This window comes from Streptomyces sp. NPDC088157, from assembly GCF_044741545.1.
Classification (GTDB): domain Bacteria; phylum Actinomycetota; class Actinomycetes; order Streptomycetales; family Streptomycetaceae; genus Streptomyces.
The window spans coordinates 341,309-398,979 of the sequence record NZ_JBIUSU010000006.1; the positions used below are offsets into that span (position 1 = coordinate 341,309).

The following is a 57,671-nucleotide window of genomic DNA, read 5'->3' on the forward strand; positions in this document are numbered from 1 at the left end:
CCCCGCCCCGGTTACCCACCCTCCCCCCCCCCTTTCTGCCCCCCCCCCCCCGGTTTTCCCACCCCCCGCCGCCGCCCTCGGAAGCGTCCCCGGGGGGGCCGCCGTCCATACACGGATACCCTTTACAGGTGACCGACGCCCAAGAAACCGCAGCAGCCAGTTCACTGCGAACCACCGGAGGCGCCCCTCCGGACGACGGCGGATCGACTGACTCCGGGGCGCCGACACCTCTACTCGAACCACGCGAGGGCATTCCTCCCGTGATCGCCGACGAGGCCTCCCTCGCCGAGGTGATCGCCGCCTTCGCCGCCGGGTCCGGCCCCGTCGCCGTCGACGCCGAGCGCGCCTCCGGCTACCGCTACGGGCAGCGCGCCTATCTGGTGCAGCTGCGCCGCGAGGGCGCGGGCAGCGCGCTGATCGACCCGGTGGGCTGCCCCGACCTCTCCGCGCTCGGCGAGGCGCTGTCCGGCGTGGAGTGGGTGCTGCACGCGGCCACCCAGGACCTGCCGTGTCTGCGCGAGATAGGCATGGTGCCGACGCGGCTGTTCGACACCGAGCTGGCCGGACGGCTCGCCGGATTCCCGCGGGTCGGCCTCGGCGCCATGGTCGAAGGAGTACTGGGCTTCGTCCTCGAGAAGGGGCACTCCGCGGTCGACTGGTCGACCCGGCCGCTGCCCGAGCCGTGGCTGCGGTACGCGGCCCTCGACGTGGAGCTCCTGGTCGACCTGCGCGACGCGCTGGAGAAGGAACTGGACCGGCAGGGCAAGCTGGAGTGGGCCCGCCAGGAGTTCGACGCGATCGCGTCCGCCCCGCCGCCCGAGCCCCGCAAGGACCCGTGGCGTCGGACGTCCGGCATGCACAAGGTGCGCCGGCGGAGGCAGCTGGGTGTGGTGCGGGAGCTGTGGGAGACGCGGGACCGGATCGCACAGCGGCGGGACGTGTCGCCGGGCAAGGTGCTGTCGGACGCGGCCATCGTGGAGGCGGCGCTGTCGCTTCCGGTGAACGTGCAGGCGCTGGCCGCGCTGAACGGGTTCGGGCACCGGATGGGCCGGCGGCAGCTGGAGCAGTGGCAGGCCGCGGTCGACCGGGTGAAGACGTTCAGCGAGGCGCAGCTGCCGCAGCCGGGGCAGCCGGTGGCGGGGCCGCCGCCGCCACGGGCCTGGGCCGACAAGGACCCCGCGGCGGCGGCCCGGCTGTCCGCGGCACGGACCGCCGTCTCCGCGCTGGCCGAGGAGCTGAACATGCCCCAGGAGAACCTGATCGCCCCGGACGCGGTGCGGCGGGTCTGCTGGGAACCTCCGGCGGCCGACGAGGACGCGGTCGCCGCCGCGCTCGCGTCGTACGGGGCGCGGCCGTGGCAGGTGGAGCAGGTCACGCCGGTGCTGGTCGCGGCGCTGGCAGGCTCGGCCGCCTGACGCCGTCGACCCGTCCGGAGCAACGGCGGCGAGCGGATTACCTCGTCGCTCCTCTCATGAAACCGTTGTAGATGTACTTCTGAAGCGCGAGGAAGACGATCAGGGTCGGCAGGATGACCAGCACCGCTCCTGCCGAGATCGTTTCCCAGTGGGCGGCGTAGGGGCCCTTGAAGCGGAACAGGGACGTCGAGATCACGCCAAGATCTTGTGAGGGCATGTAGAGGAAGGGGATGTAGAAGTCGTTGTAGACGGCGATCCCCTTCACGATCACGACCGTCGCGATCGCCGGTTTCAGCAGCGGGAAGATGATCTTCCGGTAGATCGTGAAGGCGTTGGCGCCGTCCAGGCGGGCCGCCTCGTCCAGCGAGATCGGGATCGACCGCACGAACTGCAGGAATACGTAGATCGAGACGATGTCCGTGCCCATGTAGAGGGCGATCGGGGCCCAGCGGGTGTCGAACATGCCGAGGCTGTGGACGATCTGGAAGGTGGCCACCTGGGTGGTCACCCCGGGGACCAGCGCGGCGACCAGGAACAGGGCGATCACCGGTGTGCGGAAGCGGAAGGTGAACCGGTCGATGGCGTACGCCGTCATCGAGCCGATGAGCACGGTCCCGCCGACGGAGACGACGAGGATGAAGGCCGTGTTGCCGAACGCCGTGAGCATCCCGCCGTCCTGGAACGCCGTCACGTAGTTGTGGAAGTTGAACGGGTCGTCGGGCGGCGTGAGCGCTCCGCTGCCGTTGGCCGTCTCGTTCTCGGTCTTCAGGGAGGTCAGGAGCACCACGCCCAGCGGGAGCAGGACGACCAGCGCCGCGGCGATCAGCGACAGGTACACGAGGGCGCGGGCAACGGCACGGCGCGTCATACGAGGTCCACCCTGTCGTCGGGGACGAGGCGCCGCTGGACCCAGGTCACCAGCAGGATGATCAGCAGCAGCACGACCGCCGCCGCCGAGGCGAGCCCCGTCTTGTTGAACTGGAAGGCCAGCTTCACGGTCTGGATCACGAAGGTCTCGGTGCCGGTCGCCCCGCCGGTCATGATGTAGGGGATCTCGAAGGCCGAGAGGGACCCGGAGACGGAGAGGATCACCGTCAGGGTCAGCACCGGCTTGATGCCGGGCAGGATGATGTAGCGGAACTGGTGCCATCGGCCGGCGCCGTCCAGTTCGGCGGCCTCGTACAGCTCCCCCGGGATGGACTGGATCGCGCCGAGGAACAGGACGAAGTTCATGCCGAGGTAGCGCCAGATCGAGACTCCGGCGAGGGAGACGTTCGCCGAGACCGGTGTGCCGAGCCAGGCGTGGTCGGTGTGGTACCCGAAGAGACCGAGGACCGTGTCGAGGGTACCGCCGTCCTGGAAGAAGTAGAGGAAGACGAAACCGATCGCCACCCCGTTGACCAGGGACGGGAAGAAGAGCACGCCTTTGAAGAAGTTCCGGAAACGGAGGTCGAAACTGAGGATCGTCGCGAAGTACAGCGCGGCGACGATCTGGACCACCGAGGCGGCCAGGTAGTAGCCGCTGACCCAGAAGACCTGGAAGAGATCCTCCCGGGTGAAGATCTCCGTGTAGTTCTCGGCGCCCGTGTAGTGCAGCTCGGGGCTCACGCCGTCCCAGTCGGTGAAGCTGTAGGCGACCATGTTGGCGATCGGCGCGTAGGTGAACGTGATCAGCAGGGTGAGCGGGGCGAGCAGGAACAGCCAGGGGGTGAGCAGCCGCCAGGCGCGGGCCCGGCGTGGGGCCGGTGCGGGAGCGGGGCGCCTGGAAACCGGTGTCACGGCCTCGGAGGCCGCCTTCTCGGCGCGGTGCGACGGGGGGTGCGTGTGCGCGTGCGCCATCAGTCGCTCACGGTCGCTTGCGTCTCGGTCCATTTCTTGCCCAGGTCGCCGAGGAAGTCGTCCAGGCTGCCCTTCTTGGCACCGCGTGCGAGATCGACCAGGTCCTGGCGGTACTCGGGCTTGTAGATGCCGACCTCGGACTGGTCGTCGATCAGCTTGACCTTCGCGCCCGCGGAGTCGTCCAGTTCGATGAGTTCGACGCCCGCCTCCTCGTACGGCTTCAGCACCTCGGGCATGGGCGCGTCCTTCAGCGGGGAGATCGCCAGGTTGTCCTTGTCGTAGCCGGACTTGTCGGTGAACCAGTCGATCCAGGCGCGGGCCGCCTCCTTGTGCTTCGAGTGCACGTTCACGGCCTGGTTGTAGTCCGGGCCGACGGTCGCGCAGAACGTGCCGTCCGTCCGGGCCGGGAACGGCATGAAACCGATGTCGTCCGGATTCACGCCCGCCTTCTTCGCGGCGTCCTGGAACTGGATGATCGCCCAGGTGCCGAGCCACTGCGTGGCGATCTCGCCCTTGGCCGTCCGGGGCTTGGACTCCTCCCAGTTGCTCGTCGTCGGGTCCTTCTCGGCGAGGCCCTGTTTGACGATGTCGTACAGCAGCGTGTCCCCGACGCGCAGGTCGGAGCCCTGGGCCCACGGGTCGTCCTCGGCGAGCTTCGTGGTCGCCTGCGGGTCGCAGTGGACCGCGCCGTCGACGTACGTCCACGAGGTCAGCGGCCACTGCGCGGCGAAGTTGGTGTAGTACGGGACCGCGTCGGTCTTCGCCTTGATCGCCTTGAGGCCGGTGAGGAACTCGGCCGGAGTGGTGGGCCATTCGGTGACCCCCGCCTCCTTCCAGACCCGCTTGTTGTAGACGAAGCCGGGCATGACCCCGACCGGGCTCTGGCCGTAGACCTTGCCGTCGACGGTGGTGAAGTCGGTGAAGCGGTACTTCTTGCCGCGTTCGGCGGCGGTGCCGAGGGAGGCGAAGAACTTCGGGTAGTCGTCCTTCTTGATGACCGCGGGGATCAGCAGAACGTCGCCGTAGTCGTCCGTGTTCATCCGGATCTTGATCTCGGCCTCGTAGTTGGTGAGGGCCTGGAACTCCACCTTGACCTTGGGATAGGTCTTGTTGAACTCGGCGGCGTACTTCTTCATCGTGCCGTCCTGCACGAGGTCGGTGCGCACGGTGAGGACCGTGATGGTTCCGCCGACCTTCGACGGGTCGTCGGGCGCGTTGGCGTCCGCGCCCTTCGCGCTGCCTCCGGTACCGGTGCAGCCCGGGAGCAGCAGGGCGGCTCCCGCGACCGTGGCGAGGACCAGGACTGTACGGCGGTTCATGTGCATCACTTCCGTTCTCGGGACGTTCTCGGGACGGACGAGCACTTGCGGGGTGGTCGAACACGAGCGGGTCGGTGGAACCCGAGCGGGTCGGGCGAACACGAGCGGGTCGGGCGAACACGAGCGGGTTGGCTGATTCGGCACTCTGGCAGCGCTTTCCTCAACCGGTAAAGTCCGATTCCCGCCAACGATGAACAAATGGCGCTCAGTTGTGGGCTTTACCGGTTTAGGGAGTGCGCATGCTGGAGGCCTCACCGCTCGACGACGGATGGAATCTGCGGCACGAGGGAAAGCCGCTCCCGGCCGAGGTGCCGGGCTGCGTGCACACCGATCTGCTCGCCGCCGGGGTGATCCCGGACCCGTTCCTCGGTCTGGGTGAGAACGAGGTCGCGTGGGTGGGGCGGCGCGAGTGGACGTACGAGAGGGAGCTGCCGGCCGTACCGTCCGGGCACGAGCAGACCGACCTGGTCTTCGACGGGCTCGACACGGTCGCGGAGATCACGCTGAACGGTCAGCTCCTCGGCCGGGTGAGGAACATGCACCGCTCGTACCGCTTCGACGTGACGGGGCTCGAAGGGCCGCTGGCCGTCCGGTTCGTCTCCGCGTACGCCGAGGCGGAGGCCGTTCGCGGACAGGTCGGCGATCGACCGGCCGCCTACACCGAGCCGTATCAGTACCTCCGCAAGATGGCGTGCTCGTTCGGCTGGGACTGGGGGCCCACCCTGGTGACGGCCGGGATCTGGCGTCCGGTGCGGGTGGAGCGCTGGTCGACGGCGCGGCTGGCCCGGGTGCGCCCGCTGGTGACCGTCGAAGAAGGGGTCGGGGTCGTCGAGTTGCGGGTGGACGTGGAACGGACCCGGGTGGAGGCCGGGCTCACGCTGGAGGCCCGGGTGGCGGGACGGTCAGTGCGCGCCGAGGTGACGGGCACCAGCGGCGCCGTCCGGGTCGAGGTGCCGGACGCGGACCTCTGGTGGCCGCGCGGCTATGGCGAACAGCCGCTGTACGAAGTCGAGTTGACCCTCAGCCACGGAAACGCGCCGCTCGACGTCTGGCGGCGGCGCGTCGGCTTTCGCAGCGTCGAACTGGACACCTCCGCGGACGCGCACGGGACCGGGTTCACCCTGGTCGTCAACGGGGAGCGGCTCTTCGCCAGGGGCGTGAACTGGATCCCGGACGACGTGTTCCCCTCCCGCGTGACCCGCGAGCGCTACCGGAAGCGGCTGCGCCAGGCGGCCGGCGCGGGGGTCGACCTGGTCCGGGTCTGGGGCGGCGGTGTCTACGAGAGCGAGGACTTCTACGACGCCTGCGACGAACTGGGTCTGCTGGTGTGGCAGGACTTCCCGTTCGCGTGCGCGGCCTACCCCGAGGAGCAGCCGCTGCGGGGCGAGGTGGAGGCCGAGGCCCGGGAGAACGTCGTACGGCTGATGCCGCATCCGTCGCTCGTGCTGTGGAACGGGAACAACGAGAACCTGTGGGGGTTCAGGGACTGGGGATGGGAGGAGCGGCTCGGCGGGGACTCCTGGGGCGAGGGGTACTACCTGGGCATGCTGCCCCGTGTCGTCGGCGAGTTGGATCCGACGCGGCCCTACACGGCGGGGAGTCCCTGGTCGGGGTCGTGGGGGCACCACCCCAATGACCCGGCGCACGGGACGCATCACTCGTGGGAGGTGTGGAACAGGCACGACTACACCGAGTACCGGAGTGAAGTGCCTCGCTTCGTGGCCGAGTTCGGCTGGCAGGCCCCACCCGCCCACGCGACTCTGCGACGGGCGCTGCCGGGTGAGGAGCTCGCGGCGGACTCCCCCGGCATGCTGCACCACCAGAAGGCGGAGGACGGCAACGGCAAGCTGGCGCGCGGGCTCGCCCGCCACTTCGCCGTACCGGACGGCGACTTCGACCGGTGGCACTACCTGACGCAGGTCAACCAGGCGCGTGCCGTGGCGACCGGGATCGAGCACTGGCGGTCGCAGTGGCCGGTCTGCGCGGGCACGATCGTCTGGCAGCTCAACGACTGCTGGCCGGTGACGTCCTGGGCGGCGATCGACGGGGACGGGCGGGAGAAACCGCTGTACCACGAGCTGCGGCGGCTGTACGCGGACCGGTTGCTGACGTTTCAACCGCGGGACGCGGGGATGGCGTTGGCCGTCGTCAACCAGTCGGGGGAGCCGTGGGCGGGCACGCTGTCGTTGCGTCGGGTGTCGGTGGAGGGTGAGGTGATCGACGCGGCGAGCCTCGAACTCACGGTCGAAGCCCGGGCGGTGGGCGAGGTGCGGGTGCCGGCCGAGCTGGAGCCCGCCGGGGCGAAGGAGTTCCTGGTGGCCGACGCAAGGGCGTCCTCCCGCTCGGGCCGGGCCGGGAGCGGGGAAGGGCTGAGGGCCGTGCACTTTCCGGTGGCCGACCGTGAGATCCCCTATCCGCGGCCACGGTTCGAGGTGACCGTGGCGCCGGGGAGCGTCACGGTCACGGCCCACACCCTCGTCCGGGATCTCCTGCTCCAGGCCGACCGGCTGGACCCGGGGGCGCGGGCCGACCGGGGGCTCGTGACCCTGCTGCCCGGGGAACGGGTGACCATCGGGGTCGAGGGCTGGGAGACTCCGGATGCCGCCGCCGCCCGGGCCGCGCTGTACTGCCAGGAGCCCGCTCGATGACCGCGTCCCCGTCGCCTCGCGTCACCATCAAGGACGTCGCGGCCCGCGCCGGCGTCTCCAAGGGTGCCGTGTCGCTCGCCTTCAACCGCAAGCCGGGGCTGGCGGAGGCGACCCGGGACCGGATCTTCGCGGCGGCGCGGGAGCTGGGCTGGGAACCGAACCTCACGGCACGCTCGCTGTCGAGCTCGCGCGTGGACGTGGTGGGACTCGCGATCTGCCGGCCGGCGCGGATGCTGGGCCTGGAACCGTTCTACATGGAGTTCGTCTCCGGGGTGGAGAGCGTGCTGACCGAGCACTCCTGTTCGCTGCTGCTGAGGCTGGTGCGCACCGTCGAGGAGGAGGCCGGGCTCCTGGAGTCGTGGTGGCGGGGGCGGCAGATCGGCGGATCGATCCTGGTCGACTTCCGGGCCGACGATCCGCGGGTGGCGGCGGCCGAGCGGCTCGGGATGCCGGTGGTCGCGGTGGGGCATCCCTCGCTGACCGGGAGCCTGACGTCCGTGTGGACCGACGACGCGACGGCGGTGACGGAGGCGGTCCGGTATCTGGCCGCGCTCGGGCACCGTCGGATCGCGCGGGTCGGAGGCGCGGCCGCGCTCGGGCACACGGTGATGCGGACCGCGGCCTTCGACGCGGCGGCGCGGACCCTGGGGCTGGCCGGGGCATGGCAGGTCGCGACGGACTACTCCGGGGAGGCGGGGGCGCGGGCGACCCGGTCGATGCTGACCGCCGCTCCGTCCGACCGCCCGACCGCGATCGTCTACGACAACGACATCATGGCGGTGGCCGGGCTGGCCGTCGCGGCCGAGATGGGGTTCGGCGTTCCGGGCGACGTCTCCCTCCTCGCGTGGGACGACTCCCAGCTCTGCCGGCTCACCCATCCGACGCTCTCCGCGATGAGCCATGACGTGCACGGATTCGGTGCGGAGGCGGCGCGGACGCTGTTCGGCGTGATCACCGGACCGGGTCCCGGATCCCATCCGGTGCCGACGCCCGTACTGACCCCCCGCGGTTCGACGGCTCCACCGCGGGGCTGAGTGCGAGGGTGACTTCGGACGCGCCCGGGGTGTGACGTTCGCCGCTTGGCCCTCCGGGACTGGGCAGCTACGTTACCGATAAGTAGCATGGGTCCTGAGCGCGCGCTCAGCGCTTGCGTGTCGCAGCAGTGCCATCCCGCACCTGGAGGAGAGCCATCGTGCCTCGTACCGTCAGGGACGTCGTCTTCGTCGACGGCGTCCGTACCCCGTTCGGCAAGGCGGGCCCGAAGGGCATCTACCACGAGACCCGCGCCGACGACCTCGTCGTGAAGGCGATCCGGGAGCTGCTGCGCCGCAACCCCGGTCTCGACCCGAAGAAGATCGACGAGGTCGCCATCGCCGCGACCACGCAGATCGGCGACCAGGGCCTGACCATCGGCCGCACCGCCGGCATCCTGGCGGGTCTGCCGACCTCCGTGCCCGGCTACTCCATCGACCGCATGTGCGCGGGCGCCCTGACGGCCGTCACCGCGGTCGCCGGCTCCGTCGCCTTCGGCGCCTACGACATCGCCGTCGCCGGCGGTGTCGAGCACATGGGCCGGCACCCGATGGGTGAGGGCGTGGACCCCAACCCGCGGTTCGTCAGCGAGAAGCTGGTCGACGAGTCCGCCCTGTTCATGGGCATGACCGCCGAGAACCTGCACGACCGCTACCCGCAGATCACCAAGCAGCGCGCCGACGAGTACGCCGTGCGCTCGCAGGAGAAGGCCGCCAAGGCGTACGCCAACGGCAAGATCCAGGCCGACCTGGTGCCGGTCTCGGTCCGCCGCACCAACCCGGAGGCCGGTGAGACGGGCTGGGGCCTGGTCACCGCCGACGAGCCGATGCGTCCGGGCACGACGCTGGAGAACCTCTCCGGTCTCAAGACCCCGTTCCGCGTCCACGGCCGGGTGACGGCCGGTAACGCGGCCGGTCTGAACGACGGCGCGACCGCCTCCCTCATCGCGTCCGAGGACTTCGCCCGCGAGAACGGCCTGCCGGTCAAGATGCGCCTCGTCTCGTACTCCTTCGCGGGTGTCGAGCCGGAGGTCATGGGCTACGGCCCGATCCCGGCCACGGAGAAGGCGCTGGCCCAGGCGGGTCTGTCCATCTCCGACATCGGCCTCTTCGAGATCAACGAGGCCTTCGCCGTCCAGGTCCTGGCCTTCCTCGACCACTACGGCATCGCGGACGACGACGAGCGCGTCAACCAGTACGGCGGCGCGATCGCCTTCGGTCACCCGCTGGCCTCCTCCGGCGTCCGTCTGATGACGCAGCTGGCCCGCCAGTTCGAGGAGCAGCCGAACGTCCGCTACGGCCTGACCACCATGTGCGTCGGCTTCGGCATGGGCGCCACCGTCATCTGGGAGAACCCGCACTTCGAGTCCGCCGGAGGCGACAAGTGAGCACCACCGAACTCCTGAAGGGCGCGGCCGAGCTGTTCCCGGACGAGGTCGTCACCCAGGCGCACGTCCGTCACCTGGACCTGCCGTTCGGCGCCGGGCGCTTCGCCCTGATCACGCTGGACAACGGTTTCGACCACACCAAGCCGACCACCTTCGGCCCGCAGTCCCTCGCGAACCTCGACTCCGCGATCGACCAGGTCGAGAAGGAGGCCGCGGCCGGCGAGATCGTCGGTGTCGGTGTCACCGGCAAGCCGTTCATCTTCGCCGTGGGCGCGGACCTGAAGGGCGTGGAGCTCCTCAAGGAGCACAAGGACGCGCTCGCCATCGGCAAGGGCGGCCACGAGGTCTTCAAGCGCCTGTCCGGCCTCGCGGTCCCGACCTTCGCGTACTACAACGGCGCGGCGATGGGCGGCGGCGTCGAGGTCGGTCTGCACTGCAAGTACCGCACGGTGTCCGCGGCGCTGCCGGCCTTCTCGCTGCCCGAGGTCTTCCTCGGTCTGGTCCCCGGCTGGGGCGGCTGCACGCTGCTGCCGAACCTGATCGGCGCCGACAAGGCCGTCTCGGTGATCATCGAGAACTCGCTCAACCAGAACAAGCAGCTCAAGGGTGTGCAGGTCTACGAGCTGGGCATCGCCGACGCCCTGTTCGAGGGTGCGGACTTCCTGGAGCAGTCGCTGCTCTGGACGGCGTCCGTCCTCAAGGGCGAGATCGTCGTCGACCGCCCGGTGATCGACCGCGGTGAGGCCTGGGACCAGGCCGTCGCGCGCGGCCGCTTCGTCGCGGACAGCAAGGTGCACGGCGCGGCCCCGGCCGCCTACCGCGCCCTCGACATCATCGCCGCCGCGAAGAACGGCGACCTCCAGCAGGGCTACGACGCCGAGGACGTCGCGCTCGCCGACCTGATCATGGGTGGCGAACTGCGCTCCGGCATCTACGCGTTCAACCTGGTGCAGAAGCGCGGCAAGCGCCCGGCCGGCGCCCCGGACAAGTCCCTGGCACGTCCGGTCACCAAGGTCGGCGTCGTGGGCGCGGGCCTGATGGCCTCGCAGCTCGCGCTGCTGTTCCTGCGCCGTCTCGAGGTGCCGGTCGTGCTGACCGACATCGACCAGGAGCGCGTCGACAAGGGTGTGGGCTACGTCCACGCCGAGATCGAGAAGCTGCTCGGCAAGGGCCGCATCAACCAGGACAAGGCCAACCGCCTCAAGGCCCTGGTGTCCGGTGTCCTGGACAAGGCCGAGGGCTTCGCCGACGCGGACTTCGTCATCGAGGCCGTGTTCGAGGAGATCGGCGTCAAGCAGCAGGTGTTCGCGGAGGTCGAGGCGGTCGCCCCGGCGCACGCGATCTTCGCCACGAACACCTCCTCGCTGTCGGTCTCCGAGATGGCGTCGAAGCTGAAGAACCCCGAGCGGGTCGTGGGCTTCCACTTCTTCAACCCGGTCGCGATCCTGCCGCTCCTCGAGATCGTCCGGGGCGAGCAGACCGACGACGCCTCGCTGGCCACCGCCTTCGCCGTCGCCAAGAAGCTGAAGAAGACGGCGGTTCTGGTGAAGGACGCCCCGGCGTTCGTCGTGAACCGCATCCTCACCCGTTTCATGGGCGAGGTGCAGAACGTCATCGACGAGGGCACCCCGGTCGAGGTGGCGGAGAAGGCGGTGGAACCGCTCGGCCTGCCGATGTCCCCGCTGGTCCTCCTCGAGCTGGTCGGCCCCGCGATCGGTCTGCACGTCTCGGAGACCCTCAACCGGGCCTTCCCGGACCGCTTCACGGTCTCCCCGAACCTCGCGGCCGTCGTCAAGGCGGGCAAGCGCGGTTTCTACGTCTACGACAGCGGCAAGCCCGAGCTGGACCCCGAGGTCTCCGCGCTCCTGAAGCAGGGCGACAACGTCCTGACCGAGGAGCAGGTGCGGGCGCGTGTCCTGGACGCGGTGGCGCAGGAGATCGGGCTCATGCTCGACGAGGGCGTCGTCGCCGAGGCGCAGGACATCGACCTCTGCCTGATCACGGGCGCCGGCTGGCCCTTCCACCTGGGCGGCATCACGCCGTACCTGGACCGCGAGGGTGTCTCCGAGCGCGTGAACGGCAAGAAGTTCCTGGCGCCGGGCGTGGCCTCGGTTCCGGCGTAACCGTTGGGACGGTCCCGCGCCCCGGGACGTGAAGAGGGCCTCCGCACGCTGCGGAGGCCCTCTTTCATGCCCTGCCGTCGTCCTGATCGGCCGTGCCGAGCCCGGCGTGGACGTGCTCGGCGTGAACGTGGCCGACGGTCACACCGTCCGCCAGGCCGTCAGGGCGAGGCCGGGCTCGTCCTTGCGGCGGGTGAGGTGCAGCTCGCCGGCCGACGGGGACAGGGCGGCCGCGACCACCCGGTCCTCGTGATCCTTGGCGAGCGCCACCACCGCGTCGGCCGGCAGCTGCGGACCCGATTCGGCCCACCATGCGCCGGCCGACTCCCGCTCGGTCGGGTACGCGGCGAAGGCGACGCGGCCGCTCGCGGAGCGCTGGGCGAGCACGGTGCAGTCATGACCGTCGAGTTCGGTGCGGATCGCGGCGACCGGGCCGGGTCCGGCGGCGGCGAGCACACGGACGGGCTCGGTGCCGGGACGCCACGCGCACAGATCGCCGGCTTCGTCGGTGTAGAAGAGCGTGGTGTGCTCCGGGGAGGTGGCCAGCGCCCGCAGGGTGTGCGGCCGTACCGGTGTCTTGAGGGGCTCCTGGAGCACCGGCTCGCTGCCGGGCGTCTCCTGGCGCCAGTGCAGGATCCCGCCGGACACCGCCGCGTACGCCTGGACGCGGCCGGACTCCCCCGCCAACGCGACCGGCGGCCCCTCCACACCTTGCCCCTTCAGGTCGCGCCACGGGTCCCAGCCGCCCTTCTCCTTCTGGGCGACCATGCGCAGTCCCGTGCCGATGCCGGGGGCGAACACATGCGCGCGTCCCTGGGCGTCCACCGCGACGGCGGGCGTGCCGGTGCGGCCGCCCTTCTTGTCGGGGTGGCCGATGGGGCCCCAGTCCAGGGCGGAGAGCAGCGGCCGGAAGTGTGTGGAGTGCACCAGGCCCGTCACCCCCTTGAGCGTGGTCCACCAAGTGGCCAGGTGGGCATAGCCGTCGGCGCCCTGGCCGACGGCAAGGGCGGGGTGCACCTTCTGGTCGCCGCCCACCCTGCGTGGGGCCTCCCAGGGCCCGCCCGGCGTGTGTTCCGCCCGGCACAGGATGGCGTCGTCCGACATCAGATAGACCGCGAGCCGCCCGTCGCGGCCACGTATGAGCCAGTCGCCGTTCACCCGATCACTGTATGACGGGCCCCTCACGGCCCCGGCGCGAGGGTCTCGTCCGCGGGACCGTCCGTGCGACCCTGGGCACATGGACGACACACCCGCGCTGCTCGTGATCGTCGACGCCGCGAACGTCGTGGGGTCGGTGCCGGACGGCTGGTGGCGGGACCGGCGTGGTGCCGCCGAGCGACTGCGTGACCGGCTGGCCGCGGACGGCCTGCGAGGACACGAGGGGCCCGAGGAGATCGTCCTCGTCGTGGAGGGCTCGGCCCGCGGGGTGGAGCCGGTGCCCGGCGTACGGGTGGAGGCGGCGCCGGGCAGCGGGGACGACCGTATCGTCGAGCTGGTCGCCGGGTCCGCGGGGCGCCCCCGCCTGGTCGTCACGGCCGACCGCGAGCTGCGCCGCCGGGTGACGGAGCTGGGGGCGGACGTCACGGGCCCCCGCTCGGTACGGGACTGAAGCCGTACGACGCCGCACCCCGGCCCCGCGCCGCCCGGGTGCGGGGCCGGGGTGCGGGGCCGGGGTGCGGGGCCGGGGTGCGGGGCCGTCTCCTGAGCCGTTACGCCGTGTCGTCGCGGCCCGGCTTGAGGGCCTCGTCGGCGGAGGCCGCCTGGCGCCGTCCGAGAAGACTGTGGGAGCGGCCGTAGAGGAAGTACACGACGAACCCGACGACCATCCAGATGCCGAACCGCAGCCAGGTCTCGGCGGGCAGGTTGAGCATCAGCCACAGCGAGGCGCACACCGACAGGATCGGGAGGAACGGCACCCACGGGGTCCGGAAGGACCGCGGCAGGTCGGGGCGTGACCTGCGCAGGATGATCACGCCGATGGCGACGACCACGAAGGCGAAGAGGGTACCGATGTTCACCAGCTCGGCGAGTTCGCTGAGGCTGGTGAAGCCGGCCAGGATCGCGATGAGGACGCCGAGCAGGATGGTCGGCCGGTGCGGGGTCTTGAACCGCGGGTGCACATGGGAGAAGAAGCGCGGCAACAGTCCGTCGCGGCTCATCGCGAAGAAGACCCGGGTCTGGCCGAGGAGCAGGATCATGCAGACGGTCGTCAGGCCGACGGCGGCGCCGAAGCTGATGAACCCGGCGAACCAGGGGTGCCCCGTGGCCTTGAAGGCGTCGGCGAGCGGGGCGCTGACCGACAGTTTGGTGTAGTGCTGCATCCCGGTGACGACGATCGACACGGCGACGTACAGGACGGTGCAGATGATGAGGGAGCCGATGATGCCGCGCGGCATGTCACGCTGCGGGTTCTTGGTCTCCTCGGCCGCCGTGGCGACGACGTCGAAGCCGATGAACGCGAAGAAGACGACGGAGGCGGCGGTGAAGATGCCCATCACGCCGAAGTTGGACGGCGCCCAGCCGAAAATCAGCTGGATGAGCGGGGCGTCGAGGCCGCCGCCCGCGTCGACGGTCTGCGCCTTGGGGATGAACGGGTCGTAGTTGTCGCCCTGGATGAAGAAGGCGCCCGCGATGATCACGGTCAGGACGACGGTCACCTTGATGGCGACCACGACGGAGGTGACCCGCGCGGAGAGCTTGGTGCCGACCACGAGAATGGCGGTCAGCACCAGGACGAGGGCGGCGGCGAGGATGTCGAAGCCGAAGCCGTCGGTCCCCTCCCTGCCGCTGAGCGCCGCCGGCAGGTGCCAGCCCGCGTTGTCGAGCAGCGAGGCGATGTACCCGGACCAGCCGACGGCGACCACCGCCGTGCCGAGCGCGAACTCCAGGACCAGGTCCCAGCCGATGATCCAGGCGGGAAGCTCCCCGAGGGATGCGTACGAGAAGGTGTACGCCGAGCCGGCCACCGGCACGGTCGAGGCGAACTCGGCGTAGCAGAGGGCGGCGAGCGCGCAGGCCACCCCGGCCGCGACGAAGGCCAGGGCGACGGCGGGGCCGGCGTTGTTCTTGGCCACCGTGCCGGTCAGGACGAAGATGCCGGTGCCGATGATGACGCCGACGCCGAAGACGGTGAGGTCCAGCGCGGACAAGGATTTCTTGAGCGCGTGCTCGGGTTCCTCGGTATCGAGGATGGACTGCTCGACCTTCTTCGTCCGGAAGAGGGTGCTGCTCATGGGGACCTCCCACGCTGTGTCGTCCTCGACATGATCGAGAGGGGGCGTAGACCGTATGCCCCGACGCGGGCGGGTTAACGCGAATGGGCCGGTCCCACCACTCTTCACAGTGGTGGAACCGGCCCATCCGGGTGTGTCGCCTTGCCCGGGACGGCGTCAGTCGCGCGCGGACTCCACGGAGTCGACCTCGGCGGCCGTGCTGCCGTACTTTCCGTCGAGCTTGGAGACCAGGCCGGTGACCTGACGGGCGATGTCGGGGGCGGTGAGCCCGATCTCGGCCATGACCTCGGCGCGGGAGGCGTGGTCGAGGAAGCGGGGCGGGATGCCGAAGTCGCGCAGCGGGACGTCGACGCCCGCGTCGCGCAGTGCCTGCGCGATCGCCGAGCCGACTCCTCCGACGCGGGAGTTGTCCTCGACGGTCACGACCACCCGGTGGCGCTCGGCGAGGGGGGCCATGGCCTCGTCGACCGGCTTGACCCAGCGCGGGTCGACGACCGTGGTGGTGATGCCCTGCCGGTCGAGGAGGGTCGCGATCTCCAGGCACATCGGGGCGAGGGCGCCCACGGAGACCAGCAGCACGTCCGGGGTGTCGGTGCCGCTCTCGCGGAGCACGTCCATGCCGCCGACGCGTCCCACGGCGGGTACGGCGGGGCCGACGGCGCCCTTGGAGAAGCGGACGACGGTCGGCGCGTCCTCGACCCGGACGGCCTCCCGCAGCTGGGCGCGGACCTGGTCGGCGTCGCGCGGGGCGGCGAGTCTGAGGCCCGGCACGACCTGCAGGATCGACATGTCCCACATGCCGTTGTGGGAGGCGCCGTCGGTGCCGGTGACACCGGCCCGGTCCAGGACGAACGTCACACCGCACTTGTGGAGGGCGACATCCATCAGGACCTGGTCGAAGGCACGGTTGAGGAAGGTGGCGTACACCGCGAACACGGGATGCACCCCGCCCGCGGCAAGCCCCGCCGCTGAGACGGCGGCGTGCTGCTCGGCGATGCCGACGTCGTAGATGCGGTTCGGGAAGGCGTCCGCGAACTTCTTCAGGCCGACCGGCTGCAGCATCGCCGCCGTGATCGCGACGATGTCCTCGCGCTCCTTGCCGAGCTCGACCATCTCGTCGCCGAACACGGAGGTCCAGTCGGCGCCCGACGCCTTGATCGGCAGACCGGTGTCGGGGTGGATGGGGCCGATGCCGTGGAAGCGGTCGGCCTCGTCCTGGAGGGCGGGCTGGTAGCCGCGGCCCTTCTCGGTGAGGCAGTGCACGATGACCGGACCGCCGAAGCGCTTGGCGCGGGCCAGCGCGGACTCCAGGGCCTCGATGTCGTGGCCGTCGATCGGGCCGACGTACTTCAGGCCGAGGTCCTCGAACATGCCCTGCGGGGCGATGAAGTCCTTCAGGCCCTTCTTGGCGCCGTGCAGGGTCTCGTAGAGGGGCCTGCCGACGACGGGGGTGCGCTCCAGCACCTCCTTGGTGCGGGCGAGGAAGCGCTCGTAGCCGTCCGTCGTACGCAGGGTCGCGAGGTGGTTGGCCAGGCCGCCGATCGTCGGCGCGTACGAGCGCTCGTTGTCGTTGACGACGATGACCAGCGGACGGTCACCGTCGGCGATGTTGTTCAGCGCCTCCCAGGCCATGCCGCCGGTGAGCGCGCCGTCGCCGATGACGGCGACCACGTGGTCGTCACGATCGAGGATCTGGTTGGCCTTCGCGAGGCCGTCGGCCCAGCCGAGCACCGTGGAGGCGTGGCTGTTCTCGATGACGTCGTGCTCGGACTCCGCCTGCGACGGGTAGCCGGAGAGACCGCCCTTCATCTTCAGCCGGGAGAAGTCCTGCCGGCCCGTGAGCAGCTTGTGCACATAGGACTGGTGGCCCGTGTCCCACAGCACCTTGTCCTTCGGGGACTCGAAGACCCGGTGCAGGGCGATGGTGAGCTCGACCACGCCGAGGTTCGGGCCGAGGTGGCCGCCGGTCTTGGAGACGGCGTCGACGAGGAAGGTCCGGATCTCCCCTGCCAGCTGGTCCAGCTCTTCCAGGCTGAGCCGGTCCAGATCGCGCGGTCCCCTGATGCGGGTCAGCAGCGGCACCCGTGCCTCCTTGCAGTAAAAGCTGATCGAGCTGTTGCCGGGCTCGTCGAGTCTAATGTTCCGCCCGGGCGTCCGTTGTCCGGCCCATGCGTCATAGGTCACGCGAACGGCAGTACCCAGGATGAGCCTTTCCCATGACACGACTGTGCCCGGCATCGAGACGGATGCCGGGCACATCGGGTCACCTGGAGCGTTATCCGCGACCGGCGGCCTTCTGGCTCTTGCGGGAGATGGAGTCGATGACGACCGCGCCCAGCAGAACACCACCGGTGATCATGTACTGGATCGAGGTGTTCATGTTCAGCAGGTCGAGGCCGGTCTGGATGGACTGGATGACCAGCATGCCCAGGAGGGCGGACCACACCGTGCCGCGGCCGCCGAAGAGGCTCGTACCACCGATGACGGCCGCCGCGATGGCGAGCATCAGGGTGTTGCCGCCGCCGGCGTTCAGCGTCGCGGACGCCGTCTGACCGGCGAAGAACATGCCGCCGACCGCCGCGAAGCCACCGGAGATGGCGAACACGGTGATGCGGACCATCGGCACGTTGATACCGGCCCGGCGCGCCGCCTCGATGCCGCCGCCGACCGCGAAGACCTTGCGGCCGTACGTGGTGCGACGGAGCACGAAGTCGACGATCACCAGCGCCACGAGGAAGATCACCAGCGCGTTGGAGACACCGGACGCGTTGTTCAGCACGCCGGCCGCGACGAAGGACGCGACGGCCAGCGCACCGACGCGCAGCAGGATCTCGGCGGTCGGCCGGAACGGCACACCGGCTGCCCGGCGGCGGCGCTGCTCACCGAAGTTGCCGACGGCCGTCAGCACGACCGCGAGACCGGCCAGCAGGTAGGCGCCGACGATGGCCTGGTCCATGAAGAAGGAGTTCTGGCCGAGCAGGTGCACCGGGCCGGAGTCCGACGGGATGTTGATCGTGCCGCTGGAGCCCAGCAGCCACAGCATCAGACCGTTCCAGCCGAGGAAGCCGGCCAGCGTGACCACGAACGCAGGTACGCCGATCTTCGCGAAGAACCAGCCCTGCAGTGCGCCGATGACCGCACCGGTGAGAACCGTCAGGATCAGCGACAGCCACGGGTTCATGGTGTGGTCCACCACGAACACGGCGAACAGCGTGGACGCCAGACCGCTGACGGAACCGACCGACAGGTCGATCTCGCCGAGCAGCAGGACGAACACCAGGCCGATGGCCAGCATGCCGGTGGCCGACATGAAGTAACTGATGTTCGAGAGGTTGTCGGCGCTCAGGAACAGGTCGTTCTTCACCTGGAAGATCGTCCAGATGACGATCAGGCCGATGACGACCGGGATCTGGCCGAGTTCGCCCCCCTTGACCTTGCGCTTGAACTCGGTGATGTAGCCCTTGAAGCCCTCTTCCCGCACCAGCAGGCGCGGGTCGACGACGGATACCGGCGCGGCCGTCGGGTCGTCGGCGGGGGCGACGGTGCTCTGGTCCTCGATGACGCCCCCGGTCTTCCCGACCTTCTGGGGCTCCGAGGAGTCGCTCTTCACGGTCTTGGACGTGTCGCTCACTTTGCCGCCTCCGCGGTGCGACGCCCCGCACGACGGGTCACGGCGTTGTCCGTGGCACCGGTGATCGCGGCGATGATCTCTTCGTGGCTGGTGTCCTTCACGGGGAAGGAGCCGTTGTTCTTGCCCAGGCGCAGGACGGCGACGGTGTCCGCGACCGCCTTGACGTCGGCCATGTTGTGGCTGATGAGGATGACCCCGAGGTCGCGCTCGCGCAGCCGCTCGACCAGGTCGAGGACCTGTGCGGTCTGCTCGACGCCGAGGGCGGCGGTGGGCTCGTCGAGGATGACGACCTTCGGGTCACCGATCAGGGCGCGCGCGATGGCGACGACCTGACGCTGACCGCCGGAGAGGCTCGCGATCGGGATGCGGACACTCGGAATGCGGATGGAGAGCGTGGACAGCAGCTCGCGGGCGTTCTTCTCCATCGTCACCTCGTCGATGACGCCTCGGTGCAGCAGCTCGCGTCCGAGGTAGAGATTGCCGACCACGTCGAGGTTGTCGCACAGCGCGAGGTCCTGGTAGACGGTCGCGACGCCGAGTCCCTGGGCGTCGTGCGGCCGGTTGATGCTGACGGGGCTTCCCTCCCACTCGATGACGCCCTCATCGATGGGGTGGACACCCGCGATCGTCTTGACCAGGGTGGACTTTCCTGCGCCGTTGTCGCCCACCAGGGCGACCACTTCTCCGGCGTGGACCTCCAGCTCGACGTCGGTGAGTGCCTGCACCGCACCGAATCGCTTGGAGATTCCGCGCAACGCCAGCACGGGCGTAGCGGACACGTGAACCATCTCCTTCGCCGCCTGACCGGCGGGGATGCCGCGCGCATAGACAGGGCGCGGAGGGATGTGCGCGACGCACTTGACGCTACGTCGACGCACGAGGTTTACAAGATGAACATGCGTGAATCCGCTGCGCTTGGCAACGGTTCCGTCCGACGCCCGCCCCGGCAGCGGGGTGTGAGGTGGGGCGGGCGTCGGACAGGTCTCACGGGGCCGCTGAGCGGTCTGCGGTACCCGAGGGCCGGCTCGGAGAGGGCCCTCGGGACCGGGTGCCCGGCGGACCGGGTGCCTACTGGAGGCCGGCGGTCTTGCAGGCGGCGGCGTACGCGGGGGTGCAGATGTCAGCGACGGTGTACAGCCCGTCCTTGACGACCGTGTCCTTGATGTTGGCCTTGGTGACCGACACCGGGGTCAGCAGCTGCGAGGGGACCTTGTCACCGGAGCCGCTGGTCAGCGTCTCGGTGGCCAGGGCCTTGATGTCCTTGCCCTCCAGCAGGTCGACCGCGAGCTGGGCGGCCGCCTCGGCCTCGGGCTTGAAGGCCTTGTAGACGGTGGAGGACTGGGTGCCGGCGACGATGCGCTGGATACCCGCGAGCTCCGCGTCCTGGCCGGTCAGCGGGATACCGCTGATCTTCGCGCCCTTGAGGGTGTTGGCGATGCCACCGGCCATGCCGTCGTTGGCGGCGTAGACGCCCGCGATGTTCTTGGCGCCGAGCTGGGTGATGGCCGCGGACATCTTCTGCGCGGCGACCGTGTCCTTCCAGAGGCCGGACTGCTCGTAGGCGATGTCGACCTTGCCGTCGAGGGCCTTGTGCGCGCCTTCCTTGAACTGGCCGGCGTTCGGGTCGGCGTCGTCACCGTTGATCATGACGACCTTGGCCTTGGGGGTCGCCTTGGCGCCGAGGGAGTCGAGCAGGGCCTGGCCCTGGAGCTCGCCGACCTTGACGTTGTCGAAGGAGACGTAGGCCGAGACGGGGCCCTGTGCGAGGCGGTCGTAGGCGACGACCTTGACACCCTTGTCCACCGCGGACTGGATCGACGACTTGATCGCGGCGGAGTCCTGGGCGGAGATCACGATGACCTTGACGCCCTTGGTGACCATGCTGCTGACCTGCTGGGCCTGCTTGGCCGAGTCGGCGGCGGCGTTCGCGTACTCGAGCTTGCAGTCGGAGCAGAGCGCCTTGACCTTGGCGTCGAAGTACGGCTTGTCGAACTTCTCGTACCGCGCGGTGACGCTGTCGGGGAGCAGCAGGCCGATGGACTTGCCGCCCGAGCCGCTGCTGCTGCCGGAGTCGCTGTCCTTGTCGTCGCCCGCCTTGCCGCACGCGGCAATCGAAAGCGCCATGGACACGGCGGTGGCGCCGATCACGACTCTACGCATCGTTGCGTTCATTTGAGGTGTGCCTCCCTGACAGGGCCGCAACGCTGCGGCCGAGGTGGCTGGAAGTCAACTCGGCCACACGTGCGACGTCAAGAAGTAAATACTTAACGAGATGGCAACGGCGTCATTCGTTCTCTAAGTGAAGGCAGGTGTCGCTGCGTTCAGCGTGCCGTCCAAAAGGGTGGAATCGCCCATCTCGCTCAGTGCGAGAGCGAGCGCTCCGAGCACCTCCGCACGGCCCCCAAGTGCCCCCGGGAGAACGGAAAGTTGACGCGCCGCGCTCGGGATCGCGTAGCGGCCGACGGACTCTCTGATCGGACCGAGCACCAGCTCACCGGCCTCGGCGAGATCACCGCCCAGGACCACCCGGCTCGGGTTCAACAGGTTGCAGAGATTGGCGACTCCACTGCCGATGTGTCGGCCGACGTCGGCGATCACCCGACGGCAGCCCGGGTCGCCGTCCCTCGCCAGCCGCACGACGCCTTCCATCGTCAGATCCGTGCCGTGACTGGACTGGAGGAGCGGGAGCACGTAGCGCGCCGCCGCGAAGGTCTCCAGGCAGCCCCGGTTTCCGCAGCGGCAGACGGGGCCGGACTCGTCAAGTGTAATATGTCCGATTTCTCCGGCGGTACCGCCGGGGCCCCGGTAGATCTTCCCCTCGATCACCAGACCGGCGCCGACACCGCTCGCGACCTTGATGTACGCAAGATCACGTACGCCTCTGCCGCTGCCCCAGACCATCTCGCCGAGGGCCCCGAGGTTGGCGTCGTTGTCCACGTGCACGGGCACGCCGAGCCGGCCCCTCATCTCCTCGGCGGGCCGGGTGCCGATCCAGCCGGGCAGAATGGCGGACGAACCGAGCGTTCCGGACTCCAGATCGATCGGTCCCGGCACGCCGAGACCGACCCCCGCGACCTTCGTACGGTCCACCCCGGTGGCCTCGATCAGCCGGTTGACCAGCTGTTCCGCCCGGTCGAAGCCCTGCGTCGAGGAGGCGTCCACATCGAGCGGCTCGGACTCCTCGGCAAGGACCTGATGGGCCAGGTTGCCCACGGCGACACGCAGGTGGGTATGACCGAAGTCGACCCCGATGACGATGCCCGCGTCGCCGCTCAGACTGACGCTGCGAGCCCTTCGCCCGCCCGCCGAGGTCGGCGTGACCTCGACGGTTCCGCCGTCCTTGAGCTCGCGGACGATATTGGAGACGGTCGCGGCCGACAGACCCGTCGTCCGGGCGATCTCCGCCTGCGTGAGGGACCCGGCCAGACGCACGGCGCGTACGACTCGCTCCAGGTTGGCTCGGTGCAGTGACGACTGCGACCCCGGAGTCTCCACGACGACCTCCTGCGCGCGGGACCGCATCGATGAGGCCCCGTCTATGTCCAACTAGTGAACTCTAAGCTGAGCCGTTCGGGTCGCCTCCCGTCAAGAGGTTGAACAGTATCCGCATGCGTGTGAAGCAACACGGAGGGTGTTCGAGGAGGGGTCGCAGGGCGTGCGGGAGCCGCTGCGAGGCGTTACGAGCAGGCGCGGGAGGGTCGCGGGAGGGGGAGAACGGGTGGTGACGGGGGCGGGGTGGCGTGCGTACCCGGGAGAGCGCGGGGAGGCGGGCGCGCGGGTGGGGCCAGGTAGTGAAGGCGATGCCGGTTCCGCCCTGGCCGCCGCCCCTTCCCGGCGGGCGGCCCCGGTGAGCGGGGCGCCCGCGTCGGCCCGATGGGCGTCTCGACGCGGGCGCCGGCCGTGATCCGGGGCAGTCCGGAGGCAGTCCGGGGCAGGCCAGGGCAGTTCGGGGCAGGCCGGCGGACCTCCTACTTCAGTGCGCCCGCGGTCAGCCCCTGCACCACCTGCCGCTGGAAGACGATGTACGCGGCCAGCACCGGCAGCATCGCCATGACGAGGCCCGCGAAGAGCCCCGACCAGTCACCCTTGTAGCCCTGACTGACGGCCAGTTGGACCAGTCCCTGGGTGAGGACGCGCTTGTCGGGGTCGGTGTTGAGGACCGTGGGGAGCATGTACTGGTTCCACTGGCCCAGGAAGTTGAAGATACCGACGCTGATCAGGCCCGGCTTGGCCATGGGCACCATGATCTGGAAGAACGTACGGCTGTGCGAGGCGCCGTCCACGAAGGCCGCCTCCGCCACCGATGTCGGCAGGGTGCGGAAGAAGGCTGTCAGGAAGAACACCGTGAACGGCAGCGAGTAGGCGATGTAGACGAGGATCAGGCCGTGGATGGAGTTCAGCAGGCCCATGTTGTTGACCACGTAGAACAGCGGGACCAGCGCCAGCATGATCGGGAAGCTCATGCCGCCGATGAACAGGTAGTAGATGAAGCGGTTGCCCGGGAAGTCGAACCGCGCCAGGACGTAGGCCGCCATGGAGCCGAGGACCAGCGTGCCGATGAGTGAACCGCCCACCACCAGAACGGTGTTGAGGAAGTAGTCGCTCATGTTGGCCTCGGTCCAGGCCCGTGCCCAGTTGTCGAGGTGCAGTCTGTCCGGCAGGGACCAGGGCGAGCCGAAGATGGCGCTGTCGTCCTTGAAGGAGGTCATCACCGCCCACAGCAGCGGCAGGACGACCATGATCGCCCAGATGACCAGGATGCCGTGGGAGAAGGCGTTGAGGACGTTTCCTTCCGGTTTCTTCGCCGCGGGCGGTTTCCCGGCCGACAGGTCGATCTTCGTGACGGGGGTGCCCGGGCCGGACTCGGCCGGCAGGGGCGCGGGGGTTGCGGTCGTCTTCAACGTCAGTACTCCAGCCGCTCGCGCCGCCCGAGCCGCATCACGACCGCGGCGAAGGCCAGCGTCACGATGAGCAGGGCCACGCCGATGGTGGTGGCATAGGCGGCCTGACCGTCACGGAACGCCTTCTGGTACACGTACAGGACCATGACGGTGGTCGAGTAGTCGGGGCCGCCGGGCCCGGTCGTCATGATCTGCACGACCGCGAACGACTCGGCGCCGAGCGCGAGGATGCCCATGTAGACCCAGCCCGACTGCACCGTGTCCCAGAGCAGGGGCAGGGTGATGCGGAAGAACGTGGTGGCCCGGCCCGCGCCGTCCAGCAGCGCGGCCTCGTACAGGTCCGCCGGGATGGAGGCCATGCCCGCCGAGAACAGGACCACGAAGAAACCGACCGTGGACCAGACGAGCACCGCCATCACGCACCACAGCGCGAGATCCGGGTCGCCGAGCCAGAGTGGCTGGAGGTTCTCCAGTCCGACCCCCCGGAAGAACGAGTTGATGGCGCCGCTGTCCGGGTTGTACGCGAACGCGAACAGCAGCGCCACGATGGCGATCGACAGCACCTGCGGGAAGAAGTACACGATCTTGTAGAAGGAAGAGCCCCGGACTCCGGAGATCACCGGGCCGCCCTTCCTTCTCCGGCCACCGACATTGATCATGAAGGCGAAGAACAGCGCGAGGCTGATCGTCACCAGCGGCAGCACGACCGCGAACATCAAGCTGTGTTGCAGGGACTTCCAGAAGATGTCGTCGTCCAGCATCCTGCGGTAATTGTCCAGGCCGACCATCTTGAATTCGGGGCTGAGGCCGGTCCAGTCCGTGAACGAGTAGTAGATGGACTGGATGAACGGCCATACCACGAAGAGCGCGTACAGTCCCAGTGGCAGCGCCAGGAACCCCACGATGAACCGGTACTTGCCGTGCTGCATCGCCACTCCGGTGCTTTTATGGACACTTCGCCGTGATTCTCGCCGTCACTGGTGTTTGTAGTGCTTGATCGTCGTGTCCTTGGCCGCCTCGTCGGCGTACCCCTGGATTTTCTTGATCGCCTCGGCCGGGGTGAGCCGGCCGGCCATCATCTCGCCCAGACCGGACACCCCGATCTTCTCCTTCTGCAACTGGACATACCAGTCCTGAAGTCGCGGATTCACCACGTTGTCGCCGGCCTTGTCCAGCGCCGCGACACCCGATGTGAGGCCCGGGGTGAGGGTGAGGCCGTCGGTGCCCCCGTTGTACGCGGTGAGCGACTTGACCTTGGAGGTGAAGTTCTTGGACGACGCCTCGCTGAGCATGATGCGCAGCTGTTCCATGCCGCCCGCGGCGTTCTTCGCCTTGGCCGGCACGACGAACGGCTCACCGCCGGACGCCCAGATGGTGCCGAAGGGCATCTTGTCGGAGGAGTCGATGCCGGTGGGCGCGGAGACGGCCAGGCCGAAGTCGGCGGGGATGACGTTCGCCGACTCGTTCTCCACCCAGGAGCCGTTGGGGATGAACAGGGCCTTGCCCTTGGCCCACGCCGTCTGCGACTGGATGTGGTCCAGCCCCGGGGTGCCCTGGAGGACGTAACCCTTCTTGTAGAGCTCGTAGTAGGCGTCGAAACACGCCTTCACCGCCGGTTGCTTCCAGGCGTTCGGCTCAAGGTTGTCGATGGCGTCGAGGACCTCGCGGCCGCCCACCTTGCCGATCATCGGATACAGCGAGAAGGGGAGGTAATACGGGTACTTGCCGGCGTATGTCCAGCCCGCGATGCCCTTCTTCTTGGCCTTCTCGCAGACCGCGAGCATCTCGTCCCAGGTCTCGGGGTACGTGGCGTCGAGCGAGTCCAGGGCCTTCTGCGAGTACCAGACGCCGTAGACGGTGTAGGCGTAGTACATGATCCAGACCGGGTCGCCGTCGAACTGGCCCATCTCGACGATGCCGGGGCGCAGGGTGTCGCGCACCTTCTTGTTCGGGTCGTCGTAGGACGCGGCGTCCAGGAGCGGGGTGAGGTCGGCGAGCTGCTTCTTGCCGACCAGGACGCCCATGTCCATCTGCTCGGCGCCGGAGTTGTCGATGAGGTCCGGCGGGGTGCCCTGGTTGAAGCGGGGCTGAAGGGTCGACTGGATCTTCTGGGTGGCCGAGAACTTCACCTTCGCACCGGGGAAGCCCTTCTCGTAGATCTTGACCGCGTCCTCGGCGTACTCCTTGCCGAAACCGCCGTCGAACACGACGAATTCCAACTGGGCGGTCTCGTTGACCGCGAGGGGGTTCTTCGCGGTCTTCTTGCCGGCCTTGGCCTTGTCCTCGTCGCCCCCGCCGCTGCTGGCGCAGGCGGACAGAAAGCTCATCGTGGGGACGGAGATCAGGCCCAGTGCCGCGGATCTCTTGATCAGGTCTCGGCGGCCGACACTCGTGGAGCCGTTCTTGTCGGAGCGGTTGTCGTCGGAGCGGTTCTTCTCGGAGCCGATGTTCTCGGAGTGGGATCCCATGCTCAAGTCCTCGCCTTCTCCAGGACTCAGGCGGTGAACCGGATCCTTCCCGGCACCGCGGTCGGGTCAAGCAGGGTCGTGCGGATCGTGCGCATCGACGGCATCGACGGGTTCGACGGGTTCGAGGGTGAATTGCCGACAGGTATAGTCCACTTCCTGCCGACGGAGCAAGATCGAATGCAAGGTTGGCTGTTGGACTTTTCCGAGTTGAGACCTCCTGGAAATATGACCGGCCGGTGGGCGCCTTGCCGAAGAATTGCATGACATGAGCCCCGCCTGGCGCAATCAACGTCCTTGACATCACTGTCCACTTGACCCCCTACTGATTCCTGCGCAACCAGGAGGACAACGTTGTCCGGGGCGTTGTCCGGCGCGGGGAGGGTGCTCACGCATGCAACGGTTCGGACGGTTGCGGGCGGTCGTGACCACGGCCGCTCTGGTCATGACGGTCGGCGCGCAGGGGACGGCGGTCGCGCTTCCGTCCCCCCTTCCGCTCCCCGGCCGGGGGTTCGCCTCGTCCTTCGAGGCGGGTGAACACGCCCCCGACTGGCAGAGCACCGTCGACACCGAGACCGGCGGCGGCAAGCGGGCCTCAGGGGTGGACGGCGGATACGGCGGCGGGCTGCCCGGCGATGTGACCGACCGGGTCACGGCGCTGCGGGCGAGCGCGGAGAATTCGGCCGGCGGCGAGGTGAAGGAGAACCTCGTCGACGGCGAGGCGGGCACCAAGTGGCTGGCGTTCGCGTCCACCGGGTGGGTCGAGTTCGACCTCGACGAGCCCGCGCGGGTGAGCGCCTACGCACTGACCTCGGCCAACGACTTCGCCGAGCGCGACCCCGCCGACTGGACCCTCTCGGGCTCGGCGGACGGAACCACCTGGACCCCTCTCGACACCCGTTCCGGGGAGTCGTTCGCCCAGCGGTTGCAGTCCCGTACGTACACCCTGGCGGCCACGGCCTCCGCCGAGTACCGGCACTTCCGGCTGGAGGTCACCCGTAACCACGGCGCCGGGATCCTCCAGCTCGCCGACGTGCGGTTCGGCACGGGCGGCGGCGACGGGCCCGTGCCGCCGGACATGCTCACGGTCGTCGACCGGGGGCCGAGCGGCTCGCCGACGGCGAAGGCGGGCGCCGGATTCAGCGGAAAGCGGGCCCTGCGCTACGCGGGCCGGCACACCGCTTCCGGCCGGGCGTACTCCTACAACAAGGTCTTCGACGTGAACGTCCGGGTCGGCTCGCGCACGCAGCTGGCGTACCGGATCTTCCCCGGGATGGCGGACGGCGACCGTGACTACGCCGCGACGAACGTCTCCGTTGACCTCGCCTTCACGGACGGAACGTATCTGAGCGGGCTCGGGGCGAGCGATCAGTACGGCTCCATCCTGTCGCCCCGCGGCCAGGGCGCCGCGAAGGTGCTGTACGTCAACCAGTGGAACGACGTGGTGTCGGGGATCGGGGCGGTGGCGGCCGGGAAGACGGTCGACCGGATCCTCCTGGCCTACGACTCCCCCGGCGGACCGGCGCGGTTCAGGGGCTGGGTGGACGACATCTCGCTGCGCACGGCCGCCCCGCAGGCGGCGAAGGCACATCTCTCGGACTACGCGGTGACCACCCGCGGCACCCAGTCCAGCGGAAGCTTCTCGCGCGGGAACACGTTCCCCGCGACGGCCGTGCCGCACGGCTTCAACTTCTGGACGCCGGTGACCAACGCGTCCTCGCTCGGCTGGCTGTACGACTACGCGCGGGCCAACAACGCGGACAACCTGCCCACCATCCAGGCGTTCAGCGCCAGCCACGAGCCGAGTCCGTGGATGGGTGACCGGCAGACCTTCCAGGTGATGCCGTCCGCCGCGCCCGGCGTCCCGGACACCGGACGGACGGCACGATCCCTGGCCTTCCGGCATGAGAACGAGACCGCCCGCCCGTACTACTACGGCGTCCGTTTCGAGAACGGTCTCACGGCGGAGATGGCGCCCACCGACCACGCGGCCGCCCTGCGCTTCACCTACCCGGGCGCCGACGCGAGCGTCGTCCTCGACAACGTCACCGACCAGGCGGGGCTGACCCTGGACAGCGAAGCAGGGGTGGTGACCGGGTATTCGGACGTGAAGTCGGGACTGTCGACGGGAGCCACCCGGCTCTTCGTGTACGGCGAGTTCGACGCGCCGGTGACGGAGGGTGCGTCGAGCGGGGTCAAGGGCTACCTGCGGTTCGACGCGGGCGCCGACCGCACGGTCACCCTGCGCCTCGCGACCTCCCTGATCAGCGTCGACCAGGCCCGTGACAACCTCCGCCAGGAGATCCCGCGGGGCACCGACTTCGAGACGGTCGAGCAGCGGGCCCAGCGGCAGTGGGACAAGCTGCTCGGCACGGTGGAGGTCGAGGGCGCGAGCCCGGACCAGCTCACCACGCTGTACTCCAGCCTGTACCGGCTGTACCTGTACCCCAACTCCGGTTTCGAGAAGGTCGGTTCGACGTACCAGTACGCGTCGCCCTTCTCACCGATGCCGGGCCCGGACACGCCGACGCACACCGGTGCGAAGATCGTGGACGGCAAGGTGTACGTCAACAACGGCTTCTGGGACACCTATCGGACGACCTGGCCCGCGTACTCCCTGCTGACGCCGACGCAGGCCGGGGTGCTGACGGACGGGTTCGTGCAGCAGTACAAGGACGGCGGCTGGACCTCTCGCTGGTCCTCCCCCGGGTACGCGGACCTGATGACGGGCACCTCGTCCGACGTCGCCTTCGCCGACGCGTTCGTCAAGGGGGTCGGGTTCGACGCCAAGGCGGCGTACGAGGCGGCCCTGAAGAACGCGACGGTCGTGCCCCCGGCGTCGGGAGTGGGTCGCAAGGGCATGTCCACCTCACCCTTCCTCGGCTACACGAGTACGGCCACCCACGAGGGCCTGTCGTGGGCGCTGGAGGGCTATCTCAACGACTACGGCATCGCCCGCATGGGCCAGGGGCTGTACCGGCAGACCGGTGAGAAGCGCTATCAGGAGGAGGCCGAGTACTTCCTCAACCGCGCGCAGGGCTATGTGCGTCTCTTCGACGCCAGGGCGGGGTTCTTCCAGGGGAAGGACGAGAAGGGCGACTGGCGGGTGGCGTCGGAGAGGTACGACCCCCGGGTGTGGGGCTACGACTACACCGAGACCAACGGCTGGGGTTACGCCTTCACCGCCCCGCAGGACAGCAGGGGCCTGGCCAACCTGTACGGCGGCCGCGACGGTCTGGCGAAGAAGCTCGACTCCTACTTCGCGACCCCGGAGACCGCTTCCCCGGAGTTCGCGGGTTCGTACGGCGGGGTCATCCACGAGATGACGGAGGCGCGGGACGTGCGGATGGGCATGTACGGGCACTCCAACCAGGTCGCCCACCACGCGATCTACATGTACGACGCGGCCGGACAGCCCTGGAAGGCGCAGGCGAAGGCCCGCGAGGTGCTCGCGCGGCTCTACACCGGCAGCGCGATCGGGCAGGGCTACCACGGGGACGAGGACAACGGCGAGCAGTCGGCCTGGTACCTCTTCTCGGCGCTCGGCTTCTACCCGCTGGTGATGGGCAGCGGCGAATACGCCGTCGGCTCCCCCCTGTTCACCAAGGCGACCGTGCACCTGGAGAACGGCAAGGACCTGGTGGTCGAGGCACCGAAGAACAGTGCCCGGAACGTGTACGTGCAGGGCTTGAAGGTCAACCGACGCGCCTGGACGTCGACGTCGCTGCCGCACGCGCTGCTCGCCGAGGGCGGGGTCCTGGAGTTCGACATGGGACCGCGGCCCTCGGCCTGGGGATCCGGAAAGAACGCGGGTCCGGTGTCGATCACCCAGGACGACAAGGCACCGACGCCGCGCACGGACGTGCTGAAGGGCCCGGGCAAGCTGTTCGACGACACGTCGGCGACGCAGGAGACGGTCTCGGGCGCGCTCGCCCTGCCGGTCACGGCCGGCACGAAGGCGGCGCAGTACACGCTGACGTCGCCCGACCGCGCCCAGGCACCGACGGGCTGGACACTCCAGGGCTCCGCCGACGGCCTGACCTGGACCGACCTGGACCGGCGTGCGGGCGAGAGCTTCCCGTGGGACCGGCAGACCCGCGCCTTCACGGTCGCACGGCCGGGCACGTACGCGCACTACCGACTGGTCCTCGACGACGAGGCGGGAGGGACGGACACGGGAAGCCAAGTCAGCCTCGCCGAGGTCGAGTTGTTGTCATGATCCGGTAACCGACTGCCATGGTCCGCTGCACGGGGCGGCATCCGTGTTCCAGAATGATCCCGCCGCCGACGGACACGAGGCGGCACGTGACGGAGGGGGAAAACGGTAGTGGGCATCATCAGGAAATTCACGGGACTGCTCGCGGGTGCGGCACTGGGCGCGGGGGCCCTGTTCGCGACGGCGGCTCCGGCACAGGCGTACAGCCCCAACCCGGAGTTCCACGCCTACTACTACGACACCGACAACTGCCCGTGCAGCGGCGGCAACCTCACCGACCCGTTCGACAACACGACCTTCGCGAACGACGCCGGCGGCTACGCCGTGAAGATGGAGCTCATCGGTTCCGGCGCGTTCGTCGGCAAGGTGGAGTTCCACCCCAGCAACGAGAAGCTCTGGGTGTACGACACCGCGAACGACGGTGACACCTACTACGTCAAGGTCAGCTACGTGTCCGGCGGCGTGACCCACAACCTGGGGACCTTCAGCCCGCCCGGGACCACGGCGGTGCTGGACTACGAGGTCGAGGACTTCGACCTGCCCGAGGGCGCCCTCGTGGACATCTCCGTCTACGACGACGCGGCGCTCACCGACCTGATCGGCGCCGCCCGCGGTACGGGGTCGGCCGTCGCCTGAGGGTTGTCCCGCAATCCCTGGTGGATCGGCGCGCGGCGTCGGCTGCGGTGCATCGCAAGACGGAGGTACGCCCGCATACCGGATGCATTCGGGCGTTCCGACAACGCGGCGAGGTGCCGTAGCTGTCGTCGCGCGCCCCGGAGATTACGGGACAGCCCTTGGCAGGCGGACCCCGGTGGCTTCGGGCCTTGGGCCGGCCCTGCCCGGCGGTGGCGTCGCCGACCCTTCACGGGTTGGGCGACGCCCTCGACAGGGCGCGCCCAACCCGGCGACGAAGGAGCATCCGAACGGCCGACCGACCGACGACCGCCTTGCGTCACCGCCCGCTGAGGACGGCCCCCTCCCGGGTCCAACTCGGTTGGCTCTTACACCCGTTGACCCGGTAGGGTCGCAGACGACGCCGAGACAACGTTGTCGGCACTCGCGATCCCCGTCGCCCGTGGCACCGCCCGGGCGAGGAGACCCCGGACCGTCCCCCACCCCCCCCTGGGGACGGTCCGGCTCGCGGACCCGGTGGGCATGGTTCACCGCCCACCGGGTCCGCCCCGAGCGACTCGGTCAACCGACCCTGCAGGGCAGGCCGGTGGCGCTGTCACCGCCCGAACCGGAGACGACGTATCCGAACGTCGTACTCTGGCCCGGACTCAGCGAGCCGTTCCAGTCGGCGTTGTGGACCATCACCGCCTGCCCGTTGTACGTCGCGTTGCCGCTCCACAGGCTGGCGACGGACTGACCGCCGGGCAGCGTCCAGTCGACCATCCAGCCGAGCATCGGGACGTCCCCGGAGTTGGTGACGGTCACCTCGGACTGGTAGCCGCCGGTCCAGCTGTTGGTGGTCCGGCGCGTGGCGGTGCAGGCGCCGGGGACGGGCTCGGTCGGGTTGCCCGGCTCGTGGATGCCGGTCACCTCGCCGTTTCCGCCGTCGAAGACGACGTCGGAGCAGGAGTAGAAGGTCTCGGCACTGTCCGAGCGCTGCCAGACCATGTAGATGATGTGCCGCCCGGACTTGTTCGCCGGAAGCCGGCCGGTCCAGGAGTAGTTGGCCTCGACCGTGCCCGGACTGCCGTTGAGCGGCGGGTGGTCGACGGAGAGGAAGGGCTGGGCCTCCATGGCGTCCCAGGTGAGGGCCTGGGTCGGGTCGAAACCGTCCTTGGTCACATAGACGTAGAACCAACCCGGGTGCGCCGCCCAGGCGTTGTAGGAGAAGTCCACGCCGGCGCCCGAGGTGAGATGGGTGAGCGGCCAGTCGCTGCGGGGCGCGTCGAAGCCGGTGAAGTTGGTGTTGCCGCCGCTGCACAGCTGGCCGTCCGGCACGAAGCCGCGGGTGCGGCCGGCGCCGTCGGAGCGCAGCACCGAGAACCAGTTGTAGAACGGCGTGGTGCCGCTCACCTGCTGCGCGTTCTTGCAGGCGGGGTTGACCGGTTTGATCTCACCGGTGTCGGTCAGCCCGTCCTGCCAGCACAGGAAGGTGCGGCTGCCGGGCTTCATGGGGGTGCCGTGCGCCTCGGCCCGGCCGCCGGTCGAGACGATCAGGCCGAGGGCGGGGACGGTGGCCAGCAGGGCGAGGAGGACGAGGAGGAGAGCTCGGGTACGTAACCTCGAGGTCGAGTATGACGTGATCATGACAGTTTGCATGGCGAAGGAGTCCGCCTTCCGTGTATACGGACCGTACGTGCCTTGGGGTGCACTGCGGATGCGGGTGTGGGGGCGTGAAGTGGGAGCCTCCCGGGCCCGCGCACGGCAGGTTCCGGTCCGCCGGGCGCGAGCGGATGTGGGAGCGCTCCCACTTCACCTGTGGCGGAAGGTAGCGCCCTGCGGCCCACTTGTAAACGGGTGCGTACGGCGCTCCTGTCGGAACTCCGGCATGGGGCGACCGCGGCGACCGCCGGTTCATCCGGCCCGGCTGTGGGTCAGCTCGGCTCACCGACGGCCGCGGAAACCCGCGGGCTCCAGGTCAGGGTGTCCGCGCCGGCCTCGCCGACGAGCGGCAGCTCCACCGTGAACTCCGTGCGGCCCGGTTCGCTGTGTACGTCGATGTGACCGCCGTGGGCCGCCGTGATCGCCGCGACGATGGCGAGACCGAGTCCGGCGCCGCTGCCCGTGGCGGCGCGGGCCCGGGAGGCGTCGGCGCGGGTGAAGAGTTCGAAAACGATGGCTGCGCATGGGTACCGGCCGGGCACGGGTACCGGCCGCGCACGGGTACCGGCCGCGCACGGGTACCGGCCGCGCACGGCGGAGGGCCGCACCCCCAGGACGGGGATGCGGCCCTCCGTTTCCGAACCGGTTGCCCGATCGGCTACTTGCGGATCAGGCTGCGCAGCACGTACTGCATGATGCCGCCATTGCGGTAGTAGTCGGCCTCACCGGGGGTGTCGATGCGGACGACCGCGTCGAACTCGACGCCCGTGTCGGTGGTGACCTTGACCGTGCGCGGCGTGGTGCCGTTGTTGAGCTCCTCGACGCCGGTGAAGGAGAAGGTCTCCTCGCCGGTCAGGCCGAGGGACTCGGCGGTGGCGCCCTCCGGGAACTGGAGCGGGAGCACGCCCATGCCGATGAGGTTCGAGCGGTGGATGCGCTCGTAGGACTCGGCGATGACGGCCTTGACGCCGAGGAGCGCGGTGCCCTTCGCGGCCCAGTCGCGGGACGAGCCGGAGCCGTACTCCTTGCCGGCCAGGATGGCCAGCGGAATGCCCTGCTCGATGTAGTTGCGGGAGGCGTCGTAGATGAACGACACCGGCCCGTCGGCCTGGGTGAAGTCGCGGGTGTAGCCGCCCTCGGTGCCCGGCGCGATCTGGTTGCGCAGGCGGATGTTGGCGAACGTGCCGCGGATCATGACCTCGTGGTTGCCTCGGCGCGAGCCGTAGGAGTTGAAGTCACGACGCTCCACACCGTGCTCGGTGAGGTACTTGCCGGCCGGGGTGTCGGCCTTGATGGCGCCGGCCGGGGAGATGTGGTCGGTGGTGACCGAGTCGCCCAGCTTGGCGAGGACGCGCGCGCCGGTGATGTCGGAGACCGGGGTGGTCTCCATCGTCATGCCCTCGAAGTACGGGGGCTTGCGCACGTAGGTCGACTCGGCGTCCCACTCGAAGGTGTTGCCGGTCGGGATCGGCAGCGCCTGCCACTGGGCGTCGCCCGCGAAGACGTCCTGGTAGGACTTGTTGAACATGTCCTCGCCGATGGCGTTCGCCACGACGTCGTTGACCTCGGCCTCGGAGGGCCAGATGTCCTTGAGGAAGACCGGGTTGCCGTCCTGGTCGATGCCCAGGGCGTCCTTGGTGATGTCCACCTTCATGGAACCGGCGAGGGCGTACGCGACCACCAGCGGCGGGGAGGCCAGGTAGTTCATCTTGACGTCGGGGTTGATCCGGCCCTCGAAGTTCCGGTTGCCGGAGAGGACCGAGGTGACCGCGAGGTCGTGGTCGTTGACGGCCTTGGAGACCTCCTCCGGCAGCGGGCCGGAGTTGCCGATGCAGGTGGTGCAGCCGTAGCCGACGAGGTTGAAGCCGACCTTGTCGAGGTACGGGGTGAGGCCCGCCTTGTCGAAGTAGTCGGTGACGACCTTCGAACCCGGGGCGAGGGTGGTCTTGACCCACGGCTTGCGGGTCAGGCCCTTCTCCACGGCCTTCTTCGCCACGAGCGCGGCGGCGACCATGACGTACGGGTTGGAGGTGTTGGTGCAGGAGGTGATGGCCGCGACCGTCACCGCACCGTGGTCGATCTCGTACGTCGAGCCGTCGGGGGCGGTCACGGTGACCGGGTTGGACGGGGCGCCGTTGGGGTGGATGGCCGGGGCGTCGGAAGCCGGGAAGGACTCCTTGCCCGCCTCGTCGACCTCGTCGACGTAGTTGCGCACGTCCGTCTTGAACTGCTCGGCGGCGTTCGCGAGGACGATGCGGTCCTGCGGGCGCTTCGGGCCGGCGATCGACGGAACGACGGTGGACAGGTCCAGCTCGAGCTTCTCGGAGAAGTCCGGCTCGGCCTTCGGGTCCAGCCAGAGGCCCTGCTGCTTCGCGTACGCCTCGACGAGCGCGACCTGCTGCTCGGAGCGGCCGGTGAGCTTGAGGTACTTCAGGGTCTCGTCGTCGATCGGGAAGATCGCGGCGGTGGAGCCGAACTCCGGAGACATGTTGCCGATGGTGGCGCGGTTCGCGAGGGAGGTCGCGGCGACGCCCTCACCGTAGAACTCGACGAACTTGCCGACGACGCCGTGCTTGCGCAGCATCTCGGTGATCGTGAGCACGAGGTCCGTGGCGGTGGTGCCGGCGGGCAGCTCGCCGGTGAGCTTGAAGCCGACGACGCGCGGGATGAGCATCGAGACCGGCTGGCCCAGCATCGCGGCCTCGGCCTCGATGCCACCGACGCCCCAGCCGAGGACGCCGAGGCCGTTGACCATGGTGGTGTGCGAGTCGGTGCCGACCAGGGTGTCGGGGTACGCCTGGCCGCCTCGGACCATGACGGTCCGGGCCAGGTGCTCGATGTTCACCTGGTGGACGATGCCGGTGCCCGGCGGGACGACCTTGAAGTCGTCGAACGCGGTCTGACCCCAGCGCAGGAACTGGTAGCGCTCCTTGTTGCGGCCGTACTCCAGCTCGACGTTCTGGGCGAAGGCGTCGTTGGTGCCGAACTTGTCGGCGATGACGGAGTGGTCGATGACCAGCTCGGCCGGGGAGAGCGGGTTGACCTTCGCCGGGTCGCCGCCGAGCTCCTTGACGGCCTCACGCATGGTGGCGAGGTCGACGACACAGGGCACGCCGGTGAAGTCCTGCATGATCACGCGGGCCGGCGTGAACTGGATCTCCTGCGACGGCTGGGCCTGGGAGTCCCAGGTGCCGAGCGCACGGATGTGGTCGGCGGTGATGTTCGCGCCGTCCTCGGTACGGAGCAGGTTCTCCAGCAGCACCTTCAGGCTGTACGGAAGGCGAGCCGAGCCTTCCACCTTGTCCAGCCGGAAGATCTCGTACGACTCGTCGCCCACCTGCAGCGTGCTGCGGGCGTCGAAGCTGTTCGCCGACACGACAGTCTCCTTCATTGATGTGCGCTTACCACCGCATCCTGCCGCCACGCGGGCTTGGCCGATCCGCTGAGGCCAGGCTAAGTTAGGTAACCCTTATCAGGGTGGCGGCTGCGGGGCGCCTCGGCAGATATCTCGATGTCGAGATAACTCTAGTACATGGGGGCTGAATGGTCATGCCCGGGCTCGCTGTCCTGTCTCCGTGAAGGTTGGGCAGACTCGGTCTTCACTGGGCAAATGGACCCACGTCCCAGTCCTCTCCGGACAAACGGTGTCGTGTCTCAGTCTTCCGTGGGTACCGGCGTCCGGCCTCTCGTGGCTCCGCTGTACCGCGTCGGCGCTCGGCTGCGGGACCATGTGACGGACGCCCGCCCCTGATTGACGCAGGGGCGGGCGTCGTACCAGCTCAGGGCCTGGTCAGCCGGCGCAGACGGTGAAGTCGACCGTGTCGCCCTTCTTGACGGTCTTCGGGGCGTGCGGGGACACGCCGAGCACCGAGCCCGGCTTGCAGCCCTTGACGGCCTTCTCGGTGACGGTGCCGAGCTTCGTCTGCGTCTTCTCCACGTACGCCTTGGCCCCGTCCAGGCTCCAGCCCGCGAAGTCGATCGGGAGGCTCTGGCCGTCGGCGAAGAGATACAGCATGGTGGTGGCGTCGCCGCTGGTGGCCGTGCCGGTAGCCGCCGGTGTCGAGCTGCCGCCGCCGGCGACCGAGGTGGCCAGGGCCGTGCCCCCGCCCGCCGCGATGAGGGCGGCGGCGACGGCGGCGATGCCGATGGTGCGCCTGCGCCGGGTGCGGCGCAGGATCTGGGACGCGTCGAAGTCGGGGGCCTCGGCGGAGTTCGCGAATCGCTTCATGGCGTTCATCAGTTCCTCTTCGAAAGGTGTGCAGCCGGAAGGCCGTGCGTCGCCGTACGAGGTCATCGGATTCCTTCCGTGTGCTGCCGTGGCGAAGGGGCGGAGAGTACGGGGATCTGACCTCTGAGCTTCTCGATCCCGCGAGCGAGCTGGGAGCGCACCGTGCTGGGCGATATGTCCATGTCGGCCGCGATCTCGATGTCGGAGAGGTCGTGGAAGTACCGCAGCACCACGACCGTGCGCATCCGCATGGGCAGTTGTTGCAGGGCGCGCACCAACTGGTCCCGGTTGTCCACCTGCCCGAACACGTCTCCCGGGGCGGCCTTGTCGCCGCTTTCCGGATCGGAGGTCGTGACCAGACGGCGGAACCTGCGCCAGCGGTCGTTGGCCAGGTTCACCATGATCCGCCGCACATACAGGTCCGGAGCGTCCGTCCCCGCGATGGTGCGCCATTTGCGGCAGGCCCGCTCCAGGGTCTCCTGGACCAGGTCCTCCGCCGCCTCACGGTTGCCCGTCAGGACGAAGGCGCCCCGGAACAGCGCGGTCGACTTCGCGGCGACGAAAGCCTGGAAGTCCGTCTCCATACGCTCCTCCCTTCCTGTCACCTCTCCTCGACGTGAACACCGCCCCATCTGCTGCACGGCCGCACTGAGACCTGGGTCACAGACGTGGATACCGTCCGCGGGCGGTCCGCCGCCCGTCACCCTCGTCGGCCCCGCCACCACGTCGAAAGCCGCCCCTGCGGCAGATTCCACGCTGCTCCGAGGCGGGCCCCGGTTTCCGTCACCGAAGAGGGCGCCGGAGACCCGGCCGGCCGAAACCGCCCTCGCGCTCGGTCCGCGCACACTCCCGCTCCCGCGCGCCCCCCGATTCCCCGGCCCCGCACCCCGGCCTCCCCGCCTCCCGGTCTCCCGGTCTCCCGGTCTCCCGGTCTCCCGGTCTCCCGGTCTCCCGGCGGAGGCTTCCCGGGGGAGGCTTCCCGGGGGCATCTCGGGGGCGTCGCAGGTGCGTTGGGCCGCCCGTCGCCGCGAGCGCCCGGTCATGGGTCCGCCCAGCCGGGGTAGACGTCGACCGACGGACACTTCGCGACGAAGGAGGCTCGATGCCCCTCACCTTCCGCAAGAGCTTCCGCATCCTCCCCGGGGTGCGGCTGAACATCAACCGGCACTCCTGGTCGATCACGACCGGCGGCGGCCGGCACGGGCCGCGCCACACGCACAGCAGCACAGGGCGTCGTACGACATCGGTTGATTTGCCCGGACCTTTCGGGTGGCGCCGCACCCGTAGGAGCGGGCACCATTGACGGCGCGTCACCCGAACGGACCCCTCAAGAGGCGCCATCTCATATCTGAGATAACCTCAACCCCATGGCAGACGACTACCTCGTACGCATCGGCAAGCTCATCCGTGACGCCCGACAGCATCGGGGCTGGACACAGGCGCAGCTGGCCGAGGCGCTCGGAACCAGCCAGAGTGCTGTCAACCGCATCGAGCGGGGCAACCAAAACATCAGCCTTGAGATGATCGCTCGAATCGGTGAAGCCCTGGACAGCGAAATCGTCTCTCTGGGCTATGCGGGTCCGATGCACCTCCGGGTCGTGGGCGGCCGTCGGCTTTCCGGCGCCATCGACGTGAAGACCAGCAAGAACGCGTGCGTGGCACTGCTGTGCGCCTCACTGCTCAACCAGGGGCGCACGGTGCTGCGCCGGGTCGCCCGGATCGAGGAGGTCTACCGCCTGCTCGAAGTCCTGAACTCCATCGGTGTACGGACCCGTTGGATCAACGACGGCGTCGACCTGGAGATCGCGCCGCCGGCCCGGCTGGACATGGAGGCGATCGACGCCGAGGCCGCCGTCCGCACCCGTTCCATCATCATGTTCCTCGGTCCGCTGCTGCACCGCATGAACCACTTCAAGCTGCCGTACGCCGGCGGCTGCGACCTCGGTACCCGGACCATCGAGCCGCACATGATCGCGCTGCGCCGGTTCGGACTGGAGGTCGCCGCGACGGAGGGGCAGTACCACGCCGTCGTCGACCGGGCCATCCGCCCCGACCGGCCGATCGTGCTGACGGAACGCGGGGACACGGTCACCGAGAACGCTCTGCTGGCGGCGGCCCGCTACGACGGCGTGACCGTCATCCGCAACGCCTCTTCCAACTACATGGTCCAGGATCTCTGCTTCTTCCTGGAGGCGCTGGGGGTGCGGGTCGAGGGCATCGGCACCACCACGCTCACCGTGCACGGCGTGCCCGACATCGACGTCGACGTGGACTACTCGCCCTCCGAGGACCCGGTCGAGGCGATGAGCCTGCTCGCCGCCGCCGTCGTCACGGAGTCGGAGCTGACGGTGCGCCGGGTGCCCATCGAGTTCCTGGAGATCGAGCTGGCGGTCCTGGAGGAGATGGGCCTCGACCACGACCGCACGCCGGAGTACCCGGCCGACAACGGCCGCACCCGGCTGGTGGACCTCACGGTCCGGCCCTCCAAACTGGAGGCGCCGATCGACAAGATCCACCCGATGCCCTTCCCCGGTCTGAACATCGACAACGTCCCCTTCTTCGCGGCCATCGCGGCCGTCGCGCAGGGCAAGACCCTCATCCACGACTGGGTCTACGACAACCGCGCGATCTACCTGACGGACCTGAACCGGCTCGGCGGACGGCTCCAGCTCCTCGACCCGCACCGCGTGTTGGTCGAGGGCCCGACCCGCTGGCGGGCCGCCGAGATGATGTGCCCGCCGGCCCTGCGCCCCGCGGTGGTCGTCCTGCTGGCGATGATGGCGGCGGAGGGCACCTCGGTGCTGCGCAACGTGTACGTCATCAACCGCGGCTACGAGGACCTCGCCGAGCGGCTCAACTCCATCGGGGCGCAGATCGAGATCTTCCGGGACATCTGAGGGGTAAGTGCCGCCGACCCCTCACGACCTGCTCTGATGCCGGTCTGGGAGCGGTCGGGTCGGACTTTCTGGGGCCTGAGGCAAACCTGGTTCTCGGGCCGTCGGCCTCAGCCTGACGGCCCTTGAAGGCCGTGCTCCTTGACCTGTGGTACGAGGGGGCCGGCCGCCCCGCTCCAGGACACCGCCAACTCCTCCCTCGCTCGTGTGCATGCCAGGGTTCGAGGAGTCCCTTGATCTTGCCGTTCTTTGTCAACACGGCACGGCTGGCACCCGCATGCGAACCCTTCATCAGTCCGTATTTCTTGAGAGCTTGCGCGGACTGCTCGGTCGACTTCACCCAGCGACCCGAGTTGGCCGCTATCTCGGAACCTGTCTGCGCGGCTCCAGCCACGGCACTGAGGGTGGAGCCGAGCCTTGGCAGTCCGAGGTCCTTCGACGGCAGTCCTTCGGAGACGAGGAAGCGTTCCACAGCCGTCGGACGTCCGATGACCGCAACGCCATCGCCGTCGCTGATCAGCTGAATGTCGTCATCCATCGTCGGCCCCTGAAGTGGCTCTTCGCAGTTGAGGGCGTGGGCGGTGTGCGCGGCGGTGGCCGGGCAGGGGTTCGAGGTCTTCCGACGATGGTGACGGAAGTTCTCACACTGCCCATCTCTGTCGGCGGGACCTGGCCACGCAGGTCGACGGCGTAGACCTGGCAGCGGTCGGCGAGCAGCCTCATCACGTCCTCGCAGCCCCATCACGGGTCGGCCGCTTCCCGGTGGGTCCTCACCGGCCGACTTCCGTCGGGTCCTCCACCCCCGTCAGTGCGACGGTGGCCTGCCAGAGCCTGCCGGCCGTGGCCTCGTCCAGGCCGGCCTTGGCCGGCTTGCGCACGGTGGGTTGACCCTTGATGCTGCCGGGCCCGTCCGGTCCGACATAGGCGTTGCCGGGCACGTCCTGCGTCGCGGCGTACAGGATGGGCAGCGCTCCGTTCCGGGTCGTTGAGCAGGAAGGAAAGGCGGTTGACGGCGTTGGCCGGCGAGTGTGCGGCCAGCTGGGTCGTCGCGATGCCGGGGTGCGCGAGCACCGACCGCAGCCGGCTCCCCGAGGCGGTCAGCCGCCGCTGCAACTCCAGGGAGAACAGCACACCCGCCAGCTTGGAGTCCCGGTAGGCGGTCATGCCGTTGTACTTGCGGGTGCGCCAGTCGAGGTCGTCCACGTCCAGCTTGGACAACCGGTGCAGCTGGCTGTTGACCGAGACCACCCGGTCGGTCAGGTGCGGCAGGAGCAGATTGGTCAGGACGAAGGGACCCGTGTAGTTCGTCGCGGTCTGCACGTCCAGACCGTCCGCGGTCCGCGCCGCCGGGATGTCCATGACGCCGGCGTTGTTGACGAGTACGTGCAGGGCGCCGCGCCACTCCTGTGCGAAACGGCGTACCGATCCGAGGTCGGCGACGTCCAGGTGTCGGACGTCGAACTCGCCGGGCAGGCCGGAGACCGCCACGCGGCCCTTCTCCGTTTCGCGCACCGCCAGCACGACACGGGCGCCGACGCGGGCCAGCTCACGCGCGGTGATGAGCCCGAGCCCGCTGCCCGCCCCGGTGATGAGCACCGTCCTGCCCGTCATGTCCGGCAGATCGGCGGCTGTCCACTTGGCCATGGGAATCGTCTTCCTCGCTGGGCTTTCACTGAGCTTGTTCGCGGGCTTGTTCGCCGGGCGCGGCGGCGTCCGGCGCTCGTCCACGTCGTCGCGGAGGGCGTGCGCCGTGGGCGCTGCGTCGTCCCGCGCCACCACTGCACCGCACCCGTCGGCACCGAGGAAGGACTCCCCCAACCACTGACCCGCAGGCCGTGGATAAGGCCCGTCGGCGGCTGCGACACTGGCGAACGCAAGGCGATGTCCACGGTCGCGAAGCGCACGATCTTCTGGAGACACCCATGGAACCGTCCGTGGACCGCGCCTCGTTGGGCGCCTTTCTGCGCGCCCGACGGGAGGCGCTGCAACCGGAGGACGTGGGGTTGCGCCGCGGATCGCGCCGTCGGGCCCCGGGTCTGCGGCGGGAGGAGGTCGCGGAGCTGTGCGACATGTCCTCCGACCACTTCGCCCGTCTGGAGAGGGGTGCCGGACCGCACCCGTCGCAGCAGATGGCCGCGGCCGTCGCCCGCGGGCTGCGCCTCACGCCGGACGAACGCGACCATCTGTTCCTGCTGTGCGGACACCGCGCACCGCACCGGCACCTGCGCAGCGAGCACGTCAACCCCGGACTGATGCGCGTACTGGACCGGTTGCAGGACACCCCGGCACAGGTCATGGGTCCCCTCGGCGAGACCCTGCTGCAGACACCGCCCGCGGTGGCCCTGCTCGGCGAACAGACCCACTACACCGGGGACGACCGCAGCGCCCCCTACCGCTGGTTCACCGATCCGGTCGCCCGGAGCCGGTATCTCCACGACGACCACGACCACAACAGCCGGGTGAACGTCTCGCTGTTGCGGGTGGCCTCCGCCAGGGAAGGTGCCCGGTCGCAGGCCGCCCGCCTCGTCCGGAGCCTGCTGCGGAGCAGCGCGGAGTTCACGTCACTGTGGAATCAGCAGGAGGTCGGCCTGGAGTGGAACAGCGCCAAACGGTTCGTCCACCCCCAGGTCGGTCGCATCGACCTGTTCTGCCAGAACCTGCTGGACCCCGACCAGTCCCAGTCCCTGCTCATCTTCACCGCGACACCCGGCACCGAGAACCACGACAAACTGGCCTGCTGAACGTCCTCGGCACGGACAGCTTCGCCGCCGGCTGAGACCGGGCTCCTGCCCGCTGCGCGGGGATGCGCGCCGCCGCGCGCGAACGGGTCGGCGTTGATCGCCTATCTTGGCGCGTATGCAGTCCTACACGATCGGCCAGGCGGCGCGTCTGCTCGGGGTGAGTCCGGATACCGCGCGGCGGTGGGCCGACGCGGGCCGGGTGGCCACGCACCGGGACGAGGGCGGGCGACGCCTCATCGACGGCAAGGATCTGGCCGCCTTCTCGGTGGAGCTGGCCAAGAGCGGTGGCGGCGAGGAGGGCGCCTCGTACACCTCGGTCCGCAACGCCTTCCCCGGCATCGTCACGGCCGTGAAACTCGGTGATGTCGCCGCCCAGGTGGAGATCCAGGCCGGACCGCACCGCCTGGTGTCGTTGCTGACGCGGGAGGCCGTGGAGGAACTGGGCCTCGAGGTCGGCGTGGAGGCCGTCGCCCGGGTGAAGTCGACGAGCGTGCACATCGACCGGACCTGACAGCGGAACGGAGTTCGCCGCCACCGTCACCGCCATCGCCTCGCCATCGCTGGGTCCCCATCGCCACCCCCATCGGCCTCCCCACCCCCCTCCCCATCGGCATCCCCATCCCCATCGCCACCGCCATCGGTCGCGTGGTCGCGGTCAGATCGCCGGCAAGGACGAGTCCCGCCGTCGGACGGGCCGCCGGACCGGGGGACGGGAGAGGCTGACTCACGGGCGACCACCCCCTGCACGACCGTCCCCGGACCCGTCTTCCGTGCAAACGCACATGCCACCCACTTCGATCACAGCTCCGGCTCATGCGAAGTGACAGGAGACTTTCCCCTCGCATCTGCGGCAGTATCATCAGCGCATGCGCAGCTACCGGATCGGGGACGGCTGCCGCCCTGCCCGGTGTCGGCGCCGACACCGGGCGGCGGGTGATCCACGGCGGGACCCACCGCCGTGCGGGCATGCGCCAGGACCGCAGGTGAGAGCGACCGTCAGGACCGCAGGTGATTGTGTCCGTCAGGACCAGAGGGAGTGGACCCGTGATGACCCGTACCGCGCGCCGGACCGGCCGACCGATACAGGTGGCCGCCCTGGGGGCCGCCGCGCTGCTGGCCCTGAGCGCCTGCTCGTCGTCCGACTCGGACTCCTCGTCCACGAAGTCGGACTCCCCCGCGTCCGCCTCCGTCCCGGAGAAGGTGTCCGGCACGGTGACCGTCTTCGCCGCGGCCTCGCTGAAGGAGAGCTTCACGACGCTGGGCAAGGAGTTCGAGAAGGCGCACCCGGGCACGAAGGTCACCTTCAGCTTCGGCGGCAGCGACTCCCTCGCCGCGAGCATCACCGGCGGCGCCCCGGCGGACGTGTTCGCGTCCGCCAGCCCGAAGACGATGGCGATCGTGACAGACGCGGGGGACGCCTCCGGCACGCCCGCCACCTTCGTCCGCAACCAGCTCGAGATCGCCACCCTGCCGGGCAACCCCGACAGGATCGCCTCCCTCAAGGACCTCACCAGGTCGAGCCTGAAGGTCGTGCTCTGCGACAGGACGGTGCCGTGCGGCGCCGCCGCGCAGAAGGCCCTCGACGCCGGCAAGCTCAAGCTCACTCCCGTCTCCTACGAGCAGGACGTCAAGGCCGCCCTGACGAAGGTCGAGCTGAAGGAGGCCGACGCGGCCGTCGTCTACAAGACCGATGTGCACGCCGCGGGTGACAAGGTGGAGGGCGTGGAGTTCCCCGAGTCCGCCGACGCCGTCAACGACTACCCGATCGTCCAGCTCAAGGACACGAAGAACGCCGGCGCCGCGAGTGCGTTCATCGCGCTGGTGCGGTCCACCGAGGGCCAGAAGGTCCTGACCGAGGCCGGGTTCCTCAAGCCGTGACCCCGTTCGACGAGTCCGGCGCCGCGACCGACACCCTCCGGGGTGGGCCGCGGCGGCGGCGCGTCCGGGCCCAGGTGCGCGGAGTGCCGTTGCCCCTGCTGGTGCCCGCGCTGATCGGCCTGGCGTTCCTGGTCGTGCCGCTGATCGCCCTGCTCGTACGGGCCCCGTGGCGCAGCCTGCCCGAGCTGCTGACCAGTGCCGAGGTCTGGCAGGCGCTGCGGCTGTCCCTGGTCTGCGCCACCGCCGCCACCGCGGTGAGCCTGGTCGTCGGCGTGCCGCTGGCCTGGCTGCTGGCCCGCGTCGAGTTCCGCGGACGCGGCCTCGTCCGGGCACTCGTCACGCTGCCGCTCGTGCTGCCGCCGGTGGTCGGCGGTGTCGCGCTGCTGATGGCGCTCGGCCGCAACGGCATCGTCGGGAAGTGGCTCGACTCCTGGTTCGGCGTCACGCTCCCGTTCACCACCACCGGGGTCGTGATCGCCGAGGCGTTCGTCGCCATGCCGTTCCTCGTCATCAGCGTCGAGGGCACCCTGCGCGCCGCCGACCCGCGCTACGAGGAGGCGGCCGCCACCCTCGGCGCCTCCCGCTTCACCGCGTTCCGCCGGGTCACGCTGCCGTTGATCGCGCCGGGCATCGCGGCCGGCGCGGTCCTGGCGTGGGCCCGGGCGCTCGGCGAGTTCGGCGCGACCATCACCTTCGCCGGCAACTTCCCGGGCCGTACCCAGACCATGCCGTTGGCCGTGTACCTGGCCCTGCAGAGCGACCCGGAGGCCGCCATCGCCCTCAGCCTGGTCCTGCTGGGCGTCTCCGTCGCGGTGCTGGCGGGTCTGCGCGACCGTTGGATGACAGCCGGATGACCCAGCCCCACGAGGCCGCCTCCGCCGCCGCCGACGGCCCTGTCGCTTCCGCCGCCGCCGACGGCCGTGCAGGCACTTCCTCCGCCGCCGAGGCCGGACTCGACGCCCATCTCGTCGTCGAGCGCGGCGCGTTCCGGCTCGATGTGGCGATGACGGTCGCGCCCGGTGAGGTCGTCGCCCTGCTCGGCCCCAACGGCGCCGGAAAGACCACCGCCCTGCGCGCCCTCGCCGGTCTGACGCCGCTCACCGGCGGCCGTCTGCGGCTGGACGGCGAAGCCCTGGAACGCACGCCGCCGGAGTCCCGCCCGGTCGGAGTCGTCTTCCAGGACTATCTGCTCTTCCCGCACCTGACCGCCCTGGACAACGTGGCCTTCGGGCCGCGCTGCCAGGGCGCGACCAGGGCGCAGGCGCGGGCGCGGGCCGCCGAGTGGCTGGACCGCCTGGGTCTCGCGGAGCACGCCGGCGCCAAGCCGCGCAAGCTGTCCGGCGGCCAGGCCCAACGGGTCGCCCTGGCCCGTGCGCTGGCCACCCGCCCGCGTCTGCTGCTCCTCGACGAGCCGCTGGCCGCGCTGGACGCCCGCACCCGCCTGGAGGTCCGCTCTCAGCTCCGCCGCCATCTGGCCGAGTTCGAGGCCGTCGCCGTTCTGGTCACCCATGACCCTCTGGACGCCATGGTGCTCGCCGACCGGCTGGTCGTCGTCGAGCACGGCCGGGTCGTCCAGGAAGGCGCCCCGTCCGACATCGCCCGCCATCCCCGTACGGACTACATCGCGCAGCTGGTCGGCCTGAACCTCTACCGGGGCGAGGCCGACGGTCACACCGTCCGCCTCGACGCCGGCCCGCGCCTGACGACCACGGAGATCGTGTCCGGCCCGGTCTTCGTGGCGTTCCCGCCGAGCGCGGTCACCCTCTACCGCGACCGCCCCCACGGCTCCAGCGCCCGCAACCTCTGGCACTGCCGGGTCGCCGGCCTGGAGACCCACGGCGACCAGATCCGTGCCGACCTCACCGGAGAGCTTCCGCTCGCCGCGGACCTGACGACGGTCGCCGCCGCCGAACTCGATCTGCACCCGGGCGCGGAGGTCTGGGCGACGGTGAAGGCGACGCAGACCCACGCCTACCCCGTCTGAGAGCGGGGTGGGTGGGGTGGCTGCGCCTTCACTCGGTCCCTCATTCACTCGGTCGCTCGGTCACCGATTCGCTCGGTCGCTCGGTCGCTCGGTCGCTGATGGGCCTTGTGGTTCTCGGGCCGTCGGTACCGCCCGGCGGCGGGCCGCCGTCGGGGCCCGCCGCTCAGGAAGCGGTGTCCTGCCGGGCGCCCGCCGATCGCGGCGAGCGCCCGGACCCGTCGGGCCAGGACCGGCCGCTCAGCCTGCGGTCAGGGTGATGTCCTGCTCCTGCGCGGCGTGGAAGCGCGGCAGGGGCAGACCGCCCTGGGGGCGGAGTTCCATCAGCGTGGCCTCGACGTGTGCCGCGCCGGGGGCGAGGCCGCTCGGGGTGGCCTTGCCGGTGTTCTCCCAGGCGTGTTCGGCACCGTCGCACACGGCACGGGTGCCGCCGATGCCGTACCGGACCTTGCCGGAGTCCTGGCCGATGGAGGAGCTGACGAAGACGGGGCCCGAGCTGCCGACGCAGCGGTAGGTGCCCGAGAGGGTGATGGTGCCGTCCGCGGCGATACGGCCGGCCGGGGCGACGGTGACGGACTCCGACGGGTCGGCGGTGGCCGTGACCGCCGGAGCTGCGAGCAGGAGCAGAACGGCACCGGCGGCCGCGGTGAGGGCTGGACGCAACGACATGGAAGAACCTCCTGTTGTGGGGGCCTCCACCTGTACCGGGCGGACCCGTCCGCGGCGGTGATCGTCACTCCTTCGGTGGCGAGTCCGCACCGGTCGTCGGCGAACGGTCCTGGGGTTGTCCTGGTGCTGTCACGCTTTCGGGCAGCCTCTGGAGATGCCCGCGGGCCGGGCGCATGGTCTACCCATGGGGCCGACCGGACGGCCGACCCCACCGACGTGGAGGTGCTCCATGTGTACTCACCAGCTCCCCAGCGCTTCTGCCGACGCCCACCCGGTACACCTCGCGCACATCGTCGCCGCCCACCCCGAGCAGGGCTGGAATCTGCTGTGCGACGGCACGATCGTCTTCGACGACTCCGGCGAGCTGCTGCCCGACGGCCGGGTCGTGGACCCGCACCGGGTGACCACCGGACAGCTGACCGTCGCCGCCTGATTCGCCGCCCGACCGAACCCGGTGACCGAGGGCACCTGGCCGGTGTCGGTCACCGGTCCAGCACCGCGAATCCGTCCAGTTCGACGAGTGCCTGCTCGTCCCAGAGTCGTACGATGCCGACGACGGCCATCGCCGGATAGTCGCGGCCTGCCAACTCCCGCCAGATCACGCCCAGTTCACCGGCGTGCTCACGATACGCGGCGACATCCGTGACGTAGACGGTGACGCGCGCCAGGTCCGAGGCCGTACCGCCCGCCGCCGTCAGCGCGGCCAGCAGATTCGTCAGCGCACGGGTGAACTGCTCCGGCAACGACTCCCCCACGACCTTCCCGTCGACGTCCAGTGCGGTCTGACCCGCCAGGAAGACGATCCGCTCGCCCGCGGCGACGACGGCGTGAGAGAAACCGACGGGCGCGGAGAGGCCGGGCGGGTTGACGCGCTCGGTGCTCACCTGGTCTCCAGTTCTGCGAGTTCCGCGTACAACTCCCGTGCGATGATGCCGCGTTGGACCTCACTGGCGCCTTCGTAGATCCGCGGCGCGCGCACCTCCCGGTAGAGGTGCTCGAGCAGGTGGCCGCGGTGCAGTGCCCGTGCGCCGTGGAGTTGGACGGCGGTGTCGACGACGTACTGCGCGGTCTCTGTGGCGAACAGCTTGGCCATCGCCGCACGCTTGGGGACATCAGGCGCGTCGCTGTCGTACGCCGTCGCCGCCGCATGGACCATCAGACGCGCGGCCTCCGTGCGCAGGGCCATCTCGGCGACCTGGTGGGCGATCGCCTGCAGATCACTCAACTTGCCCCCGAACGCGTCCCGTCGGGCGGTGTGGGCGAGGGTCGCGTCGAGGGCGGCCTGTGCCATGCCGACGGCGAAGGCGCCGACGCTGGGGCGGAACAGGTTGAGGGTGCCCATGGCGACCCGGAAGCCGCGGTCGGGCTCGCCGAGCACGTCGTCCATCGTGACCGGGACCGCGTCGAAGCGGAGGGCGCCGATGGGGTGCGGGGAGAGCATGTCGAGGGCGGAGCCGGTGAGGCCGGGGCGGCCGGCGGGAACGAGGAACGCGGTGACGCCACGGGCGCCGGCTCCCGGCGTGGTGCGGGCGAAGACGGTGTAGAAGTCGGCTTCGGGAGCGTTGGAGATCCAGCGCTTCTCCCCGGTCAGCCGCCAGCCGTTCGGTCCCGGTCGTCCCGGCCCGTCCGGCTCGGCGGCCAGGGAAAGGGCCGCCGCGTCCGAGCCCGCGCCGGGCTCGCTCAGGGCGAACGCGGCGGCCGCGGTGCCTTCGACGACGCGGGGCAGCCAGCGCTGCCGCTGGGCGGGGGTGCCGTGGGCGTGGACCGGATGCGCGCCCAGCCCTTGCAGCGCGAGCGCGGTCTCCGCCTCGGTGCAGGCGTACGCGAGGGACTCACGCATCAGACAGAGGTCGACGGCGCCGGAGGTGAACAGCCGCGACAGCAGGCCGAGCCGGCCGAGTTCGGCGACGAGCGGACGGTTGACGCGGCCCGGTTCGCCCTTCTCGGCGAGGGGACGCAGCCGCTCGGCGGCCAGGACGCGCAGCTCGGCGCACCAGGCGGTCTGTGCCGGTTCGAGCGAGAATGCGGGCATCGCCTGTCCCCTCTGCCGTACCTGTCGTACCCGGTGCCTCTCGTGCCTGGCGCCTTTCGTACTCGCCTGTCATGTCTGGCGCCTGTCGTACCTGGCGCCTCTCGTACTCGGCGCCTGTCGTGCCTGGCGCCCGCCGTGTCCGGCGCCTGCGCTACGACGATATCGCGTACCGTTGACTGTCGTCACCAACGCGCTACGCTCCTTGTGCGACCCCAGGACGACGCCCGCCCGGGCAGCCCAGCCGGACAGTCCATCCAGGCAAGGGGGGCGAACGCCCATGAACGTCTCGGCCCACGTCGACACCTTCGCGCGCGACCACCTTCCGCCGCCCGGCGACCGGCCCGACCTCCGCTTCGATCTGCCCGGACTGAACTACCCCGACCGGGTGAACTGCGCCGCCGAGCTGCTCGACCGCGCCGCCCCGGAGCGGCCCGTGTTCCACACCGGCTCCGGCCCGTCCTGGACGTACGGGGAGCTGCGCGCCCGCGTCGACCGGATCGCGCATCTGCTGAGCGGCGATCTCGGAGTCGTCCCCGGCAACCGCGTGCTGCTGCGCGGCCCCACCACGCCCTGGCTCGCGGCCTGCTGGCTGGCGGTGCTGAAGGCGGGCGCGATCGCGGTCACCGTCCTGGCCCAGCAGCGGCCGAACGAGCTGCGCACCATGTGCGAGATCGCCCGGGTGGGTCACGCGCTGTGCGACATCAGGGCCGTCGACGACCTGGCCAAGGCGGAGATACCCGGGCTCCGGATCACGACGTACGGCGGTGACGGCCCCGACGACCTGCTGAACCGGTCGGCGCCGGCGGAGCCGTACGAAGCCGTCAGAACCGCTTCCGACGACGTGGCGCTGATCGCGTTCACCTCCGGCACCACCGGGCGCCCGAAGGGCTGTCTGCACTTCCACCGGGACGTGCTGGCGATCGCCGACACGTTCTCGCGGCATGTGCTGCAACCGGTTGCGGACGACGTCTTCGCCGGGAGTCCCCCGCTCGGCTTCACCTTCGGCCTCGGCGGGCTGGTCGTCTTCCCGATGCGGGCCGGCGCCAGCGCGCTGCTCCTCGAACAGGCGGGCCCCCGGCAGCTGTTGCCCGCGATCGCCGAACACCGGGTGACCGTGCTGTTCACAGCGCCCACCGCCTACCGCGCGATGCTCGACGACCTGAACGGCGCGCACGACGTCTCCTCGCTGCGCCGCTGCGTCTCCGCGGGTGAGAACCTGCCCGCCGCCACCTGGCACGACTGGCACGAGCGGACCGGGCTCCGGCTGATCAACGGCATCGGCGCCACCGAACTGCTGCACATCTTCATCTCGGCCGCCGACGAACACATCCGGCCCGGCAGGACCGGCGTCCCCGTCCCCGGCTGGCAGGCGCGCGTGCAGGACCCGGGCGGCAGACCGGTGCCCGACGGCGAGCCCGGACTGCTCGCCGTACGCGGCCCGGTCGGCTGCCGCTACCTCGCCGACCCCCGTCAGCGGCAGTACGTGCGCGACGGCTGGAACGTCACCGGCGACACCTACGTCCGTGAGGCCGACGGCTACTTCCGGTACGTCGCCCGCGCCGACGACATGATCATCTCGGCCGGGTACAACATCGCGGGCCCCGAGGTCGAGGAGGCGCTGCTGCGTCACCCGGAGGTGGTGGAAGCGGCGGTCGTGGGACGGACCGACGAGCAGCGGGGGCAGGTGGTCGTCGCGTTCGCCGTCCTGCGGGAGGGCGCCCGGCCCGACGCGGAGGCCCTGCGCGCCTTCCTCAAGGAGGAGTTGGCGCCGTACAAGTGTCCGCGCGAGTTCGTCTTCCTGGACGCGCTGCCGCGCACGGCGACCGGGAAACTGCAGCGATTCAGACTGCGCGCGGAAGGCCGCACCCGAAGCCACACCGGAGGGCACGCCGAAAGGCCCACCCCGAACCCCGCAGGAAGCCATCACATCGGTGATGACACCGATGGTGACCAGCAGTGATGCCGAAGACCTAAGATGATCAACGTGTCCGATCAGCCCGCACCCCGGTCTCTCATCGTCACGCTCTACGGCGCGTACGGCCGCTTCGCGCCGGGCCCGGTGCCCGTCGCCGAGCTGATCCGGCTGCTCGCCGCGGTCGGTGTCGACGCGCCCTCCGTGCGCTCCTCGGTGTCCCGGCTGAAGCGGCGCGGGCTGCTGCTGCCGGCCCGTACGGCGCAGGGCGCGGCCGGGTACGAGCTGTCCGGCGAGGCAAGGCAGTTGCTCGACGACGGCGACCGGCGCATCTATGCCACGACGCCGCCCGCGGACGAGGGCTGGGTGCTGGCGGTGTTCTCCGTGCCCGAGTCGGAGCGTCAGAGGCGGCACGTGCTGCGGTCGCGGCTCGCGGGCCTGGGATTCGGGACCGCCGCACCCGGCGTGTGGATCGCGCCGGCACGACTGCACGACGAGACCCGGCACACCCTCCAGCGGCTGCGTCTCGACCCGTACGTCGACCTCTTCCGCGGCGAGCACCTCGGCTTCTCGCCGACCGTCGAGTCCGTCGCCCGCTGGTGGGACCTGGCGGCCATCGCCAAGGAACACGAGACGTTCCTCGACGCCCACGCGCGCGTGCTGCACGCCTGGCGGCAGCGTACGGAGACCCCGCCGGAGGAGGCGTACCGCGACTACCTCCTCGCCCTGGACTCCTGGCGCCACCTGCCCTACACCGACCCCGGCCTGCCCGCCCGTCTGCTGCCGGAGGACTGGCCGGGTACCCGCTCGGCCGCCGTGTTCCAGGGGCTGCACGAGCGCCTGCGGGACGCGGGCGCGGAGTTCGCCGGGGTGACCCCGGACGCACCGTGAGTCACCCGGTCGAACCCCAGGGCCGCCGACCGGCCCTCCCCGACCCGGGCAGGTCCGTGCGGCCGGTGCGCGGGGGACGGCTGCCTGCCCGGTAGGGGGCGGGCCAGTCGGCGCCCGGTCCGGTGTAGCCCTGCTCCGCGGCCGCGTGCAGGGTCCAGTTCGGGTCGTAGAGGTGGGGCCTGGCCAGGGCGCAGAGGTCGGTACGACCGGCCAGGATCAGCGAGTTGACGTCGTCCCAGGAGGAGATGGCGCCGACCGCGATCACGGGCACCTTCGCCTCGTGCCGGATCCGGTCCGCGAACGGCGTCTGGTACGAGCGTCCGAACTCGGGGCGTTCCTCGGCCACCACCTGTCCGGTCGACACGTCGATCGCGTCGGCGCCGTGCGCCGCGAAGGCACGGGCGATCTCGACGGCGTCGTCGGCCGAAGTGCCGCCCCGGGCCCAGTCGGTGGCGGAGATGCGGACGGTCATGGGTCGTTCCTCCGGCCATACCGCACGGACCGCGTCGAAGACCTCCAGCGGGAACCGCAGCCGCTCGGCGAGCGAGCCTCCGTAGGCGTCCGTGCGGCGGTTGGTCAGCGGGGAGAGGAAGCCGGACAGTAGGTACCCGTGAGCGCAGTGCAGCTCGAGGAGGTCGAAGCCGGACCGGGCGGCCCGGGCGGCGGCGGCGGCGAACTCCTGGCGCAAATCGGTGAGTTGGGCTCGGGTTAGCTCCCGGGGCAGCTGGCTGTCCGGCCCGTACGGCAGCGGGGAAGCCGCCACGAGCGGCCAGTTGCCGTCGGGCAGCGGTTCGTCCATGCCCTCCCACATCGGTTTCGTCGATCCCTTGCGCCCGGAGTGGCCGAGTTGCACGCCGATCGCGGTGCCCGGCGCCCGGTCGTGCACGAAGTCGGTGATGCGCCGCCAGGCTTCGGCCTGCCGGCCGGTGTAGAGGCCGGCGCAGCCGGGCGTGATGCGCCCCTGGGCCGACACGCACACCATCTCGGTCATCACCAGTCCGGCTCCGCCGAGCGCGCGGGCGCCGAGGTGGACGAGGTGGAAGTCGCCGGGGAGGCCGTCGGTGGCGGAGTACATGTCCATGGGCGAGACGACGACCCGGTTGCGCAGGGTCAGGCCGCGCAGCCGGAACGGGGTGAACATCGGGGGCGTCCCGGGCGGACAGCCGGCCTCCCGCTCCACGGCCTCGGTGAAGCGGGGATCGCGCAGCCGCAGGTTCTCGTGGGTGACCCGGCGGCTGCGGGTGAGCAGGTTGAAGGCGAACCTGCGGGGTGGCTGGTCGAGGTAGAGGCAGACGTTCTCGAACCACTCCAGGCTGGCGCGGGCGGCCCGCTGGGTGGAGGCGACGACGGGTCTGCGCTCCTCCTCGTAGGCGGTCAACGCGCCGCTTGTATCGGGGTGTTCGTGCAGACAGGACGCCAGCGCCAGGGCGTCCTCGACGGCGAGCTTGGTGCCCGAGCCGATGGAGAAGTGGGCCGTGTGCGCGGCGTCGCCCAGCAGGACGACGTTGCCGTGCGACCAGCGTTCGTTGACGACGGTACGGAACGTGGTCCAGGTGGAGTTGTTGGACTTGAGGGAGCGTCCGCCGAGGGCGTCCGCGAAGATCTTGGCGCAGCGCTCGACCGACTCCTGCTCGTCGAGTTCGTCGAGACCCGCTGCCCGCCACACCTCCTCGCGCATCTCGACGATCACGGTCGAGGCGTCGGCAGCGTAGGGGTAGCCGTGCAGTTGCATCACGCCGTGCGGGGTCTCGGCGATCTCGAAACGGAACGCGTCGAAGGCGAAGTCCGCGGCGAGCCAGATGTATCGGCAGTGGTGGCCGGCCATATGGGGGCGGAACACGTGCGCGTACGTCTCGCGGGTGGTGCTGTGCACACCGTCGGCGGCAATGACGAGGTCGTAGTCCTCCGCCAGCCGTGCGGGACCGGGCGCCTCGGTGCGAAAGCGCAGGTCGACGCCGAGGGAGCGGCAGCGGTCGTGAAGGATCTCCAGGAGTCCGCGTCGGCCGAGGGCGGCGAATCCGTGCCCGGTGGAGGTGTGCCGGGCGCCGCGGTGCACGATGTCGATGTCGTCCCAGCGGACGAAGCCCTGCTGGAGGGCCGCGTAGACCTGCGGGTCGGCGTGTTCGATGCCGCCGAGGGTCTCGTCGGAGAGGACGACTCCGAACCCGAAGGTGTCGTCGGGCGCGTTGCGTTCCCAGAGGGTGATCTCGCGGGCGGGGTCGAGGCGCTTGAGCAGGGCCGCCGCGTAGAGGCCGCCGGGGCCGCCGCCGATGATCGCGACTCGTAGGGGACGTCGGGCCGATTCGGGCGGCTGCGGGTGCACCGCCACCGGTCGCGCCTCGCCGCGGAGCCCCTTGTCGACACTGTCCCGCGCCCCCGGGGGCGATCCACGCACGTCGGCTGCCACGTCTACCGTCCCCTCCACTTCGGAGGGCGCTTCTCCTTGAACGCCGCGTGGAACTCCGCGTAGTCCTCGCCGTTCATCAGCAGGGCCTGGGTCGCGGCGTCCAGTTCCACCGCCGCCGCCAGGGGCATGTCCAGCTCGGCCGTCAGCAGGGCCTTCGTCTGGGCGTACGCCAGGGCCGGGCCGTCGGCCAGGCGGCGGGCGAGTGCCTGGGCGGCCTCGTCGGACCGGCCCTCGTCCGTCAGTTCGCTGATCAGGCCGATGCGCTCGGCCTCGGGGGCGCGGACCGGTTCGCCGAGCATGAGCAGCCGGGTGGCGTGGCCGAGGCCCACCACCCGGGGCAGCAGGTAGGCGGCGCCCATGTCGCCGCCGGAGAGGCCGACGCGGGTGAAGAGGAACACGAAGCGGGCGCTGGGGTCGGCGATCCGGAAGTCCGCGGCCAGGGCGAGGACGGCGCCGGCGCCCGCTGCCACGCCGTGCACGGCCGCGATCACGGGGAACGGGCACTCCCGTACGGCGCGCACGACCTGGCCGGTCATCCGGTTGAAGTCGAGGAGTCCGGCGGTGTCCATGCCGAGGGTGGCGCCGATGATCTCGTCGACGTCACCGCCCGAGCAGAAGCCGCGGCCCTCGCCGGCCAGGACCAGGACGCGGACCGACCGCTCCCGGGACAGCTCGGCGAGCAGGTCGCGCAGGTCGGCGTAGGCGCCGAAGGTGAGGGCGTTGAGTTTCTCGGGACGGGCCAGGGTGACGGTCGCGACGCCGTCGGTGAGCTCGACGCGCAGGTGGTGCCAGTCGGAGGTGCGGGCGGCGGAGCCGGTGAAGGGACTCATGAGGTCGGCCTCCTCGACAGTCGCTTCCGAAGTTATCACCTTCTTGTGACTGTCGTCATGAGTACGCGATAGAGCGGCCGGGGAGAATCGCTGTGTCACCGCACGACATGGTCTCGTCACACACGTCACCGGTCGTCAATAGCGCGGTAACAACGGGATCGGGAGCGCAAGCGGAACCGTTGATCCGGGTAAGCCACCGGACAGGGGCCGAAGGCCCCATGCGGCGCCCGCCGAGCACCTCTGCCGGAGGCCGCCGTACCATTCCTGAAGTTGAAAGCAGGACCGTCTGATGTCGATCACCGGAACCTGCGCCATGAACGGACTCGCCTTGCACGAACGCCCCTCCGAGCCGGCCGCCTCCTGGCGTATCGCGCTGCCGCACTCCGCCGCGGCCGTGCCGGTGGCCCGTGCGCTGGTCCGTACGGCGCTCGCCGAGCTGAAGCACGGGGCGGACAGCGACACCGCGGAGCTGCTCACCGCCGAGCTGGTGGCCAACGCCGTGGAGCACACCGCGGGGGACGCGCCGATAGAGCTGGTGGTGGAGCTTCAGCCGACCGGCTGCCGGGTCGAGGTGCACGATGCCGACCCGGTGCCGCCCGGCGATCTCACCCGCCCCTCCGGGGAGGAGCCCGACCCCTGGCAGGAGCACGGGCGCGGGCTGCTGCTGATCCGCGCCCTCAGCTCGTCCTGCGGGCACCGGCCCACCGAGCAGGGCAAAGCCGTGTGGTTCCGGCTGGCCGCCGTTCCGCAGCAGTGGCGTCCGCACCCGGCCTGACGACGGCCCGCTCGGCCTCGCCGGGCCCGGCGTCGCACGGCGTGACCCGCGTCGTCGGGCGTGACCCTCGCCGGGCCCCGCGTCGCCGGGCGTGACCCACGCCGGGCCCCGCGTCGCACGGCGTGACCCTCGTCGGCCGTGCGGCGATCACCGCGATGCCGACGGCGGTCGCGGGGCGGGGGCCTTCCTCGTCGTGGGGCCGCTCAGGCGAGCGTTGCCACGAGTACGGCCTTGATCGTGTGCAGGCGGTTCTCCGCCTCGTCGAAGACGACCGAGTGGGCCGACTCGAACACCTCGTCCGTCACCTCGAGGGAGTCCAGGCCGTGGCGCTCGTGGATCTCGCGGCCGACCTCGGTGCCGAGGTCGTGGAAGGCCGGCAGGCAGTGCAGGAACTTGACGTCCGGGTTGCCGGTGGCGCGCAGGACGTCCATGGTCACGGCGTACGGGCCGAGGGCGGCGATCCGCTCGTCCCAGACCTCCTTGGGCTCGCCCATGGAGACCCACACGTCGGTGGCGACGAAGTCGGCGCCGGCCACGCCCTCGGCGAGGTCCTCGGTGAGCAGGATCGCGGCTCCGGAACCCTCGGCGAGCTTGCGGGCCTGTGCGATCACCTCGTCACCGGGCCAGTACTCCTTGGGCGCGACGATACGGACGTCCATGCCGAGCAGAGCGCCGGTGACCAGGTAGGAGTTGCCCATGTTGAAGCGGGCGTCGCCGAGGTAGGCGAGGACGAACGCCTCGTCGGCGAGGTTCTTGCCGCAGTGCTCGGTCATCGTGAGCACGTCGGCGAGCATCTGGGTGGGGTGCCAGTCGTCGGTGAGACCGTTGTAGACGGGCACGCCCGCGTGGGCGGCGAGCTCCTCGACCTTGTGCTGGCTGTCCCCGCGGTACTCGATGCCGTCGTACATCCGCCCCAGCACCCGGGCGGTGTCCTTCACGGACTCCTTGTGGCCGATCTGGGAGCCGGAGGGGTCGAGGTACGTGGTCGAGGCGCCCTGGTCGGCGGCGGCGACCTCGAACGCGCAGCGGGTGCGCGTCGAGGTCTTCTCGAAGATCAGGGCGATGTTCCTGCCGCGCAGGTGCTGGACCTCGGTCCCGGCCTTCTTGGCGGCCTTGAGCTCGGCCGCCAGCTCGATCAGGCCGCGGAACTCCTCCTCGGTGAAGTCCAGCTCCTTGAGGAAGTGGCGGCCGGCGAGGGCGGTCGGGACTGTCGCCATGGGGGTCGCTCCAGAAGTGCGGTGAAGTAACGCAGTGCACAGGACTGCGGTGGCAGGGACCCTCGGAAGTCTATACGACCCGCAGCATTTTTATACAGACATCCGTACGCCTATACGGCACTCCGTTCGACCGGGCAGCTCATGCAGCGCGGTCCCCCCCTCCCCCGGCCCAGCTCGCTGCCCGGAATCTCGATCACTTCGATGCCCTGCTTGCGCAGATGGGTGTTGGTGGTGACGTTGCGCTCGTAGGCGACGACGACTCCCGGCTCCACGGCGAGGACGTTGCAGCCGTCGTCCCACTGCTCGCGTTCGGCCGCGTGGACGTCCTGGGTGGCGGTGAGCACCCGGATCTCGCTCAGACCGAGGGCCGCGGCGATCGCGCGGTGCATGTGCTCCGGCGGGTGGTCGGTGACCTTCAACTCCTTCTCGCCGACGCCCGGTTCGATGGTGTACGAGCGCAGCATGCCCAGGCCCGCGTACTGGGTGAAGATGTCGCGGTCGACCATGGTCATCACGGTGTCGAGGTGCATGAAGGCACGCCGCTTCGGCATGTCGAGGGCCACGATGGTCTCGGCCGAGCCCGCCGCGAACAGTTTGTGGGCGAGCATCTCGACGGCCTGCGGGGTGGTGCGCTCGCTCATGCCGATCAGCACGGCGCCGTTGCCGATGACGAGGACGTCACCGCCCTCGATGGTGGACGGATAGTCGGCCTGCCCCTCGGACCAGACGCGGAACG

At 70.1% G+C, this 57,671-nt stretch carries 44 protein-coding genes and 1 pseudogene (1 of these 45 cut by a window edge); 19 read left to right on the forward strand and 26 right to left on the reverse strand.

Going from position 1 to position 57,671, the window contains the following annotated elements; all coding sequences use genetic code 11:
* The first annotated feature begins 128 nt into the window (after positions 1–128).
* Positions 129–1,415, forward strand: coding sequence for a ribonuclease D (locus tag ACIPFH_RS25515; RefSeq protein WP_401829743.1), 1,287 nt, complete (start codon positions 129–131; stop codon positions 1,413–1,415).
* A gap of 37 nt (positions 1,416–1,452) precedes the next feature.
* Here the strand turns inward: ACIPFH_RS25515 and ACIPFH_RS25520 are convergent, their stop codons facing one another.
* Genes ACIPFH_RS25520 through ACIPFH_RS25530 form a run of 3 tightly spaced genes read right to left on the reverse strand, consistent with a single transcriptional unit; the run spans position 1,453 to position 4,573 of the window.
* Positions 1,453–2,283, reverse strand: a complete 831-nt coding sequence (locus tag ACIPFH_RS25520) for a carbohydrate ABC transporter permease (protein WP_356262083.1) — start codon at positions 2,281–2,283, stop codon at positions 1,453–1,455.
* On the reverse strand, positions 2,280–3,254 hold the full coding sequence (locus ACIPFH_RS25525) for a carbohydrate ABC transporter permease (RefSeq protein WP_401830225.1): 975 nt from the start codon (positions 3,252–3,254) through the stop codon (positions 2,280–2,282). The genes ACIPFH_RS25520 and ACIPFH_RS25525 overlap by 4 nt, the downstream gene beginning before the upstream one ends.
* Entirely contained in the window at positions 3,254–4,573 is a 1,320-nt protein-coding gene (locus ACIPFH_RS25530) for an extracellular solute-binding protein (protein ID WP_401829746.1), read from the reverse strand. The genes ACIPFH_RS25525 and ACIPFH_RS25530 overlap by 1 nt, the downstream gene beginning before the upstream one ends.
* 239 nt (positions 4,574–4,812) lie before the next feature.
* On the opposite strand from ACIPFH_RS25530, the gene ACIPFH_RS25535 reads away from it, so the two are divergent.
* From ACIPFH_RS25535 to ACIPFH_RS25550, 4 genes are all read left to right on the forward strand, one after another.
* Positions 4,813–7,221 carry a glycoside hydrolase family 2 protein gene (locus tag ACIPFH_RS25535; RefSeq protein ID WP_401829749.1) on the forward strand — a complete coding sequence of 803 codons (2,409 nt, stop codon included), beginning with the start codon at positions 4,813–4,815 and terminating at the stop codon, positions 7,219–7,221.
* A complete protein-coding gene (locus tag ACIPFH_RS25540) occupies positions 7,218–8,255 on the forward strand; it encodes a LacI family DNA-binding transcriptional regulator (protein ID WP_356262094.1) in 1,038 nt (345 codons plus the stop codon). Before ACIPFH_RS25535 ends, ACIPFH_RS25540 begins: the two co-directional genes overlap by 4 nt.
* 158 nt (positions 8,256–8,413) lie before the next feature.
* Positions 8,414–9,640, forward strand: a complete 1,227-nt coding sequence (locus ACIPFH_RS25545; protein ID WP_401829751.1) for a thiolase family protein — start codon at positions 8,414–8,416, stop codon at positions 9,638–9,640.
* On the forward strand, positions 9,637–11,763 hold the full coding sequence (locus ACIPFH_RS25550) for a 3-hydroxyacyl-CoA dehydrogenase NAD-binding domain-containing protein (RefSeq protein ID WP_401829754.1): 2,127 nt from the start codon (positions 9,637–9,639) through the stop codon (positions 11,761–11,763). Before ACIPFH_RS25545 ends, ACIPFH_RS25550 begins: the two co-directional genes overlap by 4 nt.
* Positions 11,764–11,901: 138 nt before the next feature.
* On the opposite strand, the gene ACIPFH_RS25555 is transcribed toward ACIPFH_RS25550, so the two are convergent.
* A complete protein-coding gene (locus tag ACIPFH_RS25555) occupies positions 11,902–12,918 on the reverse strand; it encodes a hypothetical protein (protein WP_401829755.1) in 1,017 nt (338 codons plus the stop codon).
* 79 nt (positions 12,919–12,997) lie between these two features.
* Here ACIPFH_RS25555 and ACIPFH_RS25560 point away from each other — a divergent pair, with 79 nt between their 5' ends.
* On the forward strand, positions 12,998–13,369 hold the full coding sequence (locus ACIPFH_RS25560) for an NTP pyrophosphohydrolase (RefSeq protein WP_356262103.1): 372 nt from the start codon (positions 12,998–13,000) through the stop codon (positions 13,367–13,369).
* Positions 13,370–13,469: 100 nt separating this feature from the next.
* On the opposite strand, the gene ACIPFH_RS25565 is transcribed toward ACIPFH_RS25560, so the two are convergent.
* The 9 genes from ACIPFH_RS25565 to ngcE form a co-directional block, all read right to left on the reverse strand.
* Complete coding sequence (locus ACIPFH_RS25565) at positions 13,470–14,993, reverse strand: amino acid permease (RefSeq protein WP_401829758.1); 1,524 nt, start codon at positions 14,991–14,993, stop codon at positions 13,470–13,472.
* 156 nt (positions 14,994–15,149) lie between these two features.
* Positions 15,150–17,075, reverse strand: coding sequence for a 1-deoxy-D-xylulose-5-phosphate synthase (dxs, locus tag ACIPFH_RS25570; protein ID WP_356262269.1), 1,926 nt, complete (start codon positions 17,073–17,075; stop codon positions 15,150–15,152).
* Between the two features lie 193 nt (positions 17,076–17,268).
* Entirely contained in the window at positions 17,269–18,624 is a 1,356-nt protein-coding gene (locus tag ACIPFH_RS25575; RefSeq protein WP_401829761.1) for a sugar ABC transporter permease, read from the reverse strand.
* Entirely contained in the window at positions 18,621–19,412 is a 792-nt protein-coding gene (locus tag ACIPFH_RS25580) for an ATP-binding cassette domain-containing protein (protein WP_401829763.1), read from the reverse strand. The genes ACIPFH_RS25575 and ACIPFH_RS25580 overlap by 4 nt, the downstream gene beginning before the upstream one ends.
* 280 nt (positions 19,413–19,692) lie before the next feature.
* Positions 19,693–20,796: a sugar ABC transporter substrate-binding protein gene (locus ACIPFH_RS25585; RefSeq protein ID WP_401829765.1), complete on the reverse strand. Its 1,104-nt coding sequence runs from the start codon at positions 20,794–20,796 to the stop codon at positions 19,693–19,695.
* Positions 20,797–20,919: 123 nt separating this feature from the next.
* Positions 20,920–22,119, reverse strand: coding sequence for an ROK family transcriptional regulator (locus tag ACIPFH_RS25590; RefSeq protein WP_401829766.1), 1,200 nt, complete (start codon positions 22,117–22,119; stop codon positions 20,920–20,922).
* A gap of 473 nt (positions 22,120–22,592) precedes the next feature.
* Complete coding sequence (locus tag ACIPFH_RS25595) at positions 22,593–23,525, reverse strand: carbohydrate ABC transporter permease (protein WP_401829768.1); 933 nt, start codon at positions 23,523–23,525, stop codon at positions 22,593–22,595.
* A 2-nt stretch (positions 23,526–23,527) separates the two neighbouring features.
* Complete coding sequence (locus tag ACIPFH_RS25600; protein WP_356262260.1) at positions 23,528–24,454, reverse strand: sugar ABC transporter permease; 927 nt, start codon at positions 24,452–24,454, stop codon at positions 23,528–23,530.
* A gap of 45 nt (positions 24,455–24,499) precedes the next feature.
* Positions 24,500–25,993, reverse strand: coding sequence for an N-acetylglucosamine/diacetylchitobiose ABC transporter substrate-binding protein (gene ngcE / locus ACIPFH_RS25605; RefSeq protein ID WP_401829771.1), 1,494 nt, complete (start codon positions 25,991–25,993; stop codon positions 24,500–24,502).
* A 391-nt stretch (positions 25,994–26,384) separates the two neighbouring features.
* Between ngcE and ACIPFH_RS25610 the strand changes: the two genes are divergently transcribed.
* A complete protein-coding gene (locus ACIPFH_RS25610) occupies positions 26,385–30,209 on the forward strand; it encodes a GH92 family glycosyl hydrolase (protein ID WP_401829774.1) in 3,825 nt (1,274 codons plus the stop codon).
* Between the two features lie 108 nt (positions 30,210–30,317).
* The gene (locus ACIPFH_RS25615) at positions 30,318–30,842 is read left to right on the forward strand and encodes a hypothetical protein (protein ID WP_401829777.1); all 525 of its coding nucleotides are present in this window, start codon (positions 30,318–30,320) and stop codon (positions 30,840–30,842) included.
* A 558-nt stretch (positions 30,843–31,400) separates the two neighbouring features.
* On the opposite strand, the gene ACIPFH_RS25620 is transcribed toward ACIPFH_RS25615, so the two are convergent.
* The 5 genes and pseudogenes from ACIPFH_RS25620 to ACIPFH_RS25640 form a co-directional block, all read right to left on the reverse strand.
* Positions 31,401–32,465, reverse strand: coding sequence for a lytic polysaccharide monooxygenase (locus ACIPFH_RS25620; RefSeq protein ID WP_401829779.1), 1,065 nt, complete (start codon positions 32,463–32,465; stop codon positions 31,401–31,403).
* 287 nt (positions 32,466–32,752) lie between these two features.
* Positions 32,753–32,992: pseudogene (locus ACIPFH_RS25625) on the reverse strand (ATP-binding protein); the annotation flags it as partial.
* 146 nt (positions 32,993–33,138) lie between these two features.
* Positions 33,139–35,856 carry an aconitate hydratase AcnA gene (acnA, locus tag ACIPFH_RS25630; RefSeq protein ID WP_401829782.1) on the reverse strand — a complete coding sequence of 906 codons (2,718 nt, stop codon included), beginning with the start codon at positions 35,854–35,856 and terminating at the stop codon, positions 33,139–33,141.
* A 414-nt stretch (positions 35,857–36,270) separates the two neighbouring features.
* Positions 36,271–36,708 (reverse strand): PASTA domain-containing protein, encoded by a 438-nt coding sequence (locus ACIPFH_RS25635; RefSeq protein ID WP_401829785.1) that lies wholly within the window; start codon positions 36,706–36,708, stop codon positions 36,271–36,273.
* 62 nt (positions 36,709–36,770) lie between these two features.
* On the reverse strand, positions 36,771–37,292 hold the full coding sequence (locus ACIPFH_RS25640; RefSeq protein ID WP_401829787.1) for a SigE family RNA polymerase sigma factor: 522 nt from the start codon (positions 37,290–37,292) through the stop codon (positions 36,771–36,773).
* A gap of 518 nt (positions 37,293–37,810) precedes the next feature.
* On the opposite strand from ACIPFH_RS25640, the gene ACIPFH_RS25645 reads away from it, so the two are divergent.
* Positions 37,811–38,011, forward strand: coding sequence for a DUF4236 domain-containing protein (locus ACIPFH_RS25645; RefSeq protein WP_356249213.1), 201 nt, complete (start codon positions 37,811–37,813; stop codon positions 38,009–38,011).
* Between the two features lie 64 nt (positions 38,012–38,075).
* On the forward strand, positions 38,076–39,605 hold the full coding sequence (locus tag ACIPFH_RS25650) for a helix-turn-helix domain-containing protein (RefSeq protein WP_401829788.1): 1,530 nt from the start codon (positions 38,076–38,078) through the stop codon (positions 39,603–39,605).
* A gap of 738 nt (positions 39,606–40,343) precedes the next feature.
* On the opposite strand, the gene ACIPFH_RS25655 is transcribed toward ACIPFH_RS25650, so the two are convergent.
* Complete coding sequence (locus tag ACIPFH_RS25655; protein WP_401829791.1) at positions 40,344–41,246, reverse strand: SDR family NAD(P)-dependent oxidoreductase; 903 nt, start codon at positions 41,244–41,246, stop codon at positions 40,344–40,346.
* A 278-nt stretch (positions 41,247–41,524) separates the two neighbouring features.
* Here ACIPFH_RS25655 and ACIPFH_RS25660 point away from each other — a divergent pair, with 278 nt between their 5' ends.
* From ACIPFH_RS25660 to ACIPFH_RS25680, 5 genes are all read left to right on the forward strand, one after another.
* The gene (locus tag ACIPFH_RS25660) at positions 41,525–42,343 is read left to right on the forward strand and encodes a helix-turn-helix transcriptional regulator (RefSeq protein ID WP_401829793.1); all 819 of its coding nucleotides are present in this window, start codon (positions 41,525–41,527) and stop codon (positions 42,341–42,343) included.
* Positions 42,344–42,458: 115 nt separating this feature from the next.
* Complete coding sequence (locus tag ACIPFH_RS25665) at positions 42,459–42,854, forward strand: molybdopterin-binding protein (protein ID WP_401829795.1); 396 nt, start codon at positions 42,459–42,461, stop codon at positions 42,852–42,854.
* A 536-nt stretch (positions 42,855–43,390) separates the two neighbouring features.
* Positions 43,391–44,221, forward strand: a complete 831-nt coding sequence (modA, locus tag ACIPFH_RS25670) for a molybdate ABC transporter substrate-binding protein (RefSeq protein WP_401829796.1) — start codon at positions 43,391–43,393, stop codon at positions 44,219–44,221.
* Positions 44,218–45,075: a molybdate ABC transporter permease subunit gene (gene modB, locus ACIPFH_RS25675; RefSeq protein ID WP_401829797.1), complete on the forward strand. Its 858-nt coding sequence runs from the start codon at positions 44,218–44,220 to the stop codon at positions 45,073–45,075. The genes modA and modB overlap by 4 nt, the downstream gene beginning before the upstream one ends.
* Complete coding sequence (locus ACIPFH_RS25680; protein ID WP_401829798.1) at positions 45,072–46,205, forward strand: ABC transporter ATP-binding protein; 1,134 nt, start codon at positions 45,072–45,074, stop codon at positions 46,203–46,205. The genes modB and ACIPFH_RS25680 overlap by 4 nt, the downstream gene beginning before the upstream one ends.
* A 237-nt stretch (positions 46,206–46,442) precedes the next feature.
* Here the strand turns inward: ACIPFH_RS25680 and ACIPFH_RS25685 are convergent, their stop codons facing one another.
* Entirely contained in the window at positions 46,443–46,871 is a 429-nt protein-coding gene (locus ACIPFH_RS25685; protein ID WP_401829801.1) for a DUF6299 family protein, read from the reverse strand.
* A gap of 229 nt (positions 46,872–47,100) precedes the next feature.
* Between ACIPFH_RS25685 and ACIPFH_RS25690 the strand changes: the two genes are divergently transcribed.
* Complete coding sequence (locus ACIPFH_RS25690) at positions 47,101–47,304, forward strand: DUF5999 family protein (RefSeq protein ID WP_356249195.1); 204 nt, start codon at positions 47,101–47,103, stop codon at positions 47,302–47,304.
* A 49-nt stretch (positions 47,305–47,353) separates the two neighbouring features.
* Here ACIPFH_RS25690 and ACIPFH_RS25695 read toward each other — a convergent pair whose 3' ends face one another.
* Together ACIPFH_RS25695 and ACIPFH_RS25700 are read right to left on the reverse strand one after the other, a co-directional pair.
* Positions 47,354–47,755 carry a RidA family protein gene (locus ACIPFH_RS25695; protein ID WP_401829803.1) on the reverse strand — a complete coding sequence of 134 codons (402 nt, stop codon included), beginning with the start codon at positions 47,753–47,755 and terminating at the stop codon, positions 47,354–47,356.
* Positions 47,752–48,903, reverse strand: a complete 1,152-nt coding sequence (locus tag ACIPFH_RS25700; protein ID WP_401829805.1) for an acyl-CoA dehydrogenase family protein — start codon at positions 48,901–48,903, stop codon at positions 47,752–47,754. Before ACIPFH_RS25700 ends, ACIPFH_RS25695 begins: the two co-directional genes overlap by 4 nt.
* A 277-nt stretch (positions 48,904–49,180) precedes the next feature.
* On the opposite strand from ACIPFH_RS25700, the gene ACIPFH_RS25705 reads away from it, so the two are divergent.
* Together ACIPFH_RS25705 and ACIPFH_RS25710 are read left to right on the forward strand one after the other, a co-directional pair.
* Positions 49,181–50,863: an AMP-binding protein gene (locus tag ACIPFH_RS25705; RefSeq protein WP_401829808.1), complete on the forward strand. Its 1,683-nt coding sequence runs from the start codon at positions 49,181–49,183 to the stop codon at positions 50,861–50,863.
* Between the two features lie 15 nt (positions 50,864–50,878).
* Positions 50,879–51,706, forward strand: coding sequence for a PaaX family transcriptional regulator C-terminal domain-containing protein (locus ACIPFH_RS25710; protein ID WP_401829810.1), 828 nt, complete (start codon positions 50,879–50,881; stop codon positions 51,704–51,706).
* Between the two features lies 1 nt (position 51,707).
* Here the strand turns inward: ACIPFH_RS25710 and ACIPFH_RS25715 are convergent, their stop codons facing one another.
* Positions 51,708–54,035 carry a bifunctional salicylyl-CoA 5-hydroxylase/oxidoreductase gene (locus tag ACIPFH_RS25715; RefSeq protein WP_401830228.1) on the reverse strand — a complete coding sequence of 776 codons (2,328 nt, stop codon included), beginning with the start codon at positions 54,033–54,035 and terminating at the stop codon, positions 51,708–51,710.
* 80 nt (positions 54,036–54,115) lie between these two features.
* Positions 54,116–54,943, reverse strand: a complete 828-nt coding sequence (locus ACIPFH_RS25720) for an enoyl-CoA hydratase family protein (RefSeq protein WP_401829813.1) — start codon at positions 54,941–54,943, stop codon at positions 54,116–54,118.
* Positions 54,944–55,256: 313 nt separating this feature from the next.
* On the opposite strand from ACIPFH_RS25720, the gene ACIPFH_RS25725 reads away from it, so the two are divergent.
* Positions 55,257–55,718, forward strand: coding sequence for an ATP-binding protein (locus ACIPFH_RS25725; RefSeq protein ID WP_356249225.1), 462 nt, complete (start codon positions 55,257–55,259; stop codon positions 55,716–55,718).
* A gap of 203 nt (positions 55,719–55,921) precedes the next feature.
* Here ACIPFH_RS25725 and argF read toward each other — a convergent pair whose 3' ends face one another.
* Together argF and ACIPFH_RS25735 are read right to left on the reverse strand one after the other, a co-directional pair.
* Entirely contained in the window at positions 55,922–56,935 is a 1,014-nt protein-coding gene (gene argF / locus ACIPFH_RS25730; protein WP_401829814.1) for an ornithine carbamoyltransferase, read from the reverse strand.
* Positions 56,936–57,045: 110 nt separating this feature from the next.
* Positions 57,046–57,671, reverse strand: partial view of an arginine deiminase gene (locus ACIPFH_RS25735; protein WP_356249181.1) — the 3' portion only. 598 nt of this gene lie beyond the right edge of the window; only the last 626 of its 1,224 coding nucleotides appear in the window; its start codon lies off the right edge, out of view; its stop codon occupies positions 57,046–57,048.

What these genes read in the sequence shown, in the direction of transcription:
- ACIPFH_RS25520 (WP_356262083.1), bottom strand. Translation starts at nt 2,283, where the DNA reads ATGACGCGCCGTGCCGTTGCCCGCGCCCTCGTGTACCTGTCGCTGATC.
- ACIPFH_RS25525 (WP_401830225.1), bottom strand. Translation starts at nt 3,254, where the DNA reads ATGGCGCACGCGCACACGCACCCCCCGTCGCACCGCGCCGAGAAGGCG.
- ACIPFH_RS25530 (WP_401829746.1), bottom strand. Translation starts at nt 4,573, where the DNA reads ATGAACCGCCGTACAGTCCTGGTCCTCGCCACGGTCGCGGGAGCCGCC.
- ACIPFH_RS25535 (WP_401829749.1), top strand. Translation starts at nt 4,813, where the DNA reads ATGCTGGAGGCCTCACCGCTCGACGACGGATGGAATCTGCGGCACGAG.
- ACIPFH_RS25540 (WP_356262094.1), top strand. Translation starts at nt 7,218, where the DNA reads ATGACCGCGTCCCCGTCGCCTCGCGTCACCATCAAGGACGTCGCGGCC.
- ACIPFH_RS25560 (WP_356262103.1), top strand. Translation starts at nt 12,998, where the DNA reads ATGGACGACACACCCGCGCTGCTCGTGATCGTCGACGCCGCGAACGTC.
- ACIPFH_RS25565 (WP_401829758.1), bottom strand. Translation starts at nt 14,993, where the DNA reads ATGAGCAGCACCCTCTTCCGGACGAAGAAGGTCGAGCAGTCCATCCTC.
- ACIPFH_RS25580 (WP_401829763.1), bottom strand. Translation starts at nt 19,412, where the DNA reads ATGGTTCACGTGTCCGCTACGCCCGTGCTGGCGTTGCGCGGAATCTCC.
- ACIPFH_RS25585 (WP_401829765.1), bottom strand. Translation starts at nt 20,796, where the DNA reads ATGAACGCAACGATGCGTAGAGTCGTGATCGGCGCCACCGCCGTGTCC.
- ACIPFH_RS25600 (WP_356262260.1), bottom strand. Translation starts at nt 24,454, where the DNA reads ATGCAGCACGGCAAGTACCGGTTCATCGTGGGGTTCCTGGCGCTGCCA.
- ngcE (WP_401829771.1), bottom strand. Translation starts at nt 25,993, where the DNA reads ATGGGATCCCACTCCGAGAACATCGGCTCCGAGAAGAACCGCTCCGAC.
- ACIPFH_RS25610 (WP_401829774.1), top strand. Translation starts at nt 26,385, where the DNA reads ATGCAACGGTTCGGACGGTTGCGGGCGGTCGTGACCACGGCCGCTCTG.
- ACIPFH_RS25620 (WP_401829779.1), bottom strand. Translation starts at nt 32,465, where the DNA reads ATGATCACGTCATACTCGACCTCGAGGTTACGTACCCGAGCTCTCCTC.
- ACIPFH_RS25635 (WP_401829785.1), bottom strand. Translation starts at nt 36,708, where the DNA reads ATGAAGCGATTCGCGAACTCCGCCGAGGCCCCCGACTTCGACGCGTCC.
- ACIPFH_RS25640 (WP_401829787.1), bottom strand. Translation starts at nt 37,292, where the DNA reads ATGGAGACGGACTTCCAGGCTTTCGTCGCCGCGAAGTCGACCGCGCTG.
- ACIPFH_RS25645 (WP_356249213.1), top strand. Translation starts at nt 37,811, where the DNA reads ATGCCCCTCACCTTCCGCAAGAGCTTCCGCATCCTCCCCGGGGTGCGG.
- ACIPFH_RS25650 (WP_401829788.1), top strand. Translation starts at nt 38,076, where the DNA reads ATGGCAGACGACTACCTCGTACGCATCGGCAAGCTCATCCGTGACGCC.
- ACIPFH_RS25655 (WP_401829791.1), bottom strand. Translation starts at nt 41,246, where the DNA reads ATGGCCAAGTGGACAGCCGCCGATCTGCCGGACATGACGGGCAGGACG.
- ACIPFH_RS25660 (WP_401829793.1), top strand. Translation starts at nt 41,525, where the DNA reads ATGGAACCGTCCGTGGACCGCGCCTCGTTGGGCGCCTTTCTGCGCGCC.
- ACIPFH_RS25665 (WP_401829795.1), top strand. Translation starts at nt 42,459, where the DNA reads ATGCAGTCCTACACGATCGGCCAGGCGGCGCGTCTGCTCGGGGTGAGT.
- modA (WP_401829796.1), top strand. Translation starts at nt 43,391, where the DNA reads ATGACCCGTACCGCGCGCCGGACCGGCCGACCGATACAGGTGGCCGCC.
- ACIPFH_RS25680 (WP_401829798.1), top strand. Translation starts at nt 45,072, where the DNA reads ATGACCCAGCCCCACGAGGCCGCCTCCGCCGCCGCCGACGGCCCTGTC.
- ACIPFH_RS25685 (WP_401829801.1), bottom strand. Translation starts at nt 46,871, where the DNA reads ATGTCGTTGCGTCCAGCCCTCACCGCGGCCGCCGGTGCCGTTCTGCTC.
- ACIPFH_RS25690 (WP_356249195.1), top strand. Translation starts at nt 47,101, where the DNA reads ATGTGTACTCACCAGCTCCCCAGCGCTTCTGCCGACGCCCACCCGGTA.
- ACIPFH_RS25700 (WP_401829805.1), bottom strand. Translation starts at nt 48,903, where the DNA reads ATGCCCGCATTCTCGCTCGAACCGGCACAGACCGCCTGGTGCGCCGAG.
- ACIPFH_RS25705 (WP_401829808.1), top strand. Translation starts at nt 49,181, where the DNA reads ATGAACGTCTCGGCCCACGTCGACACCTTCGCGCGCGACCACCTTCCG.
- ACIPFH_RS25710 (WP_401829810.1), top strand. Translation starts at nt 50,879, where the DNA reads ATGATCAACGTGTCCGATCAGCCCGCACCCCGGTCTCTCATCGTCACG.
- ACIPFH_RS25720 (WP_401829813.1), bottom strand. Translation starts at nt 54,943, where the DNA reads ATGAGTCCCTTCACCGGCTCCGCCGCCCGCACCTCCGACTGGCACCAC.
- ACIPFH_RS25725 (WP_356249225.1), top strand. Translation starts at nt 55,257, where the DNA reads ATGAACGGACTCGCCTTGCACGAACGCCCCTCCGAGCCGGCCGCCTCC.
- argF (WP_401829814.1), bottom strand. Translation starts at nt 56,935, where the DNA reads ATGGCGACAGTCCCGACCGCCCTCGCCGGCCGCCACTTCCTCAAGGAG.